Below are 57,671 nucleotides of genomic sequence, written 5' to 3'. Positions count from 1 at the left end.
TTAGCTGGTCTAGTTACCGCTATTCTATACAACTATTTCCACGTACAAAGTTTATTAGCCGGCATTCTAACCTTGACCGGTCTTTATTCAATTAACTTGCGAATACTGGGCCAGGCCAATCTGTCGATTGATAGTCAACACAGTCTTTACGAAATCCCGTTCTTTAGTGGCCTATCAACTGACAATCGACTGATTCTGATTAACCTCGTGATTATTTTAGTCGCCGTCGTGCTACTAGTCGGGTTGTTATACACCGAATTTGGCCAGTCTTTACTGGCCGCTGGCGATAATCCGACAATGGCCTTATCACAAGGGATTGCCGTTAAACGGACTAACAGTATCGGTATTGTCCTATCCAACGGACTCATCGCCTTAACCGGTGGCTTGGTCGCACAATATAACGGTTTTGCCGACGTTAATATGGGGATTGGGGTCATGGTCATCGGCCTTTCCGCCATCATCATCGGTGAACGTTTATTAACCGGCCGCCATTTCTTATCGAAATTAATCAGTATTATTTTAGGTAGTGTTGTTTACCGGTTAATTCTATTATTAGTCTTACAACTCGGATTCAACGCCAATGATTTCAAACTCTTCTCTGCGATTATCCTCGCGATCTTCATCATCTCACCCCAACAAAAGAAAGGACTGACCACTCAATGACCGCACGTATGACCCTCAATCAACTTAATTATCAACTCACGACCGAAACCGATCAGAGAAACCTGCTGCAAGACATCAACGTCACGATTCAGCCTGATGAATTCGTCATGTTACTTGGCGCAAATGGTGCGGGTAAGTCGACTTTTTTCAACATCGTCGCCGGTGATTTAACGCCAACCAGTGGTCAGATTACCTTCAATGACCAAGAGATTACCAAACAATCTGCTCAACAGCGCACCCGTCTGATTAGTCGGGTTTATCAAGATCCAAAATTAGGCACCGCCGCTGACATGACGGTCGCCGAAAATATCCTACTAGCGATGCGCCGCGGTCAACGACGTCGGCTCTTCCCCCGACGACTAGCACAACAACGTCCGCAAATCGAAGCCTTAGCGAAGACCCTGCCCAATCATCTAGAGGCGCAACTCGACAAACCGGTTAGTAATTTATCCGGTGGTCAACGACAGACCTTGAATTTCTTGATGGCCACCATTCAAAAACCTGAGTTACTACTATTAGATGAACACACTTCAGCCTTAGACGCGGTTTCTAGCCAAGCCTTGATGACTTTCACCGATACCACGATTCGGGAGAACAAGCTGACGTGTCTAATGATTACCCACGATTTAGCCGATGCCTTAAAATACGGCAATCGCCTATTAATTCTAAAAGACGGTCAGCTAATTGCCGACTTTCCCGATGCTGAAAAGCAACAATTAACGACTGAAGAATTGATTAAATATCTCCACTAAAAAAGAACCATCGACCCTCAAAATTTGGGCCGATGGTTCTTTTAATCGCTAAAGTTCAGCAATTTCGATGGTGCTCACCTTTTTGCGTTTCAATGAGAAGAACGCAATCGTTAAACCGGATAAAACGACTGTAATACCCGCTAACACCGCGACACTTGGCAATACCGAATTACCAATCATTAATCCGCTGCGCAACCCATTCACCGCGTACGTAATCGGCAAGTACGGATGAATCGCTTCAAAGAAACTATTTGAGAGTTGGATAGGATACGTTCCTGCAGCCCCGCCTAATTGAAGGACTAACAAGATTAAGGCGAAGAACGACCCAATTTGACCGAAGAGGAGATTTAATAAATTAATTAGACTGACAAAAGTTAAACTGGTCATCAGTACCACCAAATAAGTCGCGCCGGGATGCACCGGATTTAGACCGTTAATCAACATCATCAAGCCATACATCAAAGTTGTTTGCGTCATCACCTCTAATGTGAGTACAGACATCTTGCTTGCCCACCAACTGACGCGACTCTTTGGTTTGCGCCGTGGTGTGTAAATATCGTACATTAAACACATTGCCATAGCGCCCACATAAGTCGAAACCGCCATCATATAAGGCGCCATCGCCGTCCCATTGTTAGGAACAGTATCGCGTTCATGCTGTTTAGTGGTGACTGGTTTCGCAATTTGAGCGTAAGTTAAATCAGTCGCATGGACTTTTTTGACTTGTACGCCAGCTTGACCTAATGACGTGGCTAATTTTTGATTGCCCGTCGTTAAACTTTGTAAGCCCGTCCCGATTTGACCAGAACCGGTGGCCAATTGACCACTGCCTTGGCTAATCTTAGTGGCACCGGTGGCCAGTGTTTGCCCCGCGGTGGTTAAAGTCCCACTGTTGCTGACTAATTTTTGAGCTCCTATTGTCACTTTTTGGCTCCCCGCCGTTAACTGAGTAATACCTGCAATCAGACTCGGCGTACTGTTTGCCAATTGCGTGGTCCCACTCACTAGCTGAGTCGCACCATTGTTCAATGCTACATTTTGTGCAGCGAGTTGGTTGGTCCCCGTCGATAACTGTTGTGTGCCGGTCGCAAGTTTCGTGACAGCCGCACCTAATTGCGCCGATTGACTTTGCGCTTGATTTAACCCCGTCACAAGTTGATTAGAACCAATCGTCAATTGTTGTAACCCACTTGTCACGGTTTGACTGCCGCTGGCTAATTGCGTTAAATTGCCACCGACCGCTTGCAACTGGCTAATCGCCTGTTGTGCACCTTTAATTGCCGCTAACGCTTGCGCCTGAGTTTGCGCATTATCAGTCGTCGTTTGTTGCAACGTCTTAACTTGCGCAATCACTTGATCAAGCTTTTCAGTATTCGGTTGAGCGGCTGCAACGACTGCAGCTTGTTGTACACTGGTTAACTGTTGTGTTTCAGCTGCCGTTTGGACCTTGGTTTGAATCGTCGTTTGCGCCGTTTTAACGGCTTGTAAATCAGTTGCTAACGTCGTTAAACTAGCTGTCGTTGTTTGATTAGTTGTCTGGCTTTTTTGCAAATTGGTCGCCAACTGTTGCAATCCGGTTTGAACAGCCGTTAAATTGGTGTTTTGTTGCGTAATGCCAGTTCCAATCGTTTGTAACTGCGTCGTAATCGTTTGATTATTAGTCGCCGCCTTTCCGAGTTGCGCTTGCAAGGTTGCAGCACCGCTAGCGAGCTGCGCGACTTGACCCAACGCACTGGTTGATGCTTGTAATTGTTGCGTCCCCGTATTTAAAGTTTGCATATTTTGATTGACGGTTTGAACCCCCGCCGTATATTGCTGAACCCCGGTACTCAATGATTGACTGCCGGCTTGTAATTGACTCGTGCCTGACGCTAAAGGTGTCACTTTTTCTTGAAGTTGAATTAAGCCACTATTCAGTGTTTGTGTCCCATCACTCAATGTCTTAACGCCAGAAATATACTGGTTTAACCCTTGATCAAATTGGTTAGTCCCGTTAGCAAACGTTAACGAGCTCGCCGCCAACTGATTGAGATTACTGGTTATCTTAGTATTGCCGGCACTTAACTGTGTCGCGCCCTTAGTTAATTGTTGACCGCCAGCTGCGGCTTGGGTCATCCCTTGACCTAATCTTTTAATCTGTGCAAACATCGTTTTGGCGTAGGTCTCGGTAATCTGTTCAGAAATCTGATTGCCCATTTTCTCAACGGCCGTCGCTGATAACTTACCTGAAATAAAACTGCGCCCCGAGGTTGTTTCATACTTCAGCATCATTTTCTGGGGTTTGTCGGCCAATAAAGTAGTGGCGTTCTTCGAAAAATCTTTCGGAATCGTCAAGACCATATAATAGTCTCCCGATTTAATCCCACTTTGTGCCCGTTTCGCCGAGACAAAATGATAATCCAAAGACTGACTCTTCTTCAAATTCTTTGAAAGTTGCGACCCGATTGCCATTTTACGATTTTGATACTGAACAGGTTGGTCTTGATTGACCACTGCAACTGGCAATTGATCCAATCGGCCATAAGGATCCCACATCGATCTTAAAAAAATCACGGCATAGATGGTTGGAATTGCCAACAGACCAATTAAAACGACTAAGATTTTTTTATTTTTAAATAGATATTGCCATTCCGTTTTAATCATAATAATCCTCCTGAATTGCTGAACACTTTGTTAATTTACATTTTAAACAATCACCTTTAATTTACAATAATCACTTTATTCAAAAGTGTTTATGTAAACGATTCAACACTTTAATTGACACGGTGTTGATTATTTTGATAAATTGCGTATACTAAAGGCAACATTCAACAGGAGGATACACCGATGGACCGCAACCAAAAGAAAGCACTGACTGATCAAAAAATTCGAACCGCCTTTATTATGTTGCTAAACGAAAAAGGCTTCGCCAATTTAAACGTTTCTGATATAACGATTACCGCCGAAATTAGTCGAGGGACTTTTTATTTACACTATTTAGATAAATTTGATTTATTAGAGCAAATTGAACAAGAAATTCTCGATGACGTTCAAACACTCTTACAAAACAACCTTGATGACATCGCTGATCCTAAAATTACGATGCCTGAAGCCCACGATCATTTGTATAACCTTTTTTTCAAGCTGATTACTTACGGTTACCAACACCGCCCACTCTTCATCAGTTTGATGCGGCCCGATGTTGATGTAACCTTCAGTGATCGGCTCTATCAATTGGTCGTAACAATTTTTCGGGGTAAAAACGTTTTACAAACCCAGGCCAGTTATTCAACTGAAGTCCCTGAAGACTATGCCGAAGTGATTGTTATTTTAGGCGCATTCAATATTTTTAAACACTGGCTTTTAAAAGAGAATCCCGAAACACCGACCGAGGTCGCCGAAATTATTTTAACGAGTCGCTTCTTATCACCTTATAATCTCATTCATATCAATTAGAATCTTCCATACTTTTGATAAGCGTTTCACTTGTAATCGATTTCAACGTGTGCTAAATTAACACTATAGGGTTGTGTACAACCTAAATAGTGAATACACCTAAAGGAGTTCTTTCTCATGACTAACACAAAAACTGATCTACAAAAAACAATTCCAGCCAGCGTCGCTATGCTTCGCGTCATCGAATCTTGGGGCGTTGACCATATTTTTGGTTACCCAGGTGGTTCATTCAACTCAACAATGAATGCGCTTAACATTGAAAAAGATCGCCTTAAATACATTCAAATTCGACACGAACAAGTCGGCGCACTCGCCGCTGCTGCTGACGCTAAGTTAACCGGTAAAATCGGCGTGACTTTTGGTTCAGCTGGCCCCGGTGCCACTAACCTCTTAACCGGCCTTTATGATGCAAAAGAAGACCACGCACCCGTTTTAGCCTTAATCGGTCAAGTGCCTAGTAGCAATATGAATTACAATTACTTCCAAGAATTTGCCGAAAATCCAATGTTCGCAGACGTTGCGGTTTACAATCGCTTAGTGATGACACCCGAAAGTTTGCCATATGTTGTTGATAAAGCAATTCGTGAAGCCTACAAACACAATGGTGTCGCGGTTGTCGTGATTCCTAATGATTTTGGTTACGTTGAAATTCCAGATACCCCTTACAGCTCAAGTTCACCAACTGATCGCAAACAAGTAGCTGGCCCTGTTGCCACTGATGAAGAAGTGGATCAATTTTTAACGATGGTTAAAGACGCTAAACGCCCTGTCATTCACGTTGGACGTGGGATTAAAGACGGTGGCGACAAGTTAGTCGAATTATCGAAGAAACTTCAAATTCCACTTGTCATGACCGGTTTAGCAAAAGGGTTAGTGCCCGATAGCTATGAAGGTAACTTAGGCATGTCTAACCGGGCGGCTTCTAAAGCGGCTGATGAAATTATGGCCGTTAGTGATTTAGTGATTGCGATTGGTGCTGACTTCCCATTTGCCAACTTAATTTACCGCACACATGATTTCAAATTTATTCAAATTGACAATGACGAAGCTCAATTCGGTCGCCACCATTTCTTAGACTTCGGTATCTGGTCAGACGCCACGACCTTCGTTGAAAAAGCTTTGGATCGCAGCCAAGCCGTTGCCCCAAGTCCATTCTTCACAGCAGCTGCAGCTGATATGGCTAACTGGCAAGAATACCTCGATATGTTATCAAATCGCGAATCTGATCCTTTGGAATTCGAACCAATCTACAAACAAATCAATCGGATTGCCGATCCAGATGCCGTCTTCTCAATTGACGTTGGTGATAACATTATCAACAGTTTCCGTCATTTAAACTTAACGCCTAAGAACAAATGGGTGATTTCAGCCCTCTTCGCTTCAATGGGTTCAGGGATTCCTGGTGCTTTAGCGGGTCAACTCAGCTTCCCAGATCGTCAAGTCTTCCATATTGCGGGTGACGGTGCCTTTTCAATGGTCATGCAAGACTTAATCACTGAAAAGAAATACAACTTACCAATCATCAACATCATCACGTCAAACGCGTCATTAAACTTTATCAAGAGTGAACAAGAAGATATTCCAATGGACTTCTCTGGGATTTTCATTGAAGATCAAGACTTTGCCATGATCGCAAAAGGCATGGGGATTGAATCAATCACGGTTCGTTCTTCTAAAGAACTCCCTGCTGCTTTCGACAAAGCCCTTGAAGTGACTAAAGCAGGCCGTCCATTCTTAATCGACGCTAAGATTACCGATAAACGGAGTATTCCAGTTGAAGATCTTGAATTAACAATTAAAGATGGCGAATTAATCGAATCAATCAGTAATAGTTTTGACGCTTCTCGTCCGGCCGATAAAACTTACAGTGTGCCTGATTTCTTCGCTAAATACGATGCGCAATCATTAAAGAGTCTCCCAGAATTATTCAAAGAACATGGTGTTGAACTTTAAAACAAGCTGTGACAGAACTCGGTTATCAATTGAGTTCTGGCGCGCGTCAAAACAATAATCGTTTAATATTAGGATACTAAAACTTATATCACACCCTCTTTTTTGCTTGCCAACAATTAAGAATCAATTAAATCATTCTTGAACCTCTGACAAGCTAGACACAATCGTTTATATTGTTAATCAACAAACAAATTATGATGAGGTCACTATTGATGCAAAAATTCGAACTTAAAGCCTTACTTGCAGCCATTATACTGGTTGTCTTGGTCAGAACACTGATTAAATGGTGGTCACCAACATTATTTACAGATGGTAATTTTTTAATCCTGTTCATTGTGCCCGTTCTTTTCGTATTAATACTCATTAATTTAGGTCGGTTAATTTATCGATTGGTCGTCAGTCACCACTAATTGACTAGTGCCATCTAAAGAAGCCATCATCCGTTAACATTCTGGATGATGGCTTCTTTTTGTCCAAATTCACTTAATCTTCTGTAAATATCGTTTTAGCCATATTAAAGGCGGACCAAGCTTTTGGCCAACCGACATAAAAGGCTAAATGGGTAATGACTTCCGCAATTTCAGTTTTAGTAATCCCGTTGGCTCTACCGATTTTTAAATGGGCGGGTAACTGTTCTAGATTGCCGCCCGAAATCAAAGCTGAAATCGTAATTAAACTCCGTTGGTGCGCTGATAATTGTGTTTCGCGCGACCACACTTCACCGAACAAAACATCATCATTTAATTCAGCAAATTTCGGCGCAAAATCACCTAATTTATCGCGACCAGCTGTTTGTTTTTTTGCCATTTAAATCACTCCTTTATTAATCATCAAAACGTTGTAGATAATTTTCGAAACTTTCATCTTCATTAATGGTTCGATCGACCTTACCGTCATACCAATCAATCTTATGGCTCAATACGGTTAAATGCGCTTTTAGTTCGGCCATTTCAGCTTCCGCATCGGCCCGTGTTTTTTGTAATAAATCCCGTCGTTGTTTAATCGTCGAATCACCCTGTGCGCGCAATTGAACGTACAGCTTTAATTCATTGATGCGCATACCCGTCCCTTTCAGATGCAAAATAAAACCGACCCATTTAACATCTTCCAATGTAAAATAACGGACATCATTTGCATCACGGTGCGGTTTAATCAAACCTTGTTCTTCATAATAACGTAACGTATATGTCGATAACCCGACTAATTTACCAAATTCACCAATTTTATATTGTTGTTCTGCCATGTTTTAACCTACTCTCTATTGATACTGGGGCCGATCACCATCCGTATTGGGTTGATTAATCCCCCAACTAACACGGTGGCCCAAGTTCGGATTATCAATCAATTTTTGAACAACGGTCGCAATACTCTGACGCGAAATAATCGTCCCTTTAAAGGCCGTGCCCTTTTCCGTCAATTCATAATTAGTGATTGGTGCATCAGTCATATAAGCGCATCTTAAAATCGCATAGTTTAAATCCGAAGTTTCAATCAATCGTGCTGCATCGCGCGTATCTTCCATGACTTGATGGCCAACCGCCTGTTCATTCCACCGACCAAATTCTCCGGGCACTTCATGATAAAGACCTAACCCACTGATATAAATCAATCGTTGGACATTCGTTTCAGCCATCGCCCGAACAATATTCTTAACCATTGGCTCAAACTGGCCACCCAGATTAGCGTACACGCTATCGACATTGCTCATCGCGTTGACCAATTGTGGGTAATCATTAACGTCCCCTTCGATCACAGTAACTTGCGGTTGCGTCGTTAAAGGCGCTAATCGGTCCGCATGCCGTAAATATAAAACCAATTGATGTTGCTGCTCCGCCAAAAGTTGCTTGATGACTAACTGCGCGACTTGTCCCGCAGCCCCTAAAATTAATATTCGACTCATTATCATCATCCACCATTTCTATTTGAATAAGATGACTATATACCTTCTAGTGCACTATAAGGCAAGTCCTAACTTGACTTTTGACATCAATTGTTTAAAATAGAATTGTTGCTACTTTATAATGATTATTAAATAAAATAAATTATCGGAGGCTGCTATGACAGATCATCTCTCTCTTGCTCAAAAAATTAATATTATGCGTGCTAGTGTCATGGGCGCTAACGACGGTATTCTGTCCGTTGCCGGTATTGTCATCGGCGTGGCTGGTGCGACTAGCAATAACTTCGCTATCTTTATTTCAGGCATTGCGGGCATGTTAGCCGGTACGATTTCGATGGCGATGGGTGAATATGTTTCGGTTAGTACGCAAAAAGACGCCCAAGAAATTGCCGTCATCAATACACAACTCAATCTTGCCAGTAATTATGACTCACAACTCGCTTTTGTTCGTCAAAAATACATTAAAACGGGGATTGCCCCAGAACTAGCGGCTAAAGCGTCCACCGAAATGATGTCCGCTGATGCAGTGACAACGGTCGTTCGCGAGAAATACGGCTTTGATCCAACCGCCTATACGAATCCTTATGCGGCCGCAGTTGCTTCCCTCATTTCGTTTCCAATTGGTTCTATTCTACCATTACTAGCGATTATTCTACTGCCCAGCCACTTCAAAATCATTGGGACGATTATTGCAGTGATGATTGCCCTATCGATTACTGGTTATACAGCGGCAGTTTTAGGAAATGCTAATCGGCCCAAAGCCATTCTCCGAAATGTGATTTCAGGTTTAATCACGATGCTGGTCACTTACGCCATCGGTTCCTTATTTGCCCACTAAAGATTGGAAAGCTGACTTAATATGCGACTTAAAACAAAACAGAAACAAACCATGGAAGAAAAAATGAATACCTTGCGCGCTGGTGTATTAGGTTCCAACGATGGCATTTTAACCGTTGTTGGCGTGCTCTTCAGCGTTGCGGCAGCGACCACCAATAATTTCACCATTTTTATCGCCGGTTTATCTGATTTATTAGCCTGTGCCTTTTCAATGGCCGCCGGTGAATACGCCTCAGTGAGTTCGCAAAGTGACACTGAAAAGGCCGCTGTCGCGATTGAACAACAGCGGTTGAAAAATGCTAAAAACGATCAAATTCAAGAAGTCCAAGCCTTCTACGAATCAAAGGGGGTCACTTCCGAAACAGCTTTAGCCATTGCCCAAGATTTGATGCATAAAAAACCGCTCGAAACAATCGTCAACGTCAAATACGATCTCGAACTCGGCCATTACATGAATCCATGGGAAGCCGCTTTTTCATCCCTATTCTCGGCCGCTTTCGGCGGTGTCTTCCCGCTGGTCGCAATGATTTTACTACCTGAAGCTTACAAAATGACCGGCACAATTATCGCCGTCACCATCGCCGTTTCGATGACGGCCTTCATCAGCTCCAAACTCGGCGACGGCAAAGTGAAAGTCGCCATCATCCGCAATATTCTAATCGGACTCATCACCATGGCAATTCACTACGGAATTGGCCAATTATTCTAAAAAACACAAGCTGTGACAGAACTCGGTTATCAATTGAGTGCTAGAATCCACGGTTTGATTCTGAGCATTAGCCTAGTTTCGTAAATATAGTCCGGGTTATGGACTTATTCGCGAAACGTCGCTAAGCACAGGAATCAGCGGATTCTGGCACGTTTTCAATTGAGTATCGAGTTGAAAAAACGCCTATCCCGAACAAGGATAGACGTTTTTTTGATTTGAACGGAAATTGATGAGTTCTGGCACGCGTCGAAAAGGAATGCTTGCTTAAAGACTTATGTCACAGCCCTGTTTTTATGGCGTGAATGTTCACTATTTTATATTGATTATATAATGGATGGTCAATATCAGCGGTTGTTTGCAAGGCCCCAGTTGTATAGTTTTGATTAACCGCCACTGTGATCCACCCGTATCCATACTGACCAACCGATTTAATGGGCTGAGTTGCTTTAAAAATAAAACCGTTTTGCGCTAATTTTTGTGCAGCGTCATGTGACAGTGTTTCCTGTCGTTCAATTGCTAAATAGGCTTTTAATTGGTGCTTCGTCGCCAAAGAAGTCGTTGGTTGCTGAGCACTCACAAAAAATTGTTGGTGCTGGTATTGTAACCAATACGCCTTAACTTTCTTTTGATAGAACTGTTGCGGCTCACTGGCTACCGCTGCTTGTTGCTGTGATTGTTTTGGTTCTGACTGCTGCTTCGACTGACAACCACTTAATAAGCTAATCATCATTAATGTTAGACCCACGATCCTATTAAATTTCATAGCATTCCCCAATACGTTTTGAAAAGATTGTTTACATTATAAACGATTCGCGTTCACTAAAGCAACCGCCTAAAAAAGGGCCACTTCGTTAAAAGTGGTCCTTTTCGTTAGTTTCTAAATTTAGATTTAATACTTTAGCAATCGCCAAATGTCCCGCATCGTTGGGATGTAATGTGTCTAGACTTAATCGATCAGCTTGCCCGGCATTGGCAAACGATAACTCAGGGTGTTGGTATAAACTGATATGCGCAACCGCAAATGCTGTCGTCACTTTTTGAATCGCTTGTTCATAATCAATTTGCCGATAGCCCCAATGATTAACCGCCGGAAAGAAAGTCGTTCCAATCATGACGTGTGAAATAAAATAGCAGTCGGCCATTGGTCGTTGACGTTTAATCCGACCCAATAATTGACTCAGTGCACCATAAAACGTTGCGGCCGTCTGATCGCCAAACTGGCCTAACGGTGTATCACGTCCAAAATCATTAACCCCTGCATAGATTAAGAGTAAATCGGTATCGGTGGGAATCGCTTGCCAACGTTGCACCATCGGATCGTACGGTGGTGCAATGGTGCTCCCTGATATCCCTAAGTTAGTAACCTTAGGAATCGCTTGCCATTCTGCTAACCAATCGTAATACCATTTAGTCGCATAATGATTACGCCGATCCGTAATACTGTCCCCTAAAATCGTTAAATGCTGATACGCCAAGAAACTGGCCTCCTACTTCATCAAAGATTGGTACGTCACACAATCAAGGTTGTGGCGTTGATAATAACCACGCTTCTTCAAACCGTCTAATGTTTGCCATTCAACTAACCGATTGGTTGTCAAACTACTTTTAGCGCGCAAACTAGCGGATAACCAACCGATATGGGTCAACACGACTGGTACCTGTTCAGCCGTCGTCGCTGTTAATTGCGCCGTTAAGCCGCGTTCGGTTAACACCGGTTCTGTGTGTTGATGCATGATTAACCGACTCGACAACGTCACATTAAACTGCCGACTAATCTCGTCAAACGGTCGTTGTGCCGCCGTCGATAACTGGCACAATTCATTGCGCACCGGCACCCGATACTGTTCAGCTAATGCTAACACAATCTGGTAAATCGCCGGTGATAACGTCGACACAAAATGGTGTGAGGTTAAATGAGTTAATTGTAAACCGCTCGCCAGAAACCGGTCAATCTGCGCTTGAAATTCAAGGCGAACTTCTTGCAGATTGAGTTTTGCAACCCGTTTTTGGAGTGTCGCATAATCCCAGAAATGGCCGTCTTGCTTAATCAACGTCGGGATTAGCGCCGGCCGACTAACCGGCTGATCACGATCTAAGACCAGATGAAGCCCCATTTGGTGAACCCCTTCTTGGCGCGCCAGTTGAACACTAGGGCTAAAATCAGCCGATGTCACTTGGGCATTAGTACAAGTCACGATTTGGCGATGCAATGCTGCTAGAATCCCTTTGGAGACTCCGGTCGTGATACCGAAGTCATCCGATTCAATAATGATTCGTTGGATAAATACCCCTTCAATCTGTCATTAACTTGAAAGTCCCGATGGTCGTTGCTGGACTGACTTCGCCAGTCACAGCATCTGCTAATTCAAACGTCGCGTTGGCACTAACCACCATCACAGTGGTTTCCTTGTCGGCTGCGATTACTTGGGACCAATCGACCGTCACCAGTGGCGCGCCTTGTTGCACCTTGGCACCTTCAGTAACCAACATGGTAAACGGTGCGCCGTTCAATTCAACCGTATCAATGCCCAAATGAAGCAGAATTTCAACGCCCGCTTTAGTCGTCAACATAATCGCGTGTTTCGTTGGAAAAATCGAACTAACCACGCCGTCAATGGGTGAGACCACTTGATTCACATTTTCCGCTGGTGTCACTGCAAACCCATCACCAACTGCCTTACTAGCGAATACTTCGTCGGAGACTGCTGCTAAAGGGACAAACAAACCGCTAGTGGGTGCTTTCAATTCAACACTCGTTTCTTTTTTCAAAAAACCAAACATTAGCTTAACCTTCTTCCGTATATCGTACCATCACCGCTTCGTAAGGCTGCAAGGTGATTTTTTGATCTTTCATCGTCTGCTCAGGATAGTTGCCTAATAAGCTTTGTACCCCTTCTGGCATCTCCCGAACTTGAACTTGGTCAGTAAAATTAGCCATGACGCGAATCACTTGTTGTTGATCAAACCGTTCGTAAGTGTAGACCGCTTCATCATCAGCTGCCAACAGTCGGTATTGGCCGCTTAATAATAATGGTTGGCCTTGGCGCAATCGAATCACAGTCTGATAGAACGCGAAAACATTGTCTGGTGCTTGCATGACTTTAGTAACCGAATAATCGTCGTGCAATACCGGTTGCAACCACGGCGTGCCGGTCGTGAAACCGTGATGAACACTGTCATCCCATTGCATCGGAATCCGACAATTTTCCCGTGATTTTTGTTGTAAAATCGTAATCGCTTCAGCATCAGTATGCCCGTCAGCGAGCATCTGATGGTAAGCATTAATCGATTCACGATCATTATACTGCTTAATATCGGTGAAGTACGCATTCTTCATCGCAATTTCTTCACCTTGATAAATATACGGGGTGCCTTGCAACCCAAACTCCACAAGTGCGAGTAATTTAGCGGATTGATCCCGGTATTGCCCATCATTGAGGAACCGTGAAATGGCGCGGGGTTGGTCATGATTGGACCAGAACAATGCGTTCCAACCGCCACCAGCGGCCATTCCCGTTTGCCAATCGCTTAAGACCCGTTTTAAATCGGGTAAATAACAGTGTCCCAAGGTCCACTTCTTGCCACCCGTATAATCGACTTTGACGTGGTGGAACGTGAAGGCCATCGATAATTCTTCGCGTTCTGGATTCGTATATTTAATCGCTTCGGCAATCGGTGTCGATGATAATTCACCAACCGTCACGAATTGATTAGGGCCAAAGATTTGTTGATACATCTCGTGTAAATATTCGTGCACATGGGGACCGTTCGTATAGAAGTTGCGACCATCATCGCTTGGCGTTTTAAAGCTATCATTCGGAAAATCTTTATCCTTCGAAATATTATTAATGACATCGAGACGTAAGCCATCAATCCCTAAATCAGCCCAGAATTGCATCATTTTGAAGATTTCAGCCCGCAACTGCGGATTGCGCCAATTGAGATCGGGCATACTCTTTTCATAGAGATGTAAATAGTATTGATTCAAAGCTGGCACGTATTCCCAAGCGGAACCACTAAACTTCGATAACCAGTTATTCGGTTCATGACCGTCAACGGGATCCTGCCATAAATAATAATCATGATACGGATTATCTTTTGATTTTAAACTTTCTTGGAACCAATGATGTTGATCAGACGTATGGTTGACAACCATATCCATCATAATCTTAATCCCACGTTGATGGGCGGCCTTTAATAACCGTTCGAAATCAGCCAACGTTCCATAAATCGGATCGATTTGATAATAATCAGCAATGTCATACCCATTATCCCGACCAGGTGACACATACATTGGTGTTAACCAAATTAATTCAATCCCTAAATCAGCTAAATAATCTAACCGTTGAATAATCCCGTTAATATCACCAATCCCATCACCATTTGAATCTTGAAAACTACGCGGATAAATTTGATAAACCGTCGCTTTTTGCCACCATTCCATATCGATTCGTCTCCTATGCTTTAAAAATTATTTTACGGTACCAGGTTTCTTAGGTTTTGCCAAACCATCGCCAGCTTGCATTTGATCATTGTAACCCCAAACGTAAGTCACGATAAATGGCACAACCGTTGCGACCGTTGATGCGATTAAGAAAACCCATAAGTTTGATAAATCGCTTGGATTCTTCGGATCTAAGAATGATGCAAAACCAATCCATGAACCTGCAAAACCAAACATATTGCCGTGTAGTAAACCACTGACAAAACCGCCGGCTGCTGAACCAAGTAAACCAGAAATAAAGACGCGTTTAAACTTCAAGTTGACCCCGTAAATTGCGGGTTCTGTGACCCCACAGAAAGCTGAAATCGCACCACCAAATGAGAGTTCTTTTAACTCTGTTTTGCGGGTTTTAATCGCAACGGCTAAAACTGCTGCCCCTTGCGCAACCATCGTCGTACTTAAAATCGCATTCAAGTAGCTGTGACCCGTTGCGGCAATATCGTTGGCCAATAATGGTAGAATGCCCCAATGTAGTCCAAAGATAACCAGCACTTGGTAGAAACCACCAATTAATAGCCCTGATAACCAACCACTCTTTAAAAGTAACCATTGAATCCCAAATGCTAAACCTGTTGATAGCCAAGTAATAATTGGACCCGTTAAATATAAGGTAATTGCAGCCGTGATTGTAATGACAATTAGCGGCGTAAAGATGATTTGAAGATAGCCAGGCAACCAGCTCTTAACCCATTTCGTTAAACGAGCCACTAACCATGCTGCTAGTATCATTGGGAAAATTGAATACGTATAGTTAACCATTGGAAAGTTCAAACTGCCCATCGTTAATAATGATTTGCCATTCATTGCGACCAAGGATGGGTGAACCAAAATGGCCCCAACCACAGCGGTCATCACTGGATCGCCTTTTAACTTCTTCGCCGCTGTAAACCCAACTAAGACGGGTAAGAAATAGAAAACACCATCGCCAATTGCATTTACCACGATAAAAATTTCACTCTTAGGACTAACGATTTCACCTAATTGAGGCATGGTTAAAATCGCCAAAACCCCTTTTAAAATCCCACTCGCCGCTAACATGCCGACAATTGGGCTCATTGCCCCCGTGATAACGCCTAATAATTGACTGAAACCTGCTTTAACGTGGCCCCACGGTGTTAAATTTTGTTGTTTCGTTGTTTGGGCGACTGTTTCAGACGTTAATTCTTCATCTGCAAATTCGACACCAATTTCCGCAATCACGGCATCATAAACGGCCGTCACTTGATTGCCAATCACAACTTGATACTGACCAGATGATTGCTGAACGCTAATCACGCCATCTAACGCTTTAATTGTTTCGGTTTGCACTAAACTTTCGTCCTTCAAATAAAAACGTAAACGTGTAATACAGTGAATTAAACTATCAATGTTACCTTTTCCCCCGACCCCAGCGACAATTGCTTTGGCGAGTTGTGAATAATCTTTTTGAGCCATAATCATGACCTCCCTAGAATAAATGATTGCAAATAATTAAAGCGCTTTCTGTTAACAAGCTCATCATATATCATGTACGTACAAGTTGTCAAACGTTTTATATTACCGCTTACAAAATATTTTTAAAACTTGTCTAGACTTGTCATCAAGCGCTTGCATCTGACCGTTATAATTTATATGATAGACTTATTGATATTAGGAGTTTAATGAATGATGAAAAAATACGAAATGATTTATCGCGATTTGGTTCGCAAGATCACCCACCAACTTTATCCAGCCAATACCTATCTTCCCAGTGAAAATGAGCTGACTGAACTCTACGGCGCTTCCCGCGAAACGGTTCGCAAAGCACTCGCCAACTTATTAGAAAACGGCTTTATTCATAAGATTAAAGGGAAAGGGTCCATCGTTTTAACCTTTGATCGTTACGCCTTTCCGATTTCTGGTTTAACGAGTTATCACGAATTAGATGAATTGTTTGATATGAAAACCGAAACGCGGGTTCTTAAACTATCAACAACCACGGTTCCGCAAACTAAATTCAATTTAGACACGACCGAAGTAATCCCCGCGACTTATATTCAACGGTTGCGAATTGTCGATGGCGAACCCTTAGTCATCGATAACGATTACGTCGTTCAAGCGGTGGTCCCCACAATTACCGAAACCGTCGCGGCTAATTCTTTATACGATTATTTCGAAAACCAACAACATTTAGAAATTGGTTACGCGAGTAAAGAAGTCACGGTCGCCCCAGCAACCGAAGAACAACAAGCGATTCTACACATCACACCCGGTAGCTCCGTCGTGATTGTCAAAAGCGAAACTCATCTGCAGGACAACACGTTATTACAGTTCACTGAATCGGTCCATCGTTCGGATAAGTTCAAATTTGTTGAACACGCTCGACGCAAATTAATTTAAACCCAATCAAAAAAGCGATTTATCCTTCAAGTTCAGGATAAATCGCTTTTTAAATTGATATGCAATTGATAATCGCGTTCTCTCATAGCGCGAATTATTTCATCATACCTAATGTGACCCCACCTACGATGACTAATAGACAGCCAATCGTGACGAAGACCATTTCTTTTTTAGTTTTACGTTCACCTAATAAGAAGATACTACCAATGGTTGAGATAATAATCCCACATTGTGACAATGAATAACTGATGGCTAAGCCAATATCACTCATTGAAATCAACATGAACAAGTTACCTAAACCCCATAACAAACCAGTACTAATGTTAAGCACTGTTTTCTTACTGTAAACCGCTTTACCAATGCCAAAAATAGCAAAGACTAAAGCACCGATAAACATCCCAATTGCTTGTGGGAAGACAATCGCAGTTGCGCCAACGTGAGCCCAGTTAACGATAATCGTGTAACCACCATAACCAGCCGTTGATATGAGCAATGCTCTAAAACCACGGGCCAATTGTGTGTCTTCTTTAGCAGCCAAGTTACTCTTAGGATCTTTCATTGACGTTAAAGTGGCACCGGCGATTAAAATCACTAACGCAAAAATCCCAAAGATAAAATCATGGGTTGTTTTCCATTCGTGGAACAATAAAGCACCAGCTAATGTATTGACAACTAACTGCATCCCAGTTGACATGGGCACGGTTTTAGAAACGCCCATGGCTTGCATCGATTGGAATTGTTGGCCTTGACCGACACTCCAGAAGAGCCCTGAAATAATCCCGACAATCATTGTTTTAGCGTCTAAAACGGGATGTAGGAATAAAAAGGTACCGATTCCAAAAACCAGCGCACCAATTGTCATCCCTAAAGTTTGTTGATAAGCATTGCCACCTAATTTACCACTTAATAGTCCGATACTCCCCCATGCAACTGCGGGGATTAATGCAATTAAAATAGCCATATCTAAATTCCTCTTCTTCTCTTAAAGTACAAAAATCCATTATACAGACATTTTTTTAGAATTTCTAGTACGAAAACGGCACCATTGAAGCGGTTTCGAACCGGTATACCAATCAGAATCCAATAGCATCGACTATGATGGCGATTACATATAAATGACGTCTAACTTAAATTTTTTTCAAAAAAAAACGATAAACCCACTTGATTTATCGCTTTTTCAGACGATTAACGCTCTGATATAAAATAACACCGATAATTGCACCTATCGTATTAAAAATTAAATCATCGATGTCGGCCAATCCAGTTCCTAAAATGAATTGGGCGGATTCGATGCCTAACGATAATAAGGCCCCTTGGCAGATGACTTTAAAAGCAGAATGCGGTTTTTTGGCTAAGCCTGATTTTAACCAACCAAACGGGATAAACCATAAAATATTACCATATAAGTTATACCAGTAATCCAGTTGGGCCGGTGCTTGTCTCAATTTAAGGGTTTCAACAAAAGGTGTTAAATTGATCTGACTTAACGGGCGATTAACGTAGAGTTGCAGTTGCCATGGATAATAAATATGCCGTAAAACGGTCAACGATACTAGTAAACAGACATAAAAGACAAAGACAAACCGGTGTAGCTCTTCGCGGATACTAGTTGACCGGTGTTTCACTAGACAATACACTAGCCGACACGCTAAATATATCAGACAATATAAAATTGTCTTATCGAGACTTTCAACCATTAACTTCACTAACGGCAAATGATTAAACTGCTGCGCCCAGGGCAAAATAATTTGTTGATAAAAACCACCTAAAAATAACAACCGCTAACCTCACTATCTAAACTAACCTGCATTTTATGTTCATTAAGTTTCATTCTTTAAATTCATTATAACCATTTTACGTGCCTAAGTAACGGATTTAGATTAGAACTATACCGAATCTTAAAAATTGACCCGTTTTGCCCGACTTTAGCCCGAACAGATTCTAAATCAGCTATGCTATAATAATCCTAATACGTTCTAAGGGAGTGCCAACATGAAAGTTCTATTGTACTTCGAAAGCGAAAAACTATTAGCCAAGTCCGGCATTGGTCGGGCATTGGACCACCAAAAACGCGCACTAACTGAAATGGGCATTGAATTTACGTTAGATGCTAAAGATGACAATTATGATATTTTACATATTAACACCTATGGTCTCAATAGTCGGCGCATGATTCGCCGCGCTCGTCAGTTGCATAAACCCGTGATTTATCACGCCCATTCAACTGAAGAAGATTTCAAAAACTCATTCATCGGTTCTAATCAACTCGCCCCATTTGTTAAGAAATACTTAGTGAGCCTTTATCGCCGAGCTGATCACCTGATTACCCCCACGCCATACGCGAAACAACTCCTATTACAATATGGTTTAACCGTGCCGATTGCGCCGATCTCAAACGGCATTGATTTAGCGAACTATCAACCAGTCACAAAACGCGAAGCGGCTTTCCGTGATTATTTCAATTTAAAACCAGATCAAAAAGTCGTGATTTGCGTCGGTCTCTTCTTCAAACGCAAAGGACTATTGGATTTTGTCGAAGTTGCGCGTCACATGCCTGACTATACCTTTATTTGGTTTGGCGATGTCCCGTTATATAGCATTCCACGCAACATCCGTAAGATTGTTCAAACCGATCATTCGGCAAACGTCATATTCCCTGGCTACATTAAAGGTGACGTTTTAAAAGGCGCTTATACCGGTGCTGATCTCTTCTTCTTCCCATCTTATGAAGAAACTGAAGGGATTGTCGTCTTAGAAGCACTCGCGAGTCATCAAAACGTCTTAGTTCGTGATATCCCAGTTTATCAAGGTTGGTTAACGGATCGTCAGAACTGTTACATGGGCCGCGACAACGCTGAATTCACGGCCTTAATTCGCGCAATTGTTGAACAATCAGTTCCTGATTTGACAAAACAAGGTTATCAAACCGCCGAATCAAAGAGTATCACTGAGATTGGTCATGAGTTACAGGCCGTCTATCAACACGTTTTAACCCCCGAAAAACCGAATCCACGTTACACGCAACTCTTTTCAAAACGCGACTAATTAGCTTTAGAAAACTTTAAGTTTCTATTTAAACTGCCGAGTTGGTTTGCGCTCACCCGCGCCGCGCGGTAAAATAGAGCAATATTGATTACTTTATCTTTATATTCGTCTTTCCTGGAAAGGATGTTACGCTTCTTGAAACTTGCAAAAATCAAACAATTTCTAGCGACTAAATTAGGCTTCTTAACGTTACTAGTCTTTTTATTTTGGATTAAAACCCTCTTCGCATATTTTACCGATTTTAATCTGGCCTCCAGCAATCTGCTGCAGACGTTAATTCTAATCTGTAACCCATTTTCGACAACGCTTCTGGTAATTGGGATTCTCCTCTATATTCGTCAACCCCATCTGAGTTACTGGGTTGGGCTAATCATTTACGGCGCTAACACCGCGTTACTTTATTTTAACGTCATCTATTACCGTCAATTCACCGATTACATGACGATTAATACGATTCTAGGCTATTCGAAAGTTTCCGCGGGACTCAGCAAAAGTTCGCTAGCGCTGATGAGTTGGCACGATGCGCTTTATTGGCTTGATATTATCATCTTGGCCTTATTATTATTATTCAAAGTCATTAAAATCGACCAACGGCGCTTCTCGAAACGCTGGGCGTTCAGTATCACCTCAATCGCCGTCTTACTGTTCGGGATTAACTTAAGTATCAGCGAAATGGATCGGCCCCAACTCCTATCACGAACGTTTGACCGCAATTACATCGTTAAATATTTGGGCATCGATACGTTCACCGTTTACGATGCAGTTAAAACCACGCAAAACAACCAAGTGCGCGCACAAGCTGAAAGTTACGATTTAGAACCGGTTAAAAACTTTATTAAAGAACATTATGCCGCCCCTAACGCTAGCTACGAGGGGGTCGCTAAAGGTAAAAATGTGATTGTCATTCATTTGGAAAGTTTCCAACAATTCTTGATTGATTATAAGTTCGAAGGTCAAGAAGTCACACCGTTTTTAAATAGTCTTTATCATGATCAAAATACGTTAAGTTTTAGCAACTTCTTCCATCAAGTCGGCCAAGGCAAGACCAGTGATGCCGAAAATATGATGGAAACCAGTGTCTACGGACTCCCTCAAGGGTCGGTCTTTACCACCTTAGGTTCGGACAACACCTTCCAAGCAGCACCTTCTATTCTGAAACAAAATGGTGATTATACCAGCGCCGTTTTCCACGGCAATGTCGGTAGTTTCTGGAACCGGAACAACGTCTATAAAAATTTCGGTTACAATTATTTCTTTGATTCTAGTTACTTTAATACCAGTCCCGACAACGTTTTACAATACGGCTTAAAGGATAAATTATTGTTCGGCGAATCGATTAAATATCTCGAACAAATGCAACAACCGTTCTACGCGAAGTTCATTACCGTCACCAATCATTTTCCATTCCCATTACCGGAAAAAGACGGTGACTTCCCGCGCGCAACAACCGAGAATACGGCCGTCAATAACTATTTCGCGACCGCCCACTATCTCGATCAATCCTTGGAAGAATTCTTTGATTATCTGAAGTCTTCCGGCCTTTACGATAACTCAATGATTGTTCTATATGGTGATCACTACGGCTTATCTAATTCGGATAATAAATCCCTATTGAGCGTTCTCGGTCGTGATCCCGACACTTGGGGCGATTACGACAATGCGCAACTCCAACGGGTACCGTTCATGATCAATATGAAGGGCCTCAAAGGTGGGATTCAAACCCAATATGGTGGTGAAATTGATGCATTACCAACGATTCTGCATCTTCTAGGGGTTGATACGACCAATTATATTCAATTCGGAACCGACTTAATGTCGAGCGACCACGATCAAGTCGTCGCTTTCCGGAATCATAACTTTGTCACCCCTGACTACACCGTTTTAGATGGGACGATTTATAAGAATAGCGATGGCACCGAAGTGACTATGCCATCTGCCAAACTTAAAAAACAAGTCGCGACTTGGCAAAAACAAGTCACCCACGAATTAAGTCTATCTGATGATGTCAACGAGAAGAACCTCTTGCGTTTCTACACGCCTGATGGCTTCAAACCCGTTGATCCTAGTAATTTTAATTATCAATCGGGTTATCAACAATTAATTGATATTAAAAATCAACTCGGCACTAAATCAACTAGCCTTTTCTCTCAAAATGGTAATCAGACAACCGCAAATCTTTTCAAAACGGATGCACCTGAACTCGCCACGGATAAATCAGATTTAACCGAAGTCCCAAAGAGCAAAGCGCTCAAAGAAAGCAACAGCAACAGTGACAGCAGTAGTTCCAATTAAACCAAGCGTCGCATCATCCAATTAACGGATGACGCGGCGCTTTTTTTGATGCTCGGAATCTCCCGTAGTGAGTTGCACTCTAATCAAAACGTGCCTCTCACCACAGATTCTTACGCTTAGCGACGTCCGGCAAACAAAGCCTAACCCGTCTTTATTCACCGGCCTAGGCTAATGCTCGGAATCTCCCGTGGTGAGTTGCACTCTAATTTTTACCACATAGTTCATATTTTTTTCACACTTAGGCTTTAAACTAGAGAATATCAGGAGGTGGCAGCATGTTTTTCATCAAATCTATTTTGGCGAATATTCACTATTATCGAAAAAGCGCGCTCAGTCTTTATTTATTTAACTGCTTTTTCTTTGGTATCATTGGCTTACTGCTCGGTCTGATTAGTTTAGGCCAACACAATTTAAGTCAATTGAAAACCCAACTCGCCAATTTCTCCTCCGAAGCGCGTTATTCCGCTAATCAATTATTAACCAAGCTACTCCACGCTAATTTAGATTTGATTAAAACCTATCAATTAATCTATTGGTCGCTACTCCTAATCGGCGTCTGCTGCGCCCTCTTTTTCAGTTATTATCTTTTAAAATGGTTAAAACAAGATATGTTAACTTTTATGAGTGCCAACTGGTCGACCGTTAAAATTAGCAGTTATTATTTTATGACAGCGTTATTAGTCATCGCACTCGCCCTACTGACGATTATTATCCTCGGCGCTTTATTCAATGATCAATATTGGCAGTTTTTGGAAGCCGTCAACCAACATTTTCTACAACGCCCCCTGCAAACCGTTCAACGGCAACCAAACGCTTTTAACCCCCTCTTCAAGAATCATCTAACCGATTTCAGTAGTGATTCCTTAATTAATCCAGTGCTCCACGACAGCGCTAAACAAACACTATCCAACAAAGTCTTACGCCAAGTCTGGCAACCAGGATTAGCCTTGCTAATCCCGGTAATCGGCGTCATCATAATCATGATTCACCATACTAAACAAAAACAACATCGGGATGTGATTTAAATGTTAAATAAACAACCCTTAGAAACTGGTAAACTCTACTTCGCAACCACTGCTGATGTACACAGTGCCACTTTTCAGACCCCTGAAAAACCCTATATCATTGATTATCAGCATCCTAAAATCATTCCCTTCCTAACCGGTTGGGATAACCTTTTGATGAAACCACATCAAGATCTAAAACCTTTTGAATCGCTCATTAATCAACACATTAAACACTTCAAAACAACCCCCGGCGCACAATTAAAACCGATTCAACAATTATGGATTCAACTGGTCCGCGGTTTATTGGGCCACCATCAATTGTTCATTCTAGCTGATTATCTCGACGAATTGACTCCGACAACGGCTCGCCAATTATTAGTCGACCTGAAACAAATCGCTGAACAATACGCGATTGTTCTGATTCTAACCACCAATCAACAAACCATTTTTAAAAACTTTCAGGATCAAGTGGTCAGTTAAATGTCACCAAATCAAAAAGGCGTTAGCAATCCCATTAATTCGGATTGCTAACGCCTTTAAGCTATTCTTGACTAATGACTCTGGTTTAATAAATCAAAGAAAATTCCCAATGCCAATAAATCAGCTGTCCCGCCTGGGCTTAGATTTTTTTTGATTAATTGTTGGTCAAAAAGTTGTAACGCTTGTTTAAAACTAAGATCAGTTGGAAAATCTTGCGTCAATAAGTTTGTCGCAGTCGCTTTAACCTGTTGCCAAGCTTCAATCCCACCACGATGGATTAAATTCATATCCTGAACGTTGGCCATTAACTTTAACATCAACTGCAATCGTTGGTTTTCATTTAATTTAGTTGATGAGCCTCTTAACATTGGTAAAACCAGCAACCTTAAGCTAGGATAGCCGGCTTCTGCTTCACCACGAATACCCGTTAAGCCGTAATCAACGTACAATTGTTCCCCGTAGCTCAGCTTCGTTTTGGTCGCCAAATTCTGAAAATCACGCGACACTAAACCGGTTGTCATCCCCTGAATAATCTCAAAAACTGGTGCAAACTCTGCTGTAATCAACTGGGTTAGTGACCATTGCTGGTAGGCCCTGCCTAGTGCCCCTAATATGAACGCATACGAAAAATTAGCCCCCTTATGGGTGTTAACCTGGTGAGTTGCAGTCAACATCGCCTGTTCAGCTTGTTGCCCAACCGTCCGTAATTCAGCAAATAATTGTTGGTCAGACTGACTCGTATAACCGAGATTAATATACTGTTCTAAATACGGACTGAGTGCTTCAATACTGGTTAGAAATAGTTGATGATCCATATCAGTATGTGCACCCACTGAGACTGGATCGACTAACCCCGGCTTGGGCGCTAGCGTCACCTCTTCGATTAATGATTGCCGTGCAATTTGTGCTGTTTGTCGTAATTGGTCATTCAAGGTGATGTTCCCTCATCTCTTTAACGATAAATTCCAACGAATGGTCTAAATGCTCGTGTGTAATTAAATTAATCTGGTCAATATCCTGATTAACCATCCCCCGATACAATAACCAATGTTCTTGAAGTGCAGAATCTCGACGGCTTTTATCTTTAATACAAATATCTCTAAAATAGATTAAATATTCTTGCAATTTCGTCACGATTGATTTCAACCGATACATTTGACTTTTATCATAAATCATCTGATTAAACTCTGAGAACTTTCTTAAGACGGCGTCCACATCGTTAACTTCATTTAATTGATTCGTCGTCAATAATAGTTGATGTAAGGCTTTAAAATCCGCATCGGTCATGATGAGCATCGCTTGTCGCGTTGCTAACGCGTCTAATTCTTTGCGAATGGCATAAATTTCATAGGCATCCTTGATTGAAATCCCTTTAACAATCACACCAACACCCGGTTTTCGAATCACTAATTCCTCATCTGCTAAACGTCTTAAAGCATAGCGAATTGGCGTACGACTAATATTCATTGATTCGGAAAAGTTCTTTTCATTAATCCGTTCACCGGCTGGAATATCCCCCAAGATAATCGTTTTCCGAAAAGCTTCGTATACTAATTCTTTGATTGGTTGATTTTGTGATAAATCTAGATTTTTAGCCACTGCGCTCACTACTAAATTCATGCAAAACACCCCTTCAGTCATTTTGCACAATTATACCAAATAGTCAGCCAGATTAGTGGCTGACTATTAAATTTTTTATTTTTTGACCTCTTAAAACTCTGGCGTTAAAGCCACTTCGACGGTTTGAACCGGCACATCATAGAAACGGTCCTCACGTCGGCCTTGAAAATCACGCGCCTGTTCAGGGAATAGCGCGTACATTAGTACGTCCTCAATCCCTTTAGCGTAAGGTTGGCTGGCCTTTTCAAAATCAGGCAATTGAGGTGCTAATAAGTCTGCCGGCCGTTGCGTAATCGGTTGTTGATCCCCGATAATTTTGGTAATGATTGCCGCTTGAATCGGCACTGGTGGCCGACCATAGAGGCCCTTGACGTAATCCTTAATCTCGTTTGGAATAATTTGATAACGTTCGCCACTAATAATGTTCATTAACGCTTGTGTCCCAACCATCTGGGAAAGCGGGGTCACTAATGGCGGATAGCCTAAATCTGCTCGCACCTTCGGAATTTCTTCTAGAACATCACTGTACGCCGATTCTAAATTCTGGGCTTTCAGTTGTGCCAATAGATTCGATAACATCCCCCCTGGCACTTGGTAGACAAGCGCTTTAGGTTGAACATCTTTGACTTTAGGATTCAACAAGCCGTCCTGTCGAAAACGATCCCGAATCGGCGCAAAATAATCCGCAATTTCGTTTAATTTTGTTTGATCTAAATCGACCGTATAACCTAAATTTTGCAATGCAATCTGCATGGATTCCGTGGCGGGTTGACTGGTCCCACCCGCAAAAGGTGAAATCGCGGTATCAATGATATCCGCCCCCGCTTCGATGGCTTTTAAATAAGTCATTTCAGCAATCCCGCTAGTCGCATGAGTATGCACCTCAAGCGGGATTTCAATCGCTGCTTTAATTCTAGACACTAGCTCATAAGCCGTTTGTGGCGTTAAAATACCCGCCATATCCTTAATGCAAAGCGAATCGGCGCCCATATCAGCCATTTCTTTGGCCAAAGTAACATAGTAATCAACCGTATGGTAATCACTCGTCGTATACGCGATCGTCATTTGTGCATGTCCACCGTATTGCTTAGTCGCGTTTAATGCGGTTTTCAAATTACGGGTGTCGTTCAGCGCATCAAACAGACGAATAATGTCAATCCCATTCGCAATTGATTGTTGAATAAACGCCGTCACAACGTCATCTGCATAATTTTTGTAACCTAAGATATTTTGACCCCGTAATAGCATTTGTAATTTAGTATGGGGTGCTTGTTTACGGATTTGGCGTAATCGTTCCCACGGATCCTCGTTTAAATAGCGAATACAAGCATCAAACGTGGCCCCACCCCAAACTTCTAAAGCGTGATAGCCGACTTGATCCATCGTCTTCAAAATGGGGAGCATATCTGCAATCGGCATTCTAGTGGCAATTAAACTTTGCTGACCATCGCGTAGCACGGTTTCCGTAAAAGCTACTTTTTGATTATTCATTGGCTAGCACCTCCTCTTCAATAATACCGTCAATCACTGTTTGAACTTCTGACAAACCATGTTGGCGCGAACGACTACAAACTTTGGCGTCTTGCCCACAAACCAAACACTGCCGTCTAGCTAACTGGAGACGCTCGCGGTTAACTTGCCTTAATTCACCCGCTTCATCAATCAAAACATCCAAATCACATAATTGATAAAAACCCGGTTGGGCTTCAAGTGATATCATTTCTTGTTTGACTAACTGAGCATCTTTAGCCAGCACAAAATATAACTCGGGTCCCGTGATGGCCGTTAAATTAGTCCTTTGTTCGACCAATTCAACTTGATAATTGGTTTGCAACTGACCCTTCAATTGAGTCATCAATGCTTGCAGGCTAACACTTGTTTTAATGGGTCCCGGAATTCTTAAAGTCGCGGTGACTAGCGTCATCTCTGGATGCCGTTTTAATAGTGTTTGTTGCGTCATGACTCTTTGTTCTCGTGCACTTAGCATCTCGACTAACGTAATTTCCGGCCCCGTCAAATAGCTTAATTCAGACATTTTTGACCACATCGATTAGCGTGCCATCCCGATATTCAATCAACGCAACCGTCTGATCACCATATTGGATTGGTGCGGGTTCGCCAGTAATTTGGTAAGCTTTCGTCTTCAATTCTTCAATCGTGACTTGGGGAATTCGACTCGCTTTAAACATGTCAATTAAATCAGTTCGTTGTGGATTAATGGCAACCCCTAATTCAGTCACCACGACATCAACACTGCTGCCTGGTGTCACAATTGTCGTGACCTGATCCACAATCGTTGGGATTCTACCCCGAACAACGGGGGCAATCACCATACTCATTTTACAAGCGGCACTAGTGTCCGAATGTCCACCGGAAGCCCCTCTTAAAACGCCGTCAGAACCGGTAATCACATTGACATTAAAATCGGTATCCACTTCTAAGGCCGATAATATTGCAACGTCTAGCTGATTAATCACAGCCCCTTTGCTTAACGGTGAGGCATACATATTCGCATCAATCTCATAGTGATCAGGATTATTCCCTAACGAAATCGCTGAAGGATGGTCAAAATCTTGCACATCAATAATTTTTTCAACCAAACCATCTGTCAATAAGTCAGCCATGGCATTGGTAATTCCGCCTAATACGAAACTGGCCTTAATATTATTTTCAATCATCGCTTCTTTCAAGAAACGAGTAACTGCTAATGCGGCGCCACCGGTCCCGGTTTGGAATGAGAAACCATTCTTAAAATAAGCGGAACCCGTAATCATTTTAGCGGCGTATTCAGCAATCAATAACTCTTTAGGATTTTTGGTGAAACGGGTTGCCCCTTTAGCAATCCCTTCTGGATCACCGATTGCATCAACCACGACCACATAATCGACTAACGTTTGCGGAATACTGATTGGTGTATTCGGATATGGCACTAAACTATCCGTAATGACGACGACTTGATCGGCATATTGCGCATCAACCATCGCATAACCCAGTGATCCACAAGTCGCTTTGCCCTTGGTCCCATTCACATTACCGTATTCATCTGAACTAGGTGCACCTAGAAAAGCAACATCAATATGAATATCACCCCGGACAATCGCTCTTGCCCGGCCACCGTGTGACCGAATGACGACTGGATTCGCTAAGATGCCTTCTGAAATGGCAGCCCCGACTTTATCGCGCAACCCACTTGAGGTAATGTTGGTCACAACGCCTTGTTTAATATAATCAATCAAAGGTGCATGAACGTTAGCAATCGAGCTAGGCGCAATCGAAATATTCTTAATGCCCATTCGTGCAATTTCAGCTAAAACCATGTTCATCACATAGTCGCCTTCTCTAAAATGATGATGGAACGAAATCGTCATCCCATCTTTTAAACCCGTTTGCACAATCGCGTCATGAATGGACGCTAATTGTTTATTATCGCGAGGTTTAACCGGATGAACTTGTTTGGTCGCCAGTTGATAATCGGCAAGATTCGCTTCTTCACCAGCATAGACGCCATATTGATCTGCATATTGTTTAGGAATCTCACGGCCCACTTTATTAACAACCATTATTCGACCTCCATATTAGCAGCCTTCGCCATTGCGAGTACGCGATAGGCGCGTTCAACAATTGGTTTATCGACCATTTTACCGTTAATCGCAATCACACCTGACCCTTTGGCTTCGGCTTCTTGAATCGCGGCTAAAACTTCTTTAGCATTTTGAATTTCTGATTCAGTTGGCGCATAAATCGCATTAATAATCGGAATTTGGCGCGGATTAATCACTGATTTTCCGTCAAACCCTAACTGTTTAATTAAGGCGGCTTCTCGTTTTAAACCGGCTTCATTGTCAACATCTGAATAGACGGTATCAATGGCTGCAATCCCGGCAGCCCGAGCGGCATGTAGAATATAATTTCGAGCAAAGAATAGTTCTTGTCCATCCGGATAACGGCGGGTCTTTTGACTCGTCACATAGTCTTCAGCACCTAGGGCAATCCCAATCATCCGATTAGAGGCGGTCGCAATTTCGCGGGCGTTCAATACCCCTTCTGCAGATTCAATCGCGGCCATCATTTTAGTAGTGCCGATTGGCAATTGATAACGCGTCTCCACTTCGGTAATCGTGGCATCAACGGCTTTAATATCTTCAGCAGTTTCGGTTTTAGGTAAACGAATCACATTGATGCCACCCAAAATCATCGCTTCAATATCTTGTTTGCCACCACTATTGAGTTCGTTGATTCGGACAACTGTTTCAACGCTACGGTAGTCAAATGTTTTTAGTGCGCTATAGACCAACATCCGCGCTGAATCCTTTTCCTTCATCGAAACAGCGTCTTCTAAATCAAACATAATTGAGTCGGCACCGTACAAAATTGCATCCCGTAACATGGCTGGATTAGCCCCTGGCACAAACATCATCGTTCTTCTTAAGCGATCCATGCGTTGATCTCCTTCCAATCATAATCAGTCTTACCAAGACCCCGGTAGATTGCAACGACGGTTCTCGCTTTAATCGTACAATCCAAAGCGCCTTTATCAACAGCGCTCACAGTGACATTCGTTAAGTTAAATTTCGTCAACATTTCTGTGATTAACGCCCGAATATGTTGGCCAAATTGTTTTTCAACATTACTTTGCAAGTCAATGACCAAACCCGTTTCATTAGGACTTAATGTAATCATTAAATCACTAGATTCCATGGTGCCGGCCGTTGCGATTTGTTTTAATTCCATCATCGATACTTCCTTTCACAATTGGATAAATCTCTTTTGGGACTAATTGCGCGACTTGCGACCAATCCTGGGCCTTAATCGCCGTTCGAACTCTGGTTGCGCTGACAACTTGACCCGCGATTGCAAGTCGCGGCATAATCTGTAATTGAATCGCTGTCCCAAAAACGTGTGCCATTTGTTGATTATAGATTGCCGTAACTGGTGATAATGGTTCTTCACCCACCCAGCGCGTTGTAATCGCCAATTCTGGTGCGATGACTTTCGCAAATAACGTCGCATCCACCTCGGCTTGCACGCGCGCTAGGTTTTGATCAGCACGATCTTTTAAAAAGTAGTTTGGAAACGTCATGCTAGAAACAAGATATTGATTCGTGGGTAACACAGTGACGTTCGTATATTTATTCGCGATTTGTTGAACCATCGCCAATCGTTCTTGCGCAGAAAATAACGAGCGCTCTTCTGAAACGACAAAGAGATAGAGGTGATCACTCGCTTGGACCGCTGTCTGAATCAAATGTTCGTGCCCGATTGTTAACGGATTGGCATTCAGCACAATTGCCCCGATTCGTTGACCGGCCTGTTTGGCCTGCCGTAATTGTTGCCGGTAATCATTTAAATTAGGGAAACCTCGCTCTAGGACAATCACTTGTTTGGTTGTGACAATGGCTTTAAACCCCAGCGCCGTAAAATAATCAGCCGTGCCCGGTTTCGTATAAACGAAACTATGCGTTTGTTGATTCGCTTCTAAATCATCTAATAACGCCTGCACGACTTGCGTTAACAAGTTTTGCGATTGTTGCTGATTGCTGACAGCCACGCATTTGATAATATTGGCATACACCGAACCGGTTGCGATTAATTGTTTATTTTCGAATAACCCAATCGTATAATCAACCTGCCAATCAACTGCTAATCCGGCTTGTTCTAATAAGGCTTGCCATTGTTGCGTTTCAGTTTGATTCAGCCCTAACCAGATTCTTTTAAGCATCATCGCTTATTTCACCGGTAAAAATTTGATCAATAGCTTAGCCGTCAAGAAGAGCACGAATAGTACTAAAAAGACGCCGCCCATCCCGAAGAGCATTAACTCGAAAGCTGTTTCTAAATTAGTCCACATCTTACAGGTCCTCCTTTAACTAAAAAACGATAATAGTAAGCCACCGGCAATGACTGACGCAATTTGACCGGAAACGTTCGCACCAACTGCGTACATCAATACAAAATTCTTAGGGTCTTCTTCAGAAGCCATTTTTTGAATCACACGACTCGACATCGGAAAAGCTGAAATACCAGCAGCCCCAATCATTGGATTAATTTTCTCTTTACGGAATACATTCAACAATTTGGCAAACAACACGCCACCAACTGAATCCATAATGAACGCAACTAATCCAAAAGCGATAATCATTAAGGTTTGCACGTTTAAAAATAGATCCGCTTGCATTTTAACTGAAATCGTTAGTCCTAACAGAATACTGACGATGTTCACCAGTTCGTTTTGAGCAGTTGCGGATAGTCGATCGAGTACCCCACATTCACGTAACAGATTGCCAAACATTAGGAACCCAACTAACGGTAACGAAATTGGCGCAATAAACCCGGCCAATACCGTAATAATAATTGGGAAAACGATCTTAGTTGTTTTTGAAACATTTTCAGATTTATAAGTCATTCTAATCTGACGTTCTTTTTTAGTCGTCACGGCTTTAATCGCCAACGGTTGAATGATTGGTACTAACGCCATGTAGGAATACGCGGCGACGGTAATCGCCCCTAGTAACTTGGGTGCTAGTTGATTGGAAACGAAGATGGCGGTTGGACCATCGGCAGCGCCGATAATCCCGATTGAAGCCGCTTCTTTGATATCAAAACCAAACAGTACGGCAATAATGACGGTAAAGAAAATCCCAAATTGAGCAGCTGCCCCGAATAAAAGCATGAATGGATTTTGTAATAGCGGACCGAAATCAATCATCGCGCCGATCCCGATAAAAATCAGTAATGGGAAGAGCTCCGTATTAATCCCAGCGTTAAATAAAACGTCTAAGACCCCTTCCGTCTTAGTCGTCCCCACGACTTGGGTTAAGACCCCACTGCCAGGGAAATTGACTAACAACGTCCCTAACCCCATCGGTACTAATAATGTCGGTTCATATTCTTTTTTAATCCCTAAATACATTAACAAACAGCCAATTAGCATCATCACGATTTGGCCCATTGAAATACTTGTAATCCCTTGAATTAAGGTTTCCACGCTAAGCCCCCCTATTGAATGCTAATTAATGCATCGCCTGCATTGATTGCTTGATTCCGATCAACAAAAATCTGACCGACGGTTCCCGCCTTATCGGCAACAATTTCATTTTCCATCTTCATCGCTTCTAAAATCAGTAATGGTTGATTTTCAGTGACTTGTTCACCTTCAGCGACTAATAACTTGAGCACCGTTCCTGGCATTGGTGCCATCATCGTATCAGCAGTAACGGCTACGGGTGCCGCTGGCGTTGGTGCAGGTGTAGCGACTTCAGCAACTGGTGCGACTGGTGCGCTAGTTGGCACAACGTTCGGCGTCCCGGTTGGTACCGGCGTGCCCCCAATTTCTTCCATTTCGACTAAATATTCTTGACCGTCGATTGTAATTTTGAATTTTCTTAGCATCTCTATTCTCCATTCACTCTTTTTTTAATGGATCGAATCACATATTGTTGTTGGGTTTGTGTCGCCATCAAACTGCTCACAATGATCCCCACCCGTTTCGCTTCTGGATTAGCAATCAATAGTCGTTTCAAGTTGAACTGACTATTCGTTGCAGAACCGCTCGCAAGGCTCGCAGCAATGACGGTGACTTGTGGATAATCTCGCGGATCAACTGCGACATACTGTGGTACAGCCTGCCACTGTTCAACCACTTGTTCTTTAACAATTGGCGGTGCCACTTCTTGCGTTCGTTTTTTAAATAAATTAAACATCCCTTTATCACCCCGCTTCTTACTATAAGCCTCTTTTGAACACTAGATTGTTCTTTTCCTGTCTCATTTTTATTGCGGAATATAGAGTGGCATGTGGCCTGATAAAATAATCGTAACAACAAAAATTACAAAGACGCCTAATGCGTATTTAGCGGCTTCTTTTTGCCATTGCCCCATGTCTAAACCGGTCAAACGGAGTAGTAGATAGATGAATGCCACTAATGGACTTAATAGATGGAATGCTTGACCCATCAATGATGCTAACGCCATTTGCATATTGGTGAACCCGTATGCGCGACCAGCTTGCGCTAAAACGGGCAATACACCAAAGTAGAAACCGTCATTTGAAATAAAGAACGCGCCTGGTGCGGAAATGGCGGCAATCACTAAGCCCCAGAAACCGGCCAATTGGTGCGGAATAATTTGTGTAAAACTATGCGCTAATGCTTCTGCCATCCCGGTTCCTTGGAAAAGGCCCATGAAGACGCCGGCAGCAAAAACAAGAATAACAACTTGAACGGCGTCACCGCCATTTTCACCAATTCGTTTTGATTGATCCTTTAATGATGGGTAATTAACCATCAAGGCAATACAAGTCCCGACCAAGAATAATAAGAGTGGTGGCATTTCGATGGCGGGAATGAATGAACCAGCAACTAACCAAGCAATCAATAAAATCGTCAATAAACCATTAAAAGCAAAATTTTGTGGTCGTCTCATTTTTTGAACTTCAGGATCAGTAACGGCTGTCATTTCTTCGATTTCTGCATCGGTTAATTTTTTAACCCCTAAACGTTTACGTTCTTGTCGTCCCATGTGTGGGGCCACGTAGAAAATCACGTAAGCGAGCGCCAAAATCATCCCTGGTAATAGATAGGCTAAAATACTCGCATCGACGTTTAAAACGGCCATAGCTCTGGCCGTTGGCCCACCCCATGGCAGTAAGTTCATAATCGTGTTCTGTAAAATAACTAACACGCCTAAATTCATGAGTTTCATATTTAATTTTTTGTAAATTGGAATAAAAGCTGAACAACAAATCAAGGTCGTCGTGGTCCCATCACCATTCAACGAAACGGTGGCTGCAACGACTGCAGTAGCAATCAAGACCTTCATCGGATCACCTTTAGCAAAATAGATCATCTTCTTAGTGATCGGATCAAACAATCCGGCATCTAACATAATTGAGAAATACAAAATCGCAAATAATAACATAATCCCCGTATTAGCGGTGGTTTTGATTCCCTCTAATACAAAGTCGCCTAAACTCCCTTTTTTAGCGACCCCTGTTAACATAGCGATAATGGCAAAGATTAATGGAATAATAACTAATGCTGTAAAAGGTGACATTTTTTTCTTCATAATGATGTACATAAAGACAATAATCATGGCATACGCAATAATTGTTAGTAGCATTTCTTAACCTTCTTTACTTTATTTTTTAATTGATATTTGGAATTCCTGTCATTATCATAGCTTGTCGGAAGTTCTTTTGAAAGCGCTTTTAAAAGGAAGAACACTTAAAAACCAATTCAAAAAAAACGCCAACAAGAATATCTTGTTGACGCTTCACTAAAGTCATCACTGGTTTTCCTACCAAGCATACCGATTAGTAAACTGCAATAAAGGCTGACTAATCAAGCCGACGATTAAAATTTTTAACAGCGCTGGGATAATAAACGGTAGCAAACCGGCTAACAGCCCTTGTTCGAGACTCAGATGCTGTCCGACCGTTAACCACGCGGTGCCAATCAATAATTGACCTAAACTAGCGACGGTATTAATCCCTAAAATAATGCTCAATCTTGGCTGCAATCTATTCGCTAACAACCAATGGACTAGCCAACAATACCCATAGAATCCCCAAATATAACCGCCAGTGGGGCCCAAAATAACCGCAATCCCCGTCTGCCCACCGGAAAAGACTGGGAATCCCACTAACCCTAGAAATTGGTAAATTGCGATACTAATACCTGATAACTTAAACGGTAGCAACGTTGCAATAATCCCAACCATCAATGTTTGCAACGTCAATGGCACAAATGCGATTGGAATCGTTAATTGCGCACTAATCGCCAATAGGACGGCCATTTGTGCGCTGATAATCAGGCCCACTAATCGTTTATGATTTACCATGCTAACACCCGCTCAATCTCACCAGCATTAAACCTTTGTAACTGCTGATTGGCTTTTAATAAAATTAACTCGCCCTTATCACTAATGCCTGCTACTCGACCCTCAATAGTCGTCTGTTCATTCAAGCGTAAAATGACGTTTTTATTCAATAATAATGAATGCTGCCGGTATTCATCCATGAATTGTTTCTGCTGATAAATTGGTAATAGCCGTTCAAATTCAATTAAGATTTGATTAATCAACTGATTGCGCGTCACTAACCTATCATCAGGTAACAAAGCGCCCGCCTTTTGAACAGTCCTCTGTAATTGCGAATCAGCCTTAAAATTGATTCCAATTCCAATCACGACACCCCGGTTAATGATTGATTCTGCTAATATACCAACGACTTTTTTGCCTTGATAATAAAGATCATTGACCCATTTAATCTGAGTATCAATCTGACAAACTTTTTTGATTGCCCGATTGACGGCCACGGCACTCATGGGGGTCAATAACGTTGTTTCCTCATCTAACGTCATTGGTAGCGCAATACTCATATAGATCCCCGTCTCTGAAGGCGAATAAAACGTGCGCGTTAAGCGCCCGTAGCCCGCTGTCTGTTGGTCGGCAATAATCACGCTAGGCGTTGATTGTTCCTGCTGCAAGCTTTCTTTTGCGATTTGATTCGTCGAATCAACCACCGACTTAATGGTGATTTCCTGAAACAAAGTTAGTGATTGGCGAATAGCATCTTCTATTAAATAATCGACCGTCATTTTGGAATCCTCCTCGTCTAAAACGCATTGTTAGTGCTAAGCATACTAAGACTCACCGTCATTTTCAATCGCTTGAACCAAAAAAGACGTCAAAAGAACACTTTTTTGTTGGCTTACAAAAAAGAGACTATAGGTCTTAGCATTCTGATATTAACTGAATATTATGCTTCGACGCGCGCCAAAACTCATCAATTGAGTTCTGTCATGGCTTGTTTTTGCAATCCAACAAAAAACACCCAACTGGTTTATCAGTTGGATGCTTGAATAGATGTTCACCAATCACCAAATTTAGTTTCTTGTAATTGTTTTAACAGCTGTTGATAGTCTTGATTACTCGGCTTTTCACCATTTAATGATTGTGCTTGCAAGTCATTAAACTTTTCGGCTAAATAATAGGCCGTTAAATAAATGGTCAATTTACGTTTGACAATGGTTTCTGGATCGAGTTCGTCCGAAACTTGATGTGAACTAGCAATCATCTTTGCGAATTCTTTTTGATCTAATTTTAAATCATCATTAGCCATGATTATCCCCCTCAAATGAGTCATCGTTTACTTTTAGGATAGCATACTTAAACCATTCTCAGGAATTGACATTGGCTTTTTATTGTTCTTCTTCAATCATTTCATCTGGAAAAGTTAACGTAAACGTCGTCCCTTGATCTGGCTGGCTTTGAACCTCAATCGTCCCTTTATGCAGTTGGACGAGTTGGTGAACAATCGCTAACCCTAAACCGGATTCCCCGTATTTCGTATTTTTGCGGGAAGGATCGGCCTTGTAGTAACGTTCCCAAATATTCTTTAATTGTTCATCTGTCATGCCAATCCCGGTATCACTAACGGTTAGGATGGTTTCGTGGAAACCTTCTTTCGCCGTAATGGTAATCTGACCATCCGTTGTAAACTGAATCGCATTTTGAATGATGTTAAACATGACTTGCACAAAGCGGTCATAATCCGCGTAGATTGGCACTTTTTCAGGCGCGTCAATCACTAACGCATCGCCTGATTCAGCGGCTTTTTTCTGTAATTGTTCCTGAATATTCTGCAAAGCATCCACTGCATCAAAGCGTTGTTGATTCAATTTAATTTGGTTGGTGCGAATCTTTTCATAATCTAAATTTTCATTGACTAAGCGAATTAAACGGTTGGTTTCATTTTGCATCAACGTAATACTCTTCTCACGCATTTCTTCAGGAATCGCGTCATATTGCAATCCTTCCAATAAGCCCTTGACCGTCGTTAACGGCGTCCGCATTTCATGGGCGGCGTCGGCCATAAACTGACGACGTCGATCTTCTTGGCGCTTAATCTCGACTTCGGATTCATTCAACGATTGCACCATTTCATTAAAATCAGTGGCTAAATCATCTAATTCGTCCTTACCCGGATTTTCAATTTGGACGTCAAAGTCCCCTTCAGCAACCAAATGAGTCGCGTTCCGCAACCGATTAATTCGTGAAATTTGATAACGAGCCAGAATATAACTGAGTAAAATCCCACCGATGGTTGACAGTAAAAAGGCAATCAATAGATTTTTACGCATCGTCACTAGACTAGATTTGACATTCTGTAATGAGGACGCGACCCCAATCACGTAAATCAACTTATTATTGTAGAAAACCGGTTTAAAGACCACCAGTTGTTCCTGGGTCGTATTAAATTGACGGGCATCACTACTCATACTTAAACGTTGGACTTGTCCGTTCTTAAGGTGTTTCCAATACTTTTTCTTGACCGAAACATTGGCGTCCGGTGTCGGATAAACCATTTCATTTTGGGCATTGAAGAAATTAAAGCTGACGTGTTGTTGCGACAAAATCGCGCGTCCGTCATCAATAAATTGCTTCGACAAAGTTGCTTGTGACCCCTGTTTAAAGGCTTCACGTTCAATGACCGATGCGTACCCTTCCAGTTGGTCCCAAGTGTTATTGTAGGCCGTTTTCGTTGAATATTGCGTAAAAGCAATCCCAACAATCACAATGGTCGTCATAATCACCCCAAAAAAGGCCAGCATCCATTGATAAATTAATTTCATTAACGTTTCACTTCAGAATCATCAAATTTGTAACCAACGCCCCAGACGGTTTGGATGACTTGGGGACCAACCTTTTCAATTTTTTGGCGAAGTTTTTTGATGTGGGCATCGACTGTCCGTTCATCACCAAAATATTGATAGTCCCAAACCAATTCTAGGAGTTGTTCGCGGGAAAAGACCTGCCGCGGATTTTTAGCGAGTGTTTTTAATAAATCAAATTCTTTCGGCGTTAAATCTAAGACGGGTTCATCAAACAGATACGCTTCACGCGTTTTAGAACTCATCTTAAAGTGATCGGTTTGAACATCATAATCACTGTTAGCAGCTTCTTCAACCTGTTCATCAGCTTCAATCTGTTCTTCGACCAATTCGGCGCGACGGTGCAACGCCTTAACCCGCGCAATTAACGTAATCGGACTGAACGGCTTGGTGACGTAATCATCGGCACCTAATTCGAGGCCTAAGACTTGATCACTTTCCGAATCGCGCGCCGTCAACATAATAATCGGCACCGTTTTAGACAGTTGGCGAATCTTTTGAGCGACTTGCATGCCATCAAGACCCGGTAAATTCAAATCTAACGTAATGATATCCCAACTCATTGGATCAGCACTAAACTGTTCAACGGCTTCGTTACCATCGTATGCAAAATGAGCATCCCATTGTTCCTTTAAGAAGAACATGCTCATCATTTCTGATACGGATTTATTATCCTCAACCATTAATATTTTCATTTGAATTCCTTCTCTTTCAAGTTATAACTATATTATACCGTATAATTAATAATCTTCACAAAATAGTCCATAAATTTTAAGAATTGCCGATTCCAGTTTGCATCCCTCTGATAAGCATGCTAGCATATTTAGATACCCATTACATTAGGAGGCTATTTATTTTGACTTATAAAGGACTTGTATTTTTTGATTTAGATGGCACACTTTACAACGAACAATCGACAGTTGACGAAGCCGTCGCAATCGCGGTTCGCCAATTGCGTGCAAATCAGTATTTACCGATTATCTCAACGGGCCGTTCACCAATTGAAATCAAAGACGCCTTAGCGAAAACCGGCATTGATTCTTTCATTACGTTAAACGGGAGCTACATCCAATTTGAAGGGCAACCCATCTATCAAGGGACGATTCCGACTGATGTGATTCAACAAACCGTTGCGACGGCTAAGGCTGCTGATGAAGCAATTGCTTTTTACGATGAAAAAGAGATTCGGATTACCAACGTCACAACCACGACGCAAGAAGCTTACGATTTCGTCAATGCGCCAGTTCCAACGGTTGACGCTGACTACTATTTAAATAATCCAATCTACATGTTATTGATCCTCACCAAACAAAACGATTTAGCTTACACCAATCCGTTAAACCAAGACTTAACCTTCTACCGCAACGGGCCTTATTCAATTGATACTGTCGAATTCGGTGGTTCGAAACAAACCGGTATTCAACGCTTAATCGAATCACAAGGTTTAGCCGGCATTCCAACCTATGCCTTTGGTGATGGCCCCAACGACATCCCAATGCTCGCCTACGTTGATCACCCAACTGCGATGGGCAACGGTATTGAAGCGGCAAAAGCTCAAGCCCAATACATCACCAGCAAAAATACCGAAGGCGGCATTATCGAAGGCCTCCGCCATTGGAATTTAATTTAAAATAACCAAGTAAGTGTGTTGAGTTGCGGGTAGCAACTGAGCATTAACCTAAAAATCAGCGTTATGATTTGTACTCTGAATCATAACGCTGATTTTGTAGTTAACCGGAAAAGGCTACTTGAGAAGCACGTTATAATCGAAGTGCTAAATCCAGCCGATCAGCTTCTGAGTATAGCCTAGAATTGTGAGTTACGACTGGGGTTAGTCATAACTTGCGATTCGTAGCTAGACGGAAGAAGTTGGCTGGAAAGCACGTTATGGCTGCATACTACCACTATTTTTATAATTTTCTGAAAATTAAGCTTGACAATTAACCCCTAAAACGATTAAAATTAACTAATTAAAATTTAATCATTTTCATAAGGAGTTTGCTATGGGAAATCATTCGTTATTCACTAAGAAACAGATTAATCCAGAACAATTCAAAAACAGTCCGTTGGAACGTCATTTGACCGCTTTCGGCCTAACTGCCATGGGGGTTGGTGCCGTTGTCGGGGCTGGGATTTTTATCACACCCGGAATTGTCGCCGCTAAATACGCCGGCCCCGGTGCGATGCTTTCTTACCTGTTAGCCGCAGTCGTCTGTTCACTGGCCGCTCTTTGTTATTCCGAATTTGCGTCAACGATTCCGCTCGCTGGTAGCGCCTATACATACGCCTACACCGTTTTTGGCGAACTGATCGCATGGTTACTCGGTTGGGCGCTCATTTCTGAATACCTCTTCGCGGTCGCCTCTGTTGCGGTGAGTTGGTCCGCTTATTTCCAAAATTTAATTGCCGGTTTTGGCATTCATCTCCCTAAAATGATTTCAACGGCTTGGACACCAGGCCAACCAGTGAGTATCAATCTAGTCGCTGGTTTAATTATTTTAATCATTGGTTTCTTACTGTCAAACGGACTCCAAGAATCAACTCGCATCAATACCATCATGGTTGGGGTTAAAATTATCGTGATTGCCATTTTCATCGGGGTCGCCGTCTTTTATATCAAACCCGCTAATTATCGACCATTCCTGCCCTATGGTGGCGCTGGCGTCCTATCAGGGGCTGCGTTCGCTTTCTATGCTTACATTGGCTTTGACGCCGTTTCAACGGCCTCTGAAGAAGTCATCAATCCCCAACGGAATATGCCGATTGGGATTATCGCGTCATTAGGAATTGCGTCACTGTTATATGCTGCCGTGGCAGCCGTCTTAGTCGGTGTCGTCCATTACACGAAACTGAACGTCGGTGATCCGGTTGCGTTCGCCCTTCAATTCATGCACCAAAATTGGATTGCCGGTGTCGTGGCTTTAGGCGCCGTGGCTGGTATGACCACCGTTCTACTGGTCATGTCTTACGGTGGCAGCCGATTAATCTTTGCAATTAGTCGGGATGGTCTATTACCCGCCATTTTTGCAAAAGTCAGTCCGAAAACCCACGTTCCAGTTGCCAACACTTGGATTTTTGCCGTGATTACCAGCGTGATCGCGATGGTCGTCCCACTCGATAAAATTACCGAACTGGTTAACATCGGGACACTATTCGCCTTTGCAACGGTCTCACTCGGGATTGTTTTCTTACGCAAAATGCCATTCTATTCAGAATTACCAACCGGTTTCAAAGTCCCACTCTATCCCGTATTACCAATCGTTTCTTGTCTCATGTGCGTCCTCTTGATGACTCAATTGCAAGCCGTGACTTGGATGGTCTTCGCCGTCTGGATCGTGATTGGCCTAATCATCTACTTCACTTACGGTTATCGTCACAGTCAACAAGGTCAAAAACACTAATCGATTGGTAACCAAAACAAAACCCGTTATTATCCAGATTTCTTGGATAATAACGGGTTTTAATTTGGCCTTCATTAATAAACGATGACTGACACGACTTATTTTTTATGTTTCTTATTTAAAATCTTATCAAACAAATTACTGTCTTGCGGATTAACGGAATCGCCACTCGCAACTGCGAACGCTTTAAGCGCATCACGTTGTTTCGCATTTAAGTTATCCGGTGTCACGACTTTAACGGTCACATTTTGATCGCCATTGCCGTTACCGTGTAACTTAGGCACCCCTTTGCCCCGTAATCTAAAGGACGTATGGGTTTGCGTGCCGCTTGGAATCTTCAGTTTAACTGGACCATGAACCGTATTGACTTCAATTTCATCGCCTAAAGCGGCTTGTGCAAACGTGATTGGCACTTCGACATAAATTTGAGCACCATCCCGTTCGAATTCCTTGCTAGGTTCAACCCGGAAAACGATGAACAAGTCCCCATAAGGGCCACCGTTCGTGCCGGCTTCGCCTTGACCTTGAAGACGCATTTGTTGACCATCTTCAACACCTGCTGGCACCGTCACTTTAACGGTATGGCGTTCGTCTTCACGACCAGTTCCCCGACAAGTGGTACATTTTTCTTTAATTTCTTTACCAGTCCCACCGCAGACATCACACGTTTCGCGTGACATCATACGACCAAGTGGTGTTTGGCGTTCAACTTGAATTTGACCCGCACCGTGACATTTATGGCACGTCTCCGCGCTCGTTCCAGGTTTAGCACCAGAACCATGACAGGTATGACATTCTGCTTCGCGATTATAGGACACTTTTGTTTCTTTCCCAAAAATCGCTTCTTTGAATTTCAAATCCATCCGGTATTGTAAATCTGAACCTTGACGAGGAGCATTGGGTTGTTGACGACCACCGCCGCCACCACCAAAGAATTGGCTAAAGATGTCTTCAAAGCCACCGCCGCCGAAGCCTTGTTCACCACCGAATCCACCAAAGCCTTGACCGGCGCCACCGCCGCCAAAACCTTGATCCATACCAGCATGACCGTATTGATCATAAGCGGCTCTTTTTTGCGGATCACTCAAGGCCTCATAAGCCTCAGTGACTTCTTTAAACTTAGCTTCTGCATCTGGGGCCTTATTGATATCTGGGTGATACTTCTTAGAAAGGCTACGATAAGCCTTTTTAATATCGGCGTCCGAGGCATCGCGTGAAATGCCTAGGACTTCGTAATAATCTCTTTTATCAGCCATTGTGGGCCTCCATTCATTTACTTACTCACGTAAAATCTACCTTAACAAGAATAGCATAATTTTTGGCTTAAAAAAAGCCAAAGCCCTAGACCATACTAGGTTTTGGCCTTTTTTAAAGTACATTATTTCTTATCGTCATCGTGAACTTCTTCGAAGTCCCCATCGACAGTGCTATCATCAGTCTTAGCATCGGTTGCATCTGCACCTTCAGCGCCGCCTTCAGCTTTTTGAGCTTCTTGGGCTTGTTGATACAATTTAACCGTCAATTCTTGAACAATTTCACTTAACGCATCGCGTTTCGTCTTCATGTCTTCAAGATTGTTTTCTTGTTGTGCTTTGACTAATTCTTCTTTAGCATCTTTTGCTTTTTGTAATTCGTCATCTGAAACTTTGCCTTCAAGTTCCTTCATTGTCTTATCAGTTTGGAAGATTAATTGATCAACATCGTTCTTTAAATCAACTTCTTCTTTACGTTTTGAATCGGCTTCTTCGTTTTCTTGGGCTTCTTTCATCATACGATCGATTTCGTCGTCTGAAAGACCTGATGAACTCTTGATCGTGATTTTTTGTTCTTTGTTAGTGCCTAAATCTTTGGCAGAAACATTGACAATCCCGTTCTTATCAATATCGAATTTAACTTCGATTTGAGGGATCCCACGAGGTGCAGCAGGAATATCAGTCAATTGGAAACGACCTAATGTCTTGTTATCAGCGGCCATTGGACGTTCGCCTTGTAAGACGTGGATATCAACGGCTGGTTGATTGTCAGCAGCAGTTGAGAATGTTTGAGCCTTACTTGTAGGAATCGTTGTATTCCGGTCGATTAATTTAGTGAAGACACCGCCCATTGTTTCAATCCCTAATGATAAAGGTGTTACGTCAAGTAATACGACATCCTTCACATCACCTGAGATAACCCCGCCTTGAACAGCAGCACCGATTGCAACGGCTTCGTCAGGGTTGATTGAATGATCTGGTTCTTTGCCAGTCCAGTTCTTAACGGCTTCTTGAACAGCAGGAATCCGAGTTGAACCACCATTTAAGATGACTTTGTCGATATCGTTATCTGTTAAACCAGCATCTTTCAAAGCGTTTTGAACAGGAATCCGAGTACGATCAACTAAGTCAGAAGTTAATTTATCAAATTCAGCACGTGATAACGTCATTTCCAAATGCATTGGGCCGTTATCGCCAGCTGAGATAAATGGCAAGCTGATTTGAGTGCTTGTGACACCAGATAAATCTTTTTTAGCTTTTTCAGCAGCATCCTTTAGACGTTGCATAGCCATCTTGTCTTTTGATAAATCAATGCCGTTTTCAGCTTTGAAATTTTTAACTAACCAAGCAATAACGGCGTCATCGAAATCATCCCCGCCTAAATGTGTATCACCATTTGTTGATAATACTTGGAAGACACCGTCGCCTAATTCAAGGACGGAAACATCAAAAGTACCACCACCAAGGTCATAAACTAAAACTTTTTCTTCTTGTTCAGTCTTGTCTAAACCGTAAGCTAAAGCTGAAGCTGTTGGTTCGTTGATAATCCGTTTAACTTCAAGACCGGCAATCTTACCAGCATCTTTAGTCGCTTGACGTTGTGAATCATTGAAGTAAGCAGGCACTGTAATAACGGCTTCAGTGACTTCTTCGCCAAGATAATCTTCAGAGAATTTCTTGATGTATTGGAGAATCATTGCTGAAACTTCTTGTGGTGTATAAGTCTTATCGCCAACTGTGACTTTGTAACCAGCTTCGCCGATATGACGTTTGATTGATGCGATTGTGTCTGGGTTAGTGATTGCTTGGCGTTTAGCCACTTCACCAACTTGGATTTCACCATTCTTGAATGAAACGACAGATGGTGTTGTCCGTGCGCCTTCTGGATTTGTAATAATCTTTGGTTGGCCGCCTTCTAATACGGCAACTGCTGAGTTTGTTGTGCCTAAATCAATACCAATTACTTTACTCATTATTAATTCCCTCTTTTTTTAAATTTTTTAATTAATTATTGTGCGACAACGACCATTGCTGGGCGTAAAACACGGTCTTTCAAATAATAACCTTTTTGGAAAACTTGAACGACTGTGTCTGCTTTTTGATCTCCTTCAACAGCTACCGTTTGGACGGCTTGATGAATGGTCGGATCAAAGGTTTTGCCCGCGGCCTCAATTTCTTGAACGCCGTGGTCTTTTAGCGCGTTAAGCATGTGATCATAAGTCATTTGAACGCCTTTTTTAAGTTGTTCACCATTATCATCAGTTGCTTCAGTTGCTAAGGCCCGTTCTAAATTATCTAAAACAGGTAAAACATCTTTAGCTAACGCTTGACCATCATATTTCAACAAGCTGGCTTGTTCTTTTTGATGGCGGGCGTGCATATTTTTAATTTCAGCTTGTGAGCGTAAATAGCTATCTTCTAAATCGTCATACTTCTTTTGTAAGTCAACTAAAGGTTGATCTTCCACAACTTCTTCAGTGGCTTCTGTCTTATCAGTTTCAACTACTTGCTCCGGTGTTTCAGTGGTTGGTTCCGCTGGTTCAACCGGTGTCTTAGTTTCGTCTACTGATTGGTCTTGCTCTGTCAAACAAACACACTCCTTTAAGTTTGATTATCGTCAAAATCGGCGTAATAATCAATTAGTTTTCTCGCTAATTCTTCACGGAAGACGTCTAATAAACCGATCATCCGTGAATAAGGCATGCTAGTGGGGCCTAATAAAGCAATCAGACCTTGACCATGTTCGCCAACATCGTAATTGACAGTCATCAGACTGTAATTCTTCAAGAGCTCATTGGTCATCTCATCGCCTAATCGGACTTGAACCTGATTGTTGGCACTGCCGGGTGACAAATCCAACAACTTCGCTAAATCGTCTGATTGATTAATGATATTATAGATTGACTTCAGTTGATCAACATCCGCAAACTGCGAGAAGTTCAACAAATTCATCTGTCCACCAACGTATAACCGTTCCTGAGAGGCTTGTTTCAAAACATCATCGAAGATATTCAAGAAACCACCTGGGGAAGCCATGTACTGCGTTAACAGTGCGGGGACTTCCGTCTTCAACTTCTGACTGACCACCGTTAACGGTAGACCGACCAGATGTTCGTTGATAATCCGAATCGCCTTTTCAAGCTCGTCTCCCGAAATATGTTGCGAAATCGAGAAGACTTGATTATCAACCGTCCCGGCACTCGTGACAATAATCGCCATCACCTGGTGATTACTGAGCGGTACCAATCGAAAACCGGTTAAACGAATCTCAGCGACTTCCGGGCCTAACGTAATCGCCGTGTAGCTGGTTAGGTTGGATAAAATATTCGCTGATTGGGACACAATTTCATCAATCTTATGATAACGATGACCAAACGATTGTTGCACCGTCGCGACATCAATTGGATTGAGCGTTGCCGGTTGAATCAGGTGATCTAGATAATAACGATACCCCTTCATCGAAGGCACTCGACCGGAAGAAGAATGGGTTTTTTCAATCAACCCGACACTCTCCAAATCAGCCATGTCATTCCGAATCGTTGCCGAACTGACGTGCATTGGTAATTCTGCCATTAACTTTTTAGAACCCACCGGCTGACCACTCTCGGTAAAAAGACGAATAATTTCTTTAAGAATCATTAATTGTCTTTCGGTCAGCATGTTATCACCTCTTTTTAGCACTTGATTATTACGAGTGCTAATTACAAGTATTAATATAGCAAGAACGTCAAATAAAGTCAAGAATCGGACCGTTTTTTTTACCATTTTCAGCAAAATCGGTCTCGAGACTGATATGCGACCAGTCTCCAGTCAGAGCGATGCCAAACAAAGAGGCTGTTCAACCAAAATGATTTGGTTGAACAGCCTTTCTTACATGTAGCTTCGGTTAATGTTCAAAATCTGAGCAGTTCGAACCAGCACTTATTTTCCTTAACGTGCTTCCCGAACTAGCCTTTTCCGGTTAACTACAAAGCCAACCCGTGAGTGGCGGCACTTAGTATTCGTCTAACAGAAATTCTTGGAAGACTTCGTTGCCTAAGAACTTGCCGGATTCCGTTAGGCGTAACCAGTCGCCTTCTTGTTTTAAATAACCTTTCGCAATCTGCGTGGCGACGGTATCACCGTAAACGGCTTGGAGTGGCATTTTGAATTTTTCTTGAAACCGTTGGATCGACACGCCTTGCATCGTTCGCAATCCTAAGAATAATTCCTCTTCCATCTGTTCGGTTAACGGTAAAACGTGACGTTCAATCACGGGCACTTTATTGTCGTGTAATGGTTCCAGATACTGTTGAATTGGGCCGAAGTTATGGTAGCGATCTTTACCTAGATAACCAAAAGCACCCGCCCCAAAACCGAAATACTTTTCATTGCGCCAATACGTTAAATTATGGGCTGATTGATAACCGGGTTTGGCAAAATTACTGATTTCATATTGTTCTAAACCCGCCTTTTGGAAACTATCAATCGCCGCTTGATACATATGCGCTTCAACGTCTTGCGATGGTAAACGTAACTTACCTTGGCGCATTAAATTATAGAATATCGTTTTGCGTTCCAGAATTAACGAATAGGTTGAATAGTGCGGCAAATCAAGCGCCAACGCTTTGGTTAGACTATCCATAAAATCTTCTTCACTTTGATCAGGCAATCTAAAAATCAGATCAATACTGATATTCTCAAAACCGACTTGCCGTGCATTATCAATTGCGCGATAAACATCCGCACTGCGATGAATCCGCCCAATCTTTTTCAGTATTTGATCATTAAACGATTGGACCCCAATACTTAAACGATTAACGCCGTTGTCCTTAAGAACCTGCAACTTCGCGGTGTCTTGTAAATCGTTGGGATTGGCTTCAAAGGTGAATTCGCCACCTTTAAATGGTAAATATTGATGAATACCATCTAATAGCCGTTGCAGTTGCGCTGGTGAGAGCGTCGTTGGTGTCCCACCACCCACGTAAATCGTTTCAATGGGTTCATCAGGATGTTCCGCCATGACTAGTTGGAATTCACGGATTAACATGTCGACATAATCATCGACCGGTTGGCCCTCAATAAAAACCTTGTTGAAATCACAATAATAACAAATATGTTCACAAAATGGGATATGGATATAAGCACCCGCCATTTAATTACCCCTCTAATTCTTTAAAATACGCTCGTGTATCAGCTTTATCTTGATGGAGCTGTTCAATTAATTGTGCGGCCGATTCAAACTTCACTTCGCCACGCAAATAGTGGTGCCATTCGACTTTAACCGTTTCATCATAGATGTCGCCGTTAAAATCGAGCAAGTTAATTTCAACCGTGACCGGGTTATCATCATGGAACGTCACGTTGCGGCCAATCGAAGCCATCCCCAGATACCATTGATCACGGACAAACATTCGCACCGCATAAATTCCAATCCCAGGTAACCGTTCGGGCTGGGTTGCGGCAATATTGGCCGTTGGAAAGCCGAGTTCACGCCCACGCGCTTCACCATGCACAACCTCGCCAGTTGTTCGGTAAATATACCCTAATAATTGGTTAGCGGCATCAATCTGACCGCGATCGAGTTCTTCACGAATTAAGGTGGAGCCAATTTTAGTGCCTTGATAATCATGTTCAGCGACCGTTACAATTTCGAAACGGTCTTGTGCGAATGACGCGAGCGTCTGCATATTCGCAACTGCTCTTTGCCCATACGTATAATCAAAACCAGCAACCACCGTATCAGCGTGTAAGGCAACCAAGTATTGATCGACAAACGCTTGGGGTGCAAGCTTCGCGAAAGCTGGATTAAAATGCACGACGTACAAAATATCAACGCCTAAGTCCGCCATCAATTCTTGCTTGCGTTCAGTCGTCGATAAATAACGAAAACTCGCTTCGTTCACGTGACGGTAGACAATCGCGGGATGAATATTAAACGTCATGACCGCTAAAGGCATCTTTTTTTTGCGTGCCACTTTTTGCGCCGTTTCAATCACGGCTTGGTGCGCACGATGAACCCCATCAAAAAAACCTAACGCTAAAACCACTGGTGTTGGCTTAATTTGAGTGGGTGCATAGGGATGAACTAATTCAATGACTTGCATGTTTTTCACCTGATTTTTTTAATGAGTACCTTGATTTTGTAAATACATTTTAAATGGTCGATAAACGTGGGCTTGCCCAGCGTCCAATTGATAGATGGCTTTAATGTGCCCTTGATAAGTCAATGCTAATTGGTCAACGGTCTGATTTTCAAACGTTAAGAAAACGCCGTTGAGCACTTTGGCCCATTGATCGTCATCTAGCACGACTTGTTCAACATTAGCAAAAACGTGGTCCAACGGAATTAACACGTCGGCTAATTGATTGGCTTCCATTTTCTCCGTTAGTTGCGCGAGCGTCACACAATCTCCGATTTGAATCCCACCACTCTTTAAACGCGTCAAGTCGGACATAACTGCTGGTAATCCTAACTTCCGGCCGAAATCAACCGCGAGCGTCCGAATATAAGTCCCTTTCGAACAACCCACGACGAAGCGAAACTTCTGATGACCAGTCGCTTCATCAAACGTGATTTCACCGTCTAAATCAAATTGAGAAATTGTGATTGATCGTTGGGGCCGTTCAACTGTTTCACCGGCGCGCGCATAATCGTAGAGTCGACGGCCATTGACTTTCACCGCCGAAAACATCGGTGGAATTTGAATCGAATCGCCTAAGAAACTAGCGAGCGTCGTTTCAATCGTTTCTTTTGATAATGGTTCAGTCATTTTGACTTCTTCGACAATCTCACCGTCTAAATCTTCGGTCGTCGTCGAAAGACCAATCGTGATTTCACCGGTATAAATCTTGCCGGAATGAACCAATTGATCGACCACTTTAGTGGCTTGTCCGATACAAATCGGTAAAACACCGTCCACGTTGGGATCCAGTGTGCCAGAATGGCCCACTTTCTTAGTGTGTAAAATGCGTCGAACTTTAAAGACACAATCACTGCTGGTCATGCCACGTTCTTTATATAATGGTAAAATGCCGTCCATAATAGTCTCCTTTAGTGAATTAACTGTTTCATTATAGCATATAAAAAGGGCGGCCCCTATTATCGGACCGCCCTTTTTAGCACAGATTAACGTTGTGCTTCGTCTTGATGCAATTTACGCAATAATTCATCGATATGTTCACCATAACGCACTGAATTATCTTGTTCAAAGGTGATTTCAGGAATCTTGTACAACTTAATCCGTTGCCCTAATTCCATCCGAATCAATCCTTTGGCTTTATCCAAACCAGATTGTGCTTTTTCAGCATCACTGGCTAAGTTAGATAAAATACTGTAATAAATTTTAACATGTTGTAAATCACCGGTTAGATTAATATCTGTAATCGTAACCCCTTCAACACGTGGATCCCGTACTCTTTTTAAGAGAATATCGTTCACTTCACGTTGAATTTCTTGTTCAACACGTCCGACACGATGTTTCATAGCTGATCCTCCCGTAAATTAATTATTTAACAGGAACTTCTTCCATCACGTAAGCTTCAATTTGATCATCAACTTTAATATCGTTGTAATCTTCAATTGTTACACCACATTCAAAACCAGTTCCGACTTCTTTAACATCATCTTTAAAGCGTTTCAAGCTTGATAACTTGCCTTCGTGAATCACGATGCTATCACGAATTAAACGAACGCCACTATCACGTTGGATTGTACCAGAATCAACGATACAACCGGCAATCGTCCCAATCTTAGAAACGGTATAAGTTTCACGGACCGTTAATTGACCGATGACTTTTTCTTCAAAGACTGGTTCTAACATGCCCTTCATAGCAGCTTCGATTTCTTCGATTGCCTTGTAGATGATTCGGTGTAAACGAATATCAACTTGTTCAGAATCGGCTTGAATCTTAGCTTGTGGTGTTGGACGAACGTTAAAGCCGATAATAATCGCGTTACTTGCAGCAGCTAATGTGACATCACTTTCGTTAATCGCACCAACGGCTTCATGAATAATATTCACGCGAACGCCTTCGACTTCAATCTTCCGTAAACTACCGGCTAAGGCTTCACTTGAACCTTGAACGTCGGCTTTAATAATCACGTCGACTTCTTTCAATTCGCCTTGTTTCATTGTTTCAAATAGGTTATCTAATGTGACAGGGTTTGAACGGCTACGTTCTTTCAATAAAGCACGTTTAGCACGTTCTTCACCAGCAGCCCGCGCCGTTTTTTCGTCTTCGAAGACAACGAAACGATCCGCAGCTTGTGGCACATCATTTAACCCAGTAATTTCAACTGGTTCTGATGGGAAGACTTCTTTAACCCGACGACCACGATCATTAGTCATGACCCGGACACGGCCGAAGGTATTCCCAACAACGATTGGATCACCAATTTTTAAAGTCCCTTGTTGAATGAGTAATGAGGCAACTGGCCCCTTACCTTTATCAAGACGGGCTTCAATCACGGTACCAACCGCTTTTTGAGCTGGATTAGCTTTCAATTCAAGCACATCAGCTTCAAGAAGGACCATTTCCAATAATTCATCAATATTTTCACCAGTTTTAGCAGAAATCTTGACGAAAATGGTGTCGCCACCCCAATCTTCAGGAACGAGGCCGTAACCCATTAATTGTTCCATAACGTGATCAGGATTTGCGCCTTCTTTATCAATCTTATTCACGGCAACGATGATTGGTGCCTTCGCTGCTTTGGCATGATTGATAGCTTCAATGGTTTGTGGCATGACACCATCATCAGCGGCAACGACCAAGATGATGATATCAGTAATATCAGCACCACGGGCCCGCATGTTAGTGAAGGCCGCATGTCCTGGCGTATCCAAGAACGTAATTAAACGATCGTTTAAACGTGTTTGATAAGCACCGATATGTTGGGTAATCCCACCGGCTTCGCCATCAGTTACGTGACTGTTACGTAAGTTATCCAATAACGTTGTCTTACCATGATCGACATGCCCCATGATTGTGACAACTGGTGGCCGACCCGTTAAGTTTTCGTCATTCTTAGCTTCAGTTTCAAAGACTGAATCAATATCAGCGATATCGACTTCAACTTTTTCTTCTGATTCAATACCGTAATCAGTCGCTAATAATTCAATCGTATCCTTATCAAGTGATTGGTTCATGTTAACCATAATGCCTAACATGAATAACTTCTTGATAATTTCAGCTGGTTCGCGATGAATCTTCTTAGCAATATCTGCCACGTTCATACCTTCAGAGAAGATTAATACTTCTGGTAATGGCCGATCTTTACGTTGTGGCATTTCCTTCTTAGCAGCATTTTGATCCGCTAATTGTTGCTTACGAGTCTTCTTGCGACGCTTGTTGAAACGTTGTTGGTTATTACCATAGCTGTTGTAACCACCGCCCCGTTTCTTATCTGGGCCGAAGTTCTTAGGCTTGCTAGCAGCAGCAGTTGCTGGTTTTGCAGCTGGCCGACTAGCACTAACCGTATTAGATTGCATCTTATTTTGCATTTCTTGAGCTGTCACTGGCTTGTTAGCTGGACGGCTCGTGTTGTTACTTGGACGGTTATTCGTCGTGTTAGGACGGCTTTGACCGTTTTGGGCTGGGCGATTATTCGTTGTTGGACGAGTAGTACCAGCACCAGCTGGTTTGCTTGCGCTTGCTGGACGGCCGTTACTACTGTTAGTAGCACCGGGACGAGCAGCTGGCCGTGGCCGGTTGCGTTGTTCGCGACGTTTCTTTTCATCAGCTTCGCGTTGTTCGCGTTGTTGTTGAATCCGTTCTTGGCCCCGTTGACGACGTGCGTTCGCTTGTGAGATTTGTTCTTGCAAACTCATTGGCTTGTTAGCACTTGTTGGGCGGTTGTTCCCGTTGGTTGGACGGCTGCTCCCGTTATTAGGACGACTTTGGTTGGTAGCGCCATTCCGATTATTGGTTGGACGGGCTTGACCGTTATTAGGACGCGCATTGCTCGTTGGACGGCTTTGGTTCGTATTGTTAGGACGAGCTTGGCCGTTTGATTGTTGCGTACGCGTTGGTTGGCCTTGTTGTGGCCGTTGAGTTGTTGAATGATGAGTTGGTTTCTTGTCGGCTTCTGGTCGACGACGAATGGCAGCTTTATTAATCTTAATCTTACCACTTTCTGTTTTTTCACCAGCTTGATGATGCGTTGCTGGCGCCGTTTTTGGTGTGAATGGTGCTGCGGGTTTAACAGCAGCAGGTTTAGCCTCTGCTTTAGGTGCTGTTGGCGTTGCAGTCTTAGGCGCAACCGTCGTTGTTGCCTTTGGTGCTGCAGTTGGTGCTTTTTGAACGGGTGCTTTAGCCGCTGGTTGATTCTTTGAAAAAGCCGCTCTTAACGTCTTTTCTTGACCGTCATCAATAGAGGCCATATGATTTTTAAAATCATAGCCCTTCTTTTCAGCAGTTTCCAATAAATCTTTACTTGATACATTAATTTCTTTCGCTAGTTCATAGATACGTTTTTTACCCATATCTTCACGCTCCTTTATTATCCCAGTAGCGTTATCATCTTTTTGGCAAACCCAGCATCCATAACGGCGATCGTGGCGCGATGTAATCCAATTGCTTGGGTTAATTGAGCCGCCGTGTACGCCTCAGTGGTTGGGATTTCGTAGAAAAGGCCCTTATCGGTCAATTTCTTCTTGGTCAGTGGACTGATATCACTCCCGATAAAAACCAATTTCGCTTTTGACTGCTGAATGGCTTTTAACACTTGTTCTTCTCCACTGACCAGTTGCCTTGCTCTCATACAGATTCCTAAGAGTTGCAATAAACGGTCTGGTTTTTGTCCTTGTGTCATTTGTTTGCTCCAAACAATTCTTGACGCGCTTTTTGATGATCAACGTATTCGAATAATTCTGTATAGAATGCTTCAGAAACGTCGATGCTAAAAGTGGCTTCTAGAATTTTCTTGGTTTGTGCGACTTTAATTGCTTCAGGGTCTAACGAGACGTAAGCACCACGACCAGACTTCTTGCCGGTTGGGTCAATACTAATCTCACCTTCAGCGGTTTTAACAATCCGCACCATTTCTTTTTTAGGCTTCATTTCTTGCGAAATAATGTCTTTTCTCATTGGGACTTTTCTTTGTTTCATCATGAACCCTCACTTATTCTTGTGGTTGTTCTTCAAAACCTTCAACAGGCGTTGTATCTTCAGCGGCATCATCTTCGTCGACGAATTCAACTTCTGATTCAGGTTTGATATCAATTTTATAACTGGTTAATTTAGCTGCTAACCGGGCATTTTGACCTTTTTTACCAATCGCTAATGATAATTGGTAATCCGGCACAATGACGGTACAGCTATGATCGTTATCACCATCGTTGAATTGAACGGCAATGACTTCGGCTGGGTTCAAGGCGTTGGCGATGTAGTCTGAAGGATCTTCTTCCCACTTCACGATATCCATGTTTTCACCGTGTAATTCGTTAACGACGAGTTGTACCCGTTGCCCCTTAGGACCAACACAAGTCCCAACTGGATCGACGTTTGGATCAGTTGAACGAACCGCCATCTTAGTCCGATCGCCGGCTTCGCGCGCGATTGAAACGATTTCGACCGTTCCGTCATAAATTTCAGGCACTTCTTGTTCGAATAAGCGTTTCACTAAGTCTGGATGTGTCCGACTAACGAACACTTGAGGACCCTTAGTCGTGTTTTCAACTTTCGAAACGTAAACTTTAATCCGATCATGTGCTTGGTAAACTTCACCAGGAATTTGATCTTGTTTACTCAAGACAGCTTCAATCTTGCCAAGGTTGACGTAGATAAACTTGTTATCACGACGTTCAACAATCCCTTGCATGATTTCATTTTCATATTGGCTGTATTCGGTGTAGATGATGTTCCGTTCTTCTTCACGAACCCGTTGCATAATGACTTGTTTTGCTGTTTGGGCAGCAATCCGGCCAAAATCTTTAGGCGTGACTTCAAAACGAATCGTATCACCGACTTCATAAGCCTTGTTGACTTCAAGTGCATCTTTATAACTGACTTCAAGACGTGAATCGAAGACTTCATCAGTGACTTCTTTAACAGCATACACATGAATGTTGCCCTTTTTAGAATCAAATTCAACTTCGACGTTTTGGGCTTGGCCATAGTTGCGCTTGTATGCAGACACAAGTGCTGCTTCCAAGGCTTCAATGACGACTTCCTTTTTAACGCCTTTTTCTTCCTCGAGCGCCGTTAAAGCGCCTAACATTTCCTTGCTCATGTATCTAGCCTACCTTTACTAAAATTCAATTGCTAAGCGAGCTTTGGCAATCTCCTTGCGATTAAATGTCATTTCTTTTTGACGCGTTTTAATTTTGATGGACATCGTTAACGTGTCAGCATCAATGGCCTTTAAGTGGCCCTGATATATTTTTTCACCATCAACGGCTTGATAAAGCGAGATATTAATATAGTCGCCTAATGCCTGTTGATAATCAGCTTCCTTCTTCAAAGGCCGTTCAGCGCCTGGTGATGAAACATCTAAGAAATAAGCTTGCGGAATTGGATCCGGGTCGATTGAATCCAGTTTCTCACTTAACGCATCGTTAATTAACGCACAATCTTCAAGGTCAATGCCATTTGGTTTATCAATGAAGACGCGTAAATACCAACTACTGCCTTCTTTAACAAATTCAATGTCCACTAATTCAAAATGATGTTGATCTAGTATTGGCCCGACAAGATCGTGGACTGTTTCCACAACGGTACTCAAATGATTCCCTCCAATTCATCTATAGTTTCAGTTTAGCAACTTTGGGCAAACTCCAATAAAAAGAGTGAGCATTTCTGCTCACTCACCCGAAGTATCTAATTACTGATAACAATATAACATAATTTTCATGAAAATACAATGGTAGAGAGTGGTTAATGATTATATAGAAGAACCCGGATTAAAGTAGCTAACTATCATCTATTTTATTACATTCTATTTTTAAGCATGTTACACATAAATTATTTAAAGGCCATAATAAGGGCAGGCTTTTCTATATTCCTCAATAAAATCTATCCTACGCTCATTCAAAAATACAAGAAAAAAATCATGACAAAACTGAAATTAACCAGATTATCTACTGACTAACCGGCTACACTCAAGCCGAACTCGATATCCAGATTTTCTCAAACCCTCTTTGAAGAAACACAAAACGATGACCTACTCACTAGTGTCATCTGTAGGCATATGTTCATAGAAGAAATCGAAGCAACTTTGATGCAGAATATTCGCTAATTTAAATATATTGATTGATGAACTAACGAAAAATAAGACATTTGAAAAGATTTATAACTAAGTATTCAACGTTTAAAAAATTATTTAAAAGCGGAATCGACTATTTTACGTTCAACACAAAGAAATAGCCCTACTCCAGATTATTAATGAATTTTACATTCTCTTTCTCTACTTGTTCTAATATCCAAGTATCAATTAACTTCTTATCTCGTTTTGTTTTACAGAAATATTTCTTAACATTTTTAGGAGACCGATCTTCTAAAAGCCTCGAAATAACCTCATCAGATCGATCCTCCAAGAATACCCAATCCACTTCTGGGAACTCTCCTCTCATTGTCTCTAAATCAAAGTGTTCCTTTACTTGCTCTAAAGTAAAATATTTATTCTGAACTAAACTAAACAACTCACTAATTGCGGTCAGCCTAGGATCGGGATAACTTTGAATCGCCCCTCTATCAGCAGTTATATTTGCAGTTAAATTATTTAATACTAATTCTTTTCTTGATTTGAAAGAATATATTTTTGCTAATATTATTTTTTTTACAAAGTCTATGTTTATCTGCTCATCTGGTATTTTTTCATACTTCTTTATTACTTTTTTTATAACTATCTGAAGTGATTCGTCAAAAAATTTATAAAAATCAATAATTAAATTTCGATATTGAATAATATTAGATAACAATTTCTCATCCATTTCTATTAAAAGTAACTCTGCCTTCAATCTATCAAGTGCTAATTTGGATTGTCCAGAGATATTCTGTAATTCATTTAGTAGTACCACGTACAAATCGAAATTACTACCATGTGAACTAAGTATGTTATCTATAAGTACTTGTTCCAAATGACTATTAATAACACGACTCAAACGTTCGTTTTGCTCATTACTTATTTTTTCTCTTCCATCTACGAGTATCCGTAAGAGTTTTCGCATATTAGATGCATTATTTGTAGTCAAACTATAGTTTTCAAGTATTGATATAATAGAATTCATATCTTTCAAATTAACAATGGATATAAATTCAATATATCTTTTTATTTCATTCAGATTATCTAGATAATCAACATTATTTTGCAATCTATCAACAATTTCTTTAATTTTATCTATTATATAATTGATTGCTTCACTAGATAGCTTAATTTTTGATAGCCGATAATTTGACATTATCGCCTTAACATTGTCTATTTTTATATATGGTATTGTTTTTTGAATGACTTCTAAAGTTAATTCTTTAACAGTTGACGAAGCTCTGCTAAACGTACTCTTCTGATGATTTCTTTCGTATTCATAATTAGCGAGTCCAATTAAAAGACATTCGAAGTATCGATTAGTAATCGAAATAAATTCTTTATACTGAAAAACAGTAAGACAATTTGATTCAACAAATTGCATTACTGAATTAAATTCAAACTGAGCAATTTTTAAGTTGTTGTTGTATGATATTCCTCCAGTTATATACGTTTCCCTTTCATTACGCATTGCTCCTATGTCAATAAATGGCACATCTTTTTCTAAACACTCGTTCTAATTCTGTCGGAATTAAACCAACTGATGTAATTTGAGGTTCGGATTACC

At 42.0% G+C, this 57,671-nt stretch carries 57 protein-coding genes and 1 pseudogene (1 of these 58 only partly in view); 14 read left to right on the top strand and 44 right to left on the bottom strand.

The annotated features are described in order from the left end of the window. On the top strand, positions 1-663 hold the 3' portion of the coding sequence (locus tag LFUMFP_RS01415; protein WP_106482922.1) for an ABC transporter permease. It extends 204 nt beyond the left edge of the window; the window shows 663 of its 867 coding nt (coding positions 205-867); its start codon lies beyond the left edge, outside the window; it ends in the stop codon at positions 661-663. After that, positions 660-1,415 (top strand): ABC transporter ATP-binding protein, encoded by a 756-nt coding sequence (locus LFUMFP_RS01410; RefSeq protein WP_106482921.1) that lies wholly within the window; start codon positions 660-662, stop codon positions 1,413-1,415. Before LFUMFP_RS01415 ends, LFUMFP_RS01410 begins: the two co-directional genes overlap by 4 nt. A gap of 48 nt (positions 1,416-1,463) precedes the next feature. On the opposite strand, the gene LFUMFP_RS01405 is transcribed toward LFUMFP_RS01410, so the two are convergent. Beyond that, a complete protein-coding gene (locus LFUMFP_RS01405; protein WP_106482920.1) occupies positions 1,464-4,058 on the bottom strand; it encodes a YhgE/Pip domain-containing protein in 2,595 nt (864 codons plus the stop codon). 183 nt (positions 4,059-4,241) lie between these two features. Here LFUMFP_RS01405 and LFUMFP_RS01400 point away from each other — a divergent pair, with 183 nt between their 5' ends. From LFUMFP_RS01400 to LFUMFP_RS01390, 3 genes are all read left to right on the top strand, one after another. Beyond that, complete coding sequence (locus tag LFUMFP_RS01400; RefSeq protein ID WP_106482919.1) at positions 4,242-4,850, top strand: TetR/AcrR family transcriptional regulator; 609 nt, start codon at positions 4,242-4,244, stop codon at positions 4,848-4,850. A gap of 117 nt (positions 4,851-4,967) precedes the next feature. Further along, on the top strand, positions 4,968-6,803 hold the full coding sequence (gene spxB, locus LFUMFP_RS01395) for a pyruvate oxidase (RefSeq protein WP_106482918.1): 1,836 nt from the start codon (positions 4,968-4,970) through the stop codon (positions 6,801-6,803). A gap of 212 nt (positions 6,804-7,015) precedes the next feature. Further along, positions 7,016-7,213, top strand: a complete 198-nt coding sequence (locus tag LFUMFP_RS01390; RefSeq protein ID WP_106482917.1) for a hypothetical protein — start codon at positions 7,016-7,018, stop codon at positions 7,211-7,213. A 73-nt stretch (positions 7,214-7,286) separates the two neighbouring features. Here LFUMFP_RS01390 and LFUMFP_RS01385 read toward each other — a convergent pair whose 3' ends face one another. The 3 genes from LFUMFP_RS01385 to LFUMFP_RS01375 are packed head-to-tail and all read right to left on the bottom strand — an operon-like array spanning position 7,287 to position 8,703. Next, positions 7,287-7,610, bottom strand: a complete 324-nt coding sequence (locus LFUMFP_RS01385; RefSeq protein ID WP_106482916.1) for a carboxymuconolactone decarboxylase family protein — start codon at positions 7,608-7,610, stop codon at positions 7,287-7,289. A gap of 16 nt (positions 7,611-7,626) precedes the next feature. Continuing rightward, the gene (locus tag LFUMFP_RS01380; protein WP_025082907.1) at positions 7,627-8,046 is read right to left on the bottom strand and encodes a MerR family transcriptional regulator; all 420 of its coding nucleotides are present in this window, start codon (positions 8,044-8,046) and stop codon (positions 7,627-7,629) included. Between the two features lie 15 nt (positions 8,047-8,061). Further along, positions 8,062-8,703 (bottom strand): NAD(P)H-binding protein, encoded by a 642-nt coding sequence (locus LFUMFP_RS01375; RefSeq protein ID WP_106482915.1) that lies wholly within the window; start codon positions 8,701-8,703, stop codon positions 8,062-8,064. 157 nt (positions 8,704-8,860) lie between these two features. Between LFUMFP_RS01375 and LFUMFP_RS01370 the strand changes: the two genes are divergently transcribed. Further along, a complete protein-coding gene (locus tag LFUMFP_RS01370; RefSeq protein ID WP_106482914.1) occupies positions 8,861-9,541 on the top strand; it encodes a VIT1/CCC1 transporter family protein in 681 nt (226 codons plus the stop codon). A gap of 21 nt (positions 9,542-9,562) precedes the next feature. Continuing rightward, positions 9,563-10,249, top strand: a complete 687-nt coding sequence (locus LFUMFP_RS01365; RefSeq protein ID WP_056950471.1) for a VIT1/CCC1 transporter family protein — start codon at positions 9,563-9,565, stop codon at positions 10,247-10,249. Positions 10,250-10,526: 277 nt separating this feature from the next. On the opposite strand, the gene LFUMFP_RS01360 is transcribed toward LFUMFP_RS01365, so the two are convergent. The 6 genes from LFUMFP_RS01360 to LFUMFP_RS01335 form a co-directional block, all read right to left on the bottom strand. Then, a complete protein-coding gene (locus tag LFUMFP_RS01360; RefSeq protein WP_025082904.1) occupies positions 10,527-11,012 on the bottom strand; it encodes a hypothetical protein in 486 nt (161 codons plus the stop codon). Between the two features lie 88 nt (positions 11,013-11,100). Next, positions 11,101-11,724 carry an SGNH/GDSL hydrolase family protein gene (locus LFUMFP_RS01355; protein WP_025082903.1) on the bottom strand — a complete coding sequence of 208 codons (624 nt, stop codon included), beginning with the start codon at positions 11,722-11,724 and terminating at the stop codon, positions 11,101-11,103. A gap of 12 nt (positions 11,725-11,736) precedes the next feature. Further along, positions 11,737-12,516, bottom strand: coding sequence for a ChbG/HpnK family deacetylase (locus tag LFUMFP_RS01350; RefSeq protein WP_269843912.1), 780 nt, complete (start codon positions 12,514-12,516; stop codon positions 11,737-11,739). A gap of 25 nt (positions 12,517-12,541) precedes the next feature. Then, positions 12,542-13,030 (bottom strand): PTS sugar transporter subunit IIA, encoded by a 489-nt coding sequence (locus LFUMFP_RS01345; protein WP_106482912.1) that lies wholly within the window; start codon positions 13,028-13,030, stop codon positions 12,542-12,544. A 4-nt stretch (positions 13,031-13,034) separates the two neighbouring features. Then, complete coding sequence (locus LFUMFP_RS01340) at positions 13,035-14,693, bottom strand: alpha,alpha-phosphotrehalase (RefSeq protein WP_106482911.1); 1,659 nt, start codon at positions 14,691-14,693, stop codon at positions 13,035-13,037. A 27-nt stretch (positions 14,694-14,720) separates the two neighbouring features. After that, positions 14,721-16,187 (bottom strand): PTS transporter subunit EIIC, encoded by a 1,467-nt coding sequence (locus LFUMFP_RS01335; protein WP_056950469.1) that lies wholly within the window; start codon positions 16,185-16,187, stop codon positions 14,721-14,723. A 210-nt stretch (positions 16,188-16,397) separates the two neighbouring features. On the opposite strand from LFUMFP_RS01335, the gene treR reads away from it, so the two are divergent. Continuing rightward, positions 16,398-17,111, top strand: coding sequence for a trehalose operon repressor (gene treR, locus LFUMFP_RS01330; RefSeq protein ID WP_025082899.1), 714 nt, complete (start codon positions 16,398-16,400; stop codon positions 17,109-17,111). Between the two features lie 94 nt (positions 17,112-17,205). Here treR and LFUMFP_RS01325 read toward each other — a convergent pair whose 3' ends face one another. Continuing rightward, complete coding sequence (locus LFUMFP_RS01325; RefSeq protein WP_056950466.1) at positions 17,206-18,072, bottom strand: GRP family sugar transporter; 867 nt, start codon at positions 18,070-18,072, stop codon at positions 17,206-17,208. 205 nt (positions 18,073-18,277) lie between these two features. After that, a complete protein-coding gene (locus LFUMFP_RS01320; RefSeq protein WP_106482910.1) occupies positions 18,278-18,889 on the bottom strand; it encodes a VanZ family protein in 612 nt (203 codons plus the stop codon). Between the two features lie 214 nt (positions 18,890-19,103). Between LFUMFP_RS01320 and LFUMFP_RS01315 the strand changes: the two genes are divergently transcribed. From LFUMFP_RS01315 to LFUMFP_RS01300, 4 genes are all read left to right on the top strand, one after another. After that, a complete protein-coding gene (locus tag LFUMFP_RS01315; RefSeq protein WP_106482909.1) occupies positions 19,104-20,156 on the top strand; it encodes an LTA glycolipid anchor biosynthesis glycosyltransferase, IagA/BgsA family in 1,053 nt (350 codons plus the stop codon). Positions 20,157-20,279: 123 nt separating this feature from the next. Next, positions 20,280-22,448, top strand: a complete 2,169-nt coding sequence (locus LFUMFP_RS01310; RefSeq protein ID WP_106482908.1) for an LTA synthase family protein — start codon at positions 20,280-20,282, stop codon at positions 22,446-22,448. 275 nt (positions 22,449-22,723) lie between these two features. Continuing rightward, positions 22,724-23,473 carry a hypothetical protein gene (locus LFUMFP_RS01305; RefSeq protein WP_025082896.1) on the top strand — a complete coding sequence of 250 codons (750 nt, stop codon included), beginning with the start codon at positions 22,724-22,726 and terminating at the stop codon, positions 23,471-23,473. Then, positions 23,474-23,935 (top strand): hypothetical protein, encoded by a 462-nt coding sequence (locus LFUMFP_RS01300; protein WP_025082895.1) that lies wholly within the window; start codon positions 23,474-23,476, stop codon positions 23,933-23,935. A 71-nt stretch (positions 23,936-24,006) separates the two neighbouring features. On the opposite strand, the gene citG is transcribed toward LFUMFP_RS01300, so the two are convergent. The 18 genes from citG to LFUMFP_RS01215 form a co-directional block, all read right to left on the bottom strand. Next, the gene (gene citG, locus LFUMFP_RS01295) at positions 24,007-24,867 is read right to left on the bottom strand and encodes a triphosphoribosyl-dephospho-CoA synthase CitG (RefSeq protein ID WP_025082894.1); all 861 of its coding nucleotides are present in this window, start codon (positions 24,865-24,867) and stop codon (positions 24,007-24,009) included. Further along, complete coding sequence (locus tag LFUMFP_RS01290; protein WP_025082893.1) at positions 24,860-25,555, bottom strand: GntR family transcriptional regulator; 696 nt, start codon at positions 25,553-25,555, stop codon at positions 24,860-24,862. Before LFUMFP_RS01290 ends, citG begins: the two co-directional genes overlap by 8 nt. Positions 25,556-25,645: 90 nt before the next feature. After that, a complete protein-coding gene (locus LFUMFP_RS01285) occupies positions 25,646-27,046 on the bottom strand; it encodes an oxaloacetate decarboxylase subunit alpha (protein ID WP_106482907.1) in 1,401 nt (466 codons plus the stop codon). Continuing rightward, positions 27,039-27,590, bottom strand: a complete 552-nt coding sequence (citX, locus tag LFUMFP_RS01280; RefSeq protein ID WP_158697714.1) for a citrate lyase holo-[acyl-carrier protein] synthase — start codon at positions 27,588-27,590, stop codon at positions 27,039-27,041. The genes LFUMFP_RS01285 and citX overlap by 8 nt, the downstream gene beginning before the upstream one ends. Then, positions 27,583-29,115, bottom strand: a complete 1,533-nt coding sequence (citF, locus tag LFUMFP_RS01275; RefSeq protein WP_106482905.1) for a citrate lyase subunit alpha — start codon at positions 29,113-29,115, stop codon at positions 27,583-27,585. The genes citX and citF overlap by 8 nt, the downstream gene beginning before the upstream one ends. Continuing rightward, positions 29,115-29,993: a citrate (pro-3S)-lyase subunit beta gene (citE, locus tag LFUMFP_RS01270; protein ID WP_106482904.1), complete on the bottom strand. Its 879-nt coding sequence runs from the start codon at positions 29,991-29,993 to the stop codon at positions 29,115-29,117. Before citE ends, citF begins: the two co-directional genes overlap by 1 nt. Continuing rightward, complete coding sequence (gene citD / locus LFUMFP_RS01265) at positions 29,981-30,286, bottom strand: citrate lyase acyl carrier protein (protein WP_106482903.1); 306 nt, start codon at positions 30,284-30,286, stop codon at positions 29,981-29,983. The genes citE and citD overlap by 13 nt, the downstream gene beginning before the upstream one ends. Beyond that, positions 30,243-31,274, bottom strand: a complete 1,032-nt coding sequence (gene citC / locus LFUMFP_RS01260; protein ID WP_233210607.1) for a [citrate (pro-3S)-lyase] ligase — start codon at positions 31,272-31,274, stop codon at positions 30,243-30,245. The genes citD and citC overlap by 44 nt, the downstream gene beginning before the upstream one ends. A 6-nt stretch (positions 31,275-31,280) precedes the next feature. Further along, positions 31,281-31,403 (bottom strand): OadG-related small transporter subunit, encoded by a 123-nt coding sequence (locus LFUMFP_RS09995; RefSeq protein ID WP_035438956.1) that lies wholly within the window; start codon positions 31,401-31,403, stop codon positions 31,281-31,283. A 15-nt stretch (positions 31,404-31,418) separates the two neighbouring features. Beyond that, positions 31,419-32,540 carry a sodium ion-translocating decarboxylase subunit beta gene (locus LFUMFP_RS01255; protein ID WP_025082886.1) on the bottom strand — a complete coding sequence of 374 codons (1,122 nt, stop codon included), beginning with the start codon at positions 32,538-32,540 and terminating at the stop codon, positions 31,419-31,421. Positions 32,541-32,551: 11 nt separating this feature from the next. Further along, a complete protein-coding gene (locus tag LFUMFP_RS01250) occupies positions 32,552-32,944 on the bottom strand; it encodes an acetyl-CoA carboxylase biotin carboxyl carrier protein subunit (protein WP_025082885.1) in 393 nt (130 codons plus the stop codon). Positions 32,945-32,946: 2 nt separating this feature from the next. Beyond that, positions 32,947-33,255 carry a hypothetical protein gene (locus LFUMFP_RS01245; protein WP_025082884.1) on the bottom strand — a complete coding sequence of 103 codons (309 nt, stop codon included), beginning with the start codon at positions 33,253-33,255 and terminating at the stop codon, positions 32,947-32,949. A 69-nt stretch (positions 33,256-33,324) separates the two neighbouring features. Beyond that, positions 33,325-34,671 carry a CitMHS family transporter gene (locus LFUMFP_RS01240; RefSeq protein WP_025082883.1) on the bottom strand — a complete coding sequence of 449 codons (1,347 nt, stop codon included), beginning with the start codon at positions 34,669-34,671 and terminating at the stop codon, positions 33,325-33,327. Positions 34,672-34,848: 177 nt separating this feature from the next. Continuing rightward, the gene (locus LFUMFP_RS01235) at positions 34,849-35,391 is read right to left on the bottom strand and encodes a biotin transporter BioY (protein WP_025082882.1); all 543 of its coding nucleotides are present in this window, start codon (positions 35,389-35,391) and stop codon (positions 34,849-34,851) included. Further along, positions 35,385-36,149, bottom strand: coding sequence for a biotin--[acetyl-CoA-carboxylase] ligase (locus LFUMFP_RS01230; protein ID WP_051552796.1), 765 nt, complete (start codon positions 36,147-36,149; stop codon positions 35,385-35,387). The genes LFUMFP_RS01235 and LFUMFP_RS01230 overlap by 7 nt, the downstream gene beginning before the upstream one ends. Before the next feature lie 272 nt (positions 36,150-36,421). Further along, positions 36,422-36,673 carry a hypothetical protein gene (locus LFUMFP_RS01225; protein WP_106482901.1) on the bottom strand — a complete coding sequence of 84 codons (252 nt, stop codon included), beginning with the start codon at positions 36,671-36,673 and terminating at the stop codon, positions 36,422-36,424. A 79-nt stretch (positions 36,674-36,752) separates the two neighbouring features. Further along, positions 36,753-38,186 (bottom strand): ATP-binding protein, encoded by a 1,434-nt coding sequence (locus LFUMFP_RS01220; RefSeq protein WP_056950459.1) that lies wholly within the window; start codon positions 38,184-38,186, stop codon positions 36,753-36,755. After that, positions 38,186-38,920, bottom strand: coding sequence for a winged helix-turn-helix domain-containing protein (locus LFUMFP_RS01215; protein ID WP_106482900.1), 735 nt, complete (start codon positions 38,918-38,920; stop codon positions 38,186-38,188). Before LFUMFP_RS01215 ends, LFUMFP_RS01220 begins: the two co-directional genes overlap by 1 nt. Positions 38,921-39,081: 161 nt before the next feature. On the opposite strand from LFUMFP_RS01215, the gene LFUMFP_RS01210 reads away from it, so the two are divergent. Together LFUMFP_RS01210 and LFUMFP_RS01205 are read left to right on the top strand one after the other, a co-directional pair. Further along, on the top strand, positions 39,082-39,855 hold the full coding sequence (locus tag LFUMFP_RS01210; protein WP_025082879.1) for a Cof-type HAD-IIB family hydrolase: 774 nt from the start codon (positions 39,082-39,084) through the stop codon (positions 39,853-39,855). Between the two features lie 373 nt (positions 39,856-40,228). Then, positions 40,229-41,626 (top strand): APC family permease, encoded by a 1,398-nt coding sequence (locus LFUMFP_RS01205; RefSeq protein WP_106482899.1) that lies wholly within the window; start codon positions 40,229-40,231, stop codon positions 41,624-41,626. Between the two features lie 98 nt (positions 41,627-41,724). On the opposite strand, the gene dnaJ is transcribed toward LFUMFP_RS01205, so the two are convergent. The 14 genes and pseudogenes from dnaJ to LFUMFP_RS01135 form a co-directional block, all read right to left on the bottom strand. After that, complete coding sequence (gene dnaJ, locus LFUMFP_RS01200) at positions 41,725-42,882, bottom strand: molecular chaperone DnaJ (RefSeq protein WP_025082877.1); 1,158 nt, start codon at positions 42,880-42,882, stop codon at positions 41,725-41,727. Positions 42,883-43,004: 122 nt separating this feature from the next. Further along, positions 43,005-44,852, bottom strand: a complete 1,848-nt coding sequence (gene dnaK / locus LFUMFP_RS01195; protein WP_106482898.1) for a molecular chaperone DnaK — start codon at positions 44,850-44,852, stop codon at positions 43,005-43,007. A gap of 35 nt (positions 44,853-44,887) precedes the next feature. Continuing rightward, the gene (gene grpE, locus LFUMFP_RS01190) at positions 44,888-45,466 is read right to left on the bottom strand and encodes a nucleotide exchange factor GrpE (RefSeq protein ID WP_025082875.1); all 579 of its coding nucleotides are present in this window, start codon (positions 45,464-45,466) and stop codon (positions 44,888-44,890) included. Between the two features lie 14 nt (positions 45,467-45,480). After that, positions 45,481-46,539 carry a heat-inducible transcriptional repressor HrcA gene (gene hrcA, locus LFUMFP_RS01185; RefSeq protein WP_025082874.1) on the bottom strand — a complete coding sequence of 353 codons (1,059 nt, stop codon included), beginning with the start codon at positions 46,537-46,539 and terminating at the stop codon, positions 45,481-45,483. A gap of 334 nt (positions 46,540-46,873) precedes the next feature. Beyond that, on the bottom strand, positions 46,874-48,013 hold the full coding sequence (hemW, locus tag LFUMFP_RS01180; protein WP_056950456.1) for a radical SAM family heme chaperone HemW: 1,140 nt from the start codon (positions 48,011-48,013) through the stop codon (positions 46,874-46,876). 4 nt (positions 48,014-48,017) lie between these two features. Beyond that, on the bottom strand, positions 48,018-48,965 hold the full coding sequence (gene ribF / locus LFUMFP_RS01175) for a riboflavin biosynthesis protein RibF (protein ID WP_025082873.1): 948 nt from the start codon (positions 48,963-48,965) through the stop codon (positions 48,018-48,020). A gap of 18 nt (positions 48,966-48,983) precedes the next feature. Further along, positions 48,984-49,901, bottom strand: coding sequence for a tRNA pseudouridine(55) synthase TruB (truB, locus tag LFUMFP_RS01170; protein ID WP_025082872.1), 918 nt, complete (start codon positions 49,899-49,901; stop codon positions 48,984-48,986). Positions 49,902-49,987: 86 nt separating this feature from the next. Then, positions 49,988-50,344, bottom strand: coding sequence for a 30S ribosome-binding factor RbfA (gene rbfA / locus LFUMFP_RS01165; protein ID WP_025082871.1), 357 nt, complete (start codon positions 50,342-50,344; stop codon positions 49,988-49,990). Between the two features lie 22 nt (positions 50,345-50,366). Further along, a complete protein-coding gene (gene infB, locus LFUMFP_RS01160; RefSeq protein ID WP_106482897.1) occupies positions 50,367-53,345 on the bottom strand; it encodes a translation initiation factor IF-2 in 2,979 nt (992 codons plus the stop codon). Positions 53,346-53,362: 17 nt separating this feature from the next. Then, positions 53,363-53,674, bottom strand: coding sequence for a L7Ae/L30e/S12e/Gadd45 family ribosomal protein (locus LFUMFP_RS01155; protein WP_056950454.1), 312 nt, complete (start codon positions 53,672-53,674; stop codon positions 53,363-53,365). After that, positions 53,671-53,970, bottom strand: a complete 300-nt coding sequence (rnpM, locus tag LFUMFP_RS01150) for an RNase P modulator RnpM (protein WP_025082869.1) — start codon at positions 53,968-53,970, stop codon at positions 53,671-53,673. Before rnpM ends, LFUMFP_RS01155 begins: the two co-directional genes overlap by 4 nt. Positions 53,971-54,028: 58 nt before the next feature. Beyond that, a pseudogene (gene nusA, locus LFUMFP_RS01145) lies at positions 54,029-55,093 on the bottom strand (transcription termination factor NusA); the annotation flags it as partial. Between the two features lie 18 nt (positions 55,094-55,111). Next, complete coding sequence (gene rimP, locus LFUMFP_RS01140; RefSeq protein ID WP_056950448.1) at positions 55,112-55,585, bottom strand: ribosome maturation factor RimP; 474 nt, start codon at positions 55,583-55,585, stop codon at positions 55,112-55,114. A 643-nt stretch (positions 55,586-56,228) separates the two neighbouring features. Continuing rightward, positions 56,229-57,599: a hypothetical protein gene (locus tag LFUMFP_RS01135; RefSeq protein ID WP_158697713.1), complete on the bottom strand. Its 1,371-nt coding sequence runs from the start codon at positions 57,597-57,599 to the stop codon at positions 56,229-56,231. Between the last annotated feature and the right edge of the window lie 72 nt (positions 57,600-57,671).

It is taken from the genome of Latilactobacillus fuchuensis, from assembly GCF_900258455.1.
GTDB classification, from domain to species: Bacteria; Bacillota; Bacilli; order Lactobacillales; family Lactobacillaceae; genus Latilactobacillus; species Latilactobacillus fuchuensis.
This window is presented reverse-complemented; position numbering and strand designations above follow the sequence as displayed.

Bases quoted from the DNA above. Each gene is read 5' to 3' on its own strand.
- LFUMFP_RS01365 (WP_056950471.1), top strand. From the start codon at position 9,563: ATGCGACTTAAAACAAAACAGAAACAAACCATGGAAGAAAAAATGAAT.
- infB (WP_106482897.1), bottom strand. From the start codon at position 53,345: ATGGGTAAAAAACGTATCTATGAACTAGCGAAAGAAATTAATGTATCA.
- LFUMFP_RS01400 (WP_106482919.1), top strand. From the start codon at position 4,242: ATGGACCGCAACCAAAAGAAAGCACTGACTGATCAAAAAATTCGAACC.
- LFUMFP_RS01405 (WP_106482920.1), bottom strand. From the start codon at position 4,058: ATGATTAAAACGGAATGGCAATATCTATTTAAAAATAAAAAAATCTTA.
- LFUMFP_RS01155 (WP_056950454.1), bottom strand. From the start codon at position 53,674: ATGACACAAGGACAAAAACCAGACCGTTTATTGCAACTCTTAGGAATC.
- truB (WP_025082872.1), bottom strand. From the start codon at position 49,901: ATGGACGGCATTTTACCATTATATAAAGAACGTGGCATGACCAGCAGT.
- LFUMFP_RS01390 (WP_106482917.1), top strand. From the start codon at position 7,016: ATGCAAAAATTCGAACTTAAAGCCTTACTTGCAGCCATTATACTGGTT.
- LFUMFP_RS01375 (WP_106482915.1), bottom strand. From the start codon at position 8,703: ATGAGTCGAATATTAATTTTAGGGGCTGCGGGACAAGTCGCGCAGTTA.
- treR (WP_025082899.1), top strand. From the start codon at position 16,398: ATGATGAAAAAATACGAAATGATTTATCGCGATTTGGTTCGCAAGATC.
- LFUMFP_RS01205 (WP_106482899.1), top strand. From the start codon at position 40,229: ATGGGAAATCATTCGTTATTCACTAAGAAACAGATTAATCCAGAACAA.
- LFUMFP_RS01235 (WP_025082882.1), bottom strand. From the start codon at position 35,391: ATGGTAAATCATAAACGATTAGTGGGCCTGATTATCAGCGCACAAATG.
- LFUMFP_RS01310 (WP_106482908.1), top strand. From the start codon at position 20,280: ATGTTACGCTTCTTGAAACTTGCAAAAATCAAACAATTTCTAGCGACT.
- rnpM (WP_025082869.1), bottom strand. From the start codon at position 53,970: ATGAAACAAAGAAAAGTCCCAATGAGAAAAGACATTATTTCGCAAGAA.
- LFUMFP_RS01250 (WP_025082885.1), bottom strand. From the start codon at position 32,944: ATGCTAAGAAAATTCAAAATTACAATCGACGGTCAAGAATATTTAGTC.
- LFUMFP_RS01225 (WP_106482901.1), bottom strand. From the start codon at position 36,673: ATGGCTAATGATGATTTAAAATTAGATCAAAAAGAATTCGCAAAGATG.
- LFUMFP_RS01410 (WP_106482921.1), top strand. From the start codon at position 660: ATGACCGCACGTATGACCCTCAATCAACTTAATTATCAACTCACGACC.
- ribF (WP_025082873.1), bottom strand. From the start codon at position 48,965: ATGCAAGTCATTGAATTAGTTCATCCCTATGCACCCACTCAAATTAAG.
- LFUMFP_RS01215 (WP_106482900.1), bottom strand. From the start codon at position 38,920: ATGAAAATATTAATGGTTGAGGATAATAAATCCGTATCAGAAATGATG.
- LFUMFP_RS01345 (WP_106482912.1), bottom strand. From the start codon at position 13,030: ATGTTTGGTTTTTTGAAAAAAGAAACGAGTGTTGAATTGAAAGCACCC.
- dnaK (WP_106482898.1), bottom strand. From the start codon at position 44,852: ATGAGTAAAGTAATTGGTATTGATTTAGGCACAACAAACTCAGCAGTT.
- LFUMFP_RS09995 (WP_035438956.1), bottom strand. From the start codon at position 31,403: ATGTGGACTAATTTAGAAACAGCTTTCGAGTTAATGCTCTTCGGGATG.
- LFUMFP_RS01300 (WP_025082895.1), top strand. From the start codon at position 23,474: ATGTTAAATAAACAACCCTTAGAAACTGGTAAACTCTACTTCGCAACC.
- LFUMFP_RS01315 (WP_106482909.1), top strand. From the start codon at position 19,104: ATGAAAGTTCTATTGTACTTCGAAAGCGAAAAACTATTAGCCAAGTCC.
- citC (WP_233210607.1), bottom strand. From the start codon at position 31,274: ATGCTTAAAAGAATCTGGTTAGGGCTGAATCAAACTGAAACGCAACAA.
- LFUMFP_RS01380 (WP_025082907.1), bottom strand. From the start codon at position 8,046: ATGGCAGAACAACAATATAAAATTGGTGAATTTGGTAAATTAGTCGGG.
- citF (WP_106482905.1), bottom strand. From the start codon at position 29,115: ATGGTTGTTAATAAAGTGGGCCGTGAGATTCCTAAACAATATGCAGAT.
- LFUMFP_RS01230 (WP_051552796.1), bottom strand. From the start codon at position 36,149: ATGACGGTCGATTATTTAATAGAAGATGCTATTCGCCAATCACTAACT.
- hrcA (WP_025082874.1), bottom strand. From the start codon at position 46,539: ATGCTGACCGAAAGACAATTAATGATTCTTAAAGAAATTATTCGTCTT.
- LFUMFP_RS01240 (WP_025082883.1), bottom strand. From the start codon at position 34,671: ATGCTACTAACAATTATTGCGTATGCCATGATTATTGTCTTTATGTAC.
- LFUMFP_RS01245 (WP_025082884.1), bottom strand. From the start codon at position 33,255: ATGTTTAATTTATTTAAAAAACGAACGCAAGAAGTGGCACCGCCAATT.
- citD (WP_106482903.1), bottom strand. From the start codon at position 30,286: ATGGAATTAAAACAAATCGCAACGGCCGGCACCATGGAATCTAGTGAT.
- LFUMFP_RS01305 (WP_025082896.1), top strand. From the start codon at position 22,724: ATGTTTTTCATCAAATCTATTTTGGCGAATATTCACTATTATCGAAAA.
- dnaJ (WP_025082877.1), bottom strand. From the start codon at position 42,882: ATGGCTGATAAAAGAGATTATTACGAAGTCCTAGGCATTTCACGCGAT.
- LFUMFP_RS01370 (WP_106482914.1), top strand. From the start codon at position 8,861: ATGACAGATCATCTCTCTCTTGCTCAAAAAATTAATATTATGCGTGCT.
- hemW (WP_056950456.1), bottom strand. From the start codon at position 48,013: ATGGCGGGTGCTTATATCCATATCCCATTTTGTGAACATATTTGTTAT.
- LFUMFP_RS01325 (WP_056950466.1), bottom strand. From the start codon at position 18,072: ATGGCTATTTTAATTGCATTAATCCCCGCAGTTGCATGGGGGAGTATC.
- citX (WP_158697714.1), bottom strand. From the start codon at position 27,590: ATGTCTGAATTAAGCTATTTGACGGGGCCGGAAATTACGTTAGTCGAG.
- LFUMFP_RS01340 (WP_106482911.1), bottom strand. From the start codon at position 14,693: ATGGAATGGTGGCAAAAAGCGACGGTTTATCAAATTTATCCGCGTAGT.
- LFUMFP_RS01360 (WP_025082904.1), bottom strand. From the start codon at position 11,012: ATGAAATTTAATAGGATCGTGGGTCTAACATTAATGATGATTAGCTTA.
- LFUMFP_RS01220 (WP_056950459.1), bottom strand. From the start codon at position 38,186: ATGAAATTAATTTATCAATGGATGCTGGCCTTTTTTGGGGTGATTATG.
- spxB (WP_106482918.1), top strand. From the start codon at position 4,968: ATGACTAACACAAAAACTGATCTACAAAAAACAATTCCAGCCAGCGTC.
- citE (WP_106482904.1), bottom strand. From the start codon at position 29,993: ATGGATCGCTTAAGAAGAACGATGATGTTTGTGCCAGGGGCTAATCCA.
- LFUMFP_RS01285 (WP_106482907.1), bottom strand. From the start codon at position 27,046: ATGAATAATCAAAAAGTAGCTTTTACGGAAACCGTGCTACGCGATGGT.
- LFUMFP_RS01290 (WP_025082893.1), bottom strand. From the start codon at position 25,555: ATGAATTTAGTAGTGAGCGCAGTGGCTAAAAATCTAGATTTATCACAA.
- LFUMFP_RS01385 (WP_106482916.1), bottom strand. From the start codon at position 7,610: ATGGCAAAAAAACAAACAGCTGGTCGCGATAAATTAGGTGATTTTGCG.
- LFUMFP_RS01335 (WP_056950469.1), bottom strand. From the start codon at position 16,187: ATGGCTCAAAAAGATTATTCACAACTCGCCAAAGCAATTGTCGCTGGG.
- rbfA (WP_025082871.1), bottom strand. From the start codon at position 50,344: ATGAAACATCGTGTCGGACGTGTTGAACAAGAAATTCAACGTGAAGTG.